Source organism: Nocardia ignorata NBRC 108230 (genome assembly GCF_001612905.1).
GTDB classification, from domain to species: Bacteria; Actinomycetota; Actinomycetes; order Mycobacteriales; family Mycobacteriaceae; genus Nocardia; species Nocardia ignorata.
The window spans coordinates 452,294-508,147 of sequence record NZ_BDBI01000002.1; the positions used below are offsets into that span (position 1 = coordinate 452,294).

The 55,854-nt window shown below is 68.7% G+C and carries 56 protein-coding genes and 1 tRNA gene (2 of these 57 only partly in view); 35 read left to right on the top strand and 22 right to left on the bottom strand.

Annotation, left to right across the window (positions count from 1 at the left end; all coding sequences use genetic code 11):
• The 4 genes from NI2_RS02325 to NI2_RS02340 form a co-directional block, all read left to right on the top strand.
• A protein-coding gene (locus tag NI2_RS02325) for a TetR/AcrR family transcriptional regulator (protein WP_067485362.1) crosses the window boundary here: on the top strand, nucleotides 1–110 show its 3' portion. Its footprint begins 496 nt before the window's first position; only the last 110 of its 606 coding nucleotides appear in the window; the start codon falls outside the window, past its left edge; its stop codon occupies nucleotides 108–110.
• A gap of 17 nt (nucleotides 111–127) precedes the next feature.
• A complete protein-coding gene (locus NI2_RS02330; protein WP_067485365.1) occupies nucleotides 128–1,756 on the top strand; it encodes an acyl-CoA dehydrogenase family protein in 1,629 nt (542 codons plus the stop codon).
• A 245-nt stretch (nucleotides 1,757–2,001) separates the two neighbouring features.
• Nucleotides 2,002–2,661: a nucleoside/nucleotide kinase family protein gene (locus NI2_RS02335; protein WP_307656176.1), complete on the top strand. Its 660-nt coding sequence runs from the start codon at nucleotides 2,002–2,004 to the stop codon at nucleotides 2,659–2,661.
• A 94-nt stretch (nucleotides 2,662–2,755) separates the two neighbouring features.
• Nucleotides 2,756–3,304, top strand: coding sequence for a potassium channel family protein (locus NI2_RS02340; RefSeq protein WP_067485371.1), 549 nt, complete (start codon nucleotides 2,756–2,758; stop codon nucleotides 3,302–3,304).
• Here NI2_RS02340 and pgi read toward each other — a convergent pair.
• The gene (gene pgi / locus NI2_RS02345) at nucleotides 3,273–4,913 is read right to left on the bottom strand and encodes a glucose-6-phosphate isomerase (RefSeq protein WP_067485374.1); all 1,641 of its coding nucleotides are present in this window, start codon (nucleotides 4,911–4,913) and stop codon (nucleotides 3,273–3,275) included. The two genes, NI2_RS02340 and pgi, sit on opposite strands and share 32 nt — an antisense overlap.
• A 116-nt stretch (nucleotides 4,914–5,029) precedes the next feature.
• Here pgi and NI2_RS02350 point away from each other — a divergent pair, with 116 nt between their 5' ends.
• Nucleotides 5,030–6,487 carry an NAD-dependent succinate-semialdehyde dehydrogenase gene (locus NI2_RS02350; protein WP_067485377.1) on the top strand — a complete coding sequence of 486 codons (1,458 nt, stop codon included), beginning with the start codon at nucleotides 5,030–5,032 and terminating at the stop codon, nucleotides 6,485–6,487.
• A gap of 95 nt (nucleotides 6,488–6,582) precedes the next feature.
• Here NI2_RS02350 and NI2_RS02355 read toward each other — a convergent pair whose 3' ends face one another.
• A complete protein-coding gene (locus NI2_RS02355) occupies nucleotides 6,583–6,876 on the bottom strand; it encodes a chorismate mutase (RefSeq protein WP_133733847.1) in 294 nt (97 codons plus the stop codon).
• A 335-nt stretch (nucleotides 6,877–7,211) separates the two neighbouring features.
• Here NI2_RS02355 and pcrA point away from each other — a divergent pair, with 335 nt between their 5' ends.
• Nucleotides 7,212–9,809: a DNA helicase PcrA gene (pcrA, locus tag NI2_RS02360; RefSeq protein WP_243749755.1), complete on the top strand. Its 2,598-nt coding sequence runs from the start codon at nucleotides 7,212–7,214 to the stop codon at nucleotides 9,807–9,809.
• Here the strand turns inward: pcrA and NI2_RS02365 are convergent.
• On the bottom strand, nucleotides 9,806–11,185 hold the full coding sequence (locus NI2_RS02365; RefSeq protein WP_084475786.1) for a DUF1731 domain-containing protein: 1,380 nt from the start codon (nucleotides 11,183–11,185) through the stop codon (nucleotides 9,806–9,808). The two genes, pcrA and NI2_RS02365, sit on opposite strands and share 4 nt — an antisense overlap.
• 55 nt (nucleotides 11,186–11,240) lie before the next feature.
• Nucleotides 11,241–12,308, bottom strand: a complete 1,068-nt coding sequence (locus NI2_RS02370; protein WP_067485384.1) for a M23 family metallopeptidase — start codon at nucleotides 12,306–12,308, stop codon at nucleotides 11,241–11,243.
• Nucleotides 12,309–12,822: 514 nt separating this feature from the next.
• On the opposite strand from NI2_RS02370, the gene sucC reads away from it, so the two are divergent.
• The 7 genes from sucC to purH all read left to right on the top strand — a co-directional run bounded on the left by sucC (nucleotide 12,823) and on the right by purH (nucleotide 21,279).
• Complete coding sequence (gene sucC / locus NI2_RS02375; protein WP_067485387.1) at nucleotides 12,823–13,989, top strand: ADP-forming succinate--CoA ligase subunit beta; 1,167 nt, start codon at nucleotides 12,823–12,825, stop codon at nucleotides 13,987–13,989.
• Between the two features lie 12 nt (nucleotides 13,990–14,001).
• Nucleotides 14,002–14,919 carry a succinate--CoA ligase subunit alpha gene (gene sucD, locus NI2_RS02380; protein WP_067485390.1) on the top strand — a complete coding sequence of 306 codons (918 nt, stop codon included), beginning with the start codon at nucleotides 14,002–14,004 and terminating at the stop codon, nucleotides 14,917–14,919.
• Between the two features lie 201 nt (nucleotides 14,920–15,120).
• The gene (locus NI2_RS02385) at nucleotides 15,121–16,143 is read left to right on the top strand and encodes a DUF5336 domain-containing protein (protein WP_067485393.1); all 1,023 of its coding nucleotides are present in this window, start codon (nucleotides 15,121–15,123) and stop codon (nucleotides 16,141–16,143) included.
• 189 nt (nucleotides 16,144–16,332) lie between these two features.
• Nucleotides 16,333–17,439 carry an RNA-guided endonuclease InsQ/TnpB family protein gene (locus NI2_RS02390; protein ID WP_067485397.1) on the top strand — a complete coding sequence of 369 codons (1,107 nt, stop codon included), beginning with the start codon at nucleotides 16,333–16,335 and terminating at the stop codon, nucleotides 17,437–17,439.
• A 77-nt stretch (nucleotides 17,440–17,516) separates the two neighbouring features.
• Nucleotides 17,517–19,004 (top strand): cell division protein PerM, encoded by a 1,488-nt coding sequence (locus NI2_RS33490; RefSeq protein ID WP_067485400.1) that lies wholly within the window; start codon nucleotides 17,517–17,519, stop codon nucleotides 19,002–19,004.
• 56 nt (nucleotides 19,005–19,060) lie between these two features.
• The gene (gene purN / locus NI2_RS02400) at nucleotides 19,061–19,717 is read left to right on the top strand and encodes a phosphoribosylglycinamide formyltransferase (protein ID WP_084475788.1); all 657 of its coding nucleotides are present in this window, start codon (nucleotides 19,061–19,063) and stop codon (nucleotides 19,715–19,717) included.
• Nucleotides 19,714–21,279, top strand: a complete 1,566-nt coding sequence (gene purH, locus NI2_RS02405) for a bifunctional phosphoribosylaminoimidazolecarboxamide formyltransferase/IMP cyclohydrolase (protein WP_067485407.1) — start codon at nucleotides 19,714–19,716, stop codon at nucleotides 21,277–21,279. The genes purN and purH overlap by 4 nt, the downstream gene beginning before the upstream one ends.
• Nucleotides 21,280–21,335: 56 nt before the next feature.
• On the opposite strand, the gene NI2_RS02410 is transcribed toward purH, so the two are convergent.
• The 5 genes from NI2_RS02410 to rpmB all read right to left on the bottom strand — a co-directional run bounded on the left by NI2_RS02410 (nucleotide 21,336) and on the right by rpmB (nucleotide 22,846).
• Nucleotides 21,336–21,767 carry a hypothetical protein gene (locus NI2_RS02410; protein ID WP_166655729.1) on the bottom strand — a complete coding sequence of 144 codons (432 nt, stop codon included), beginning with the start codon at nucleotides 21,765–21,767 and terminating at the stop codon, nucleotides 21,336–21,338.
• A 68-nt stretch (nucleotides 21,768–21,835) separates the two neighbouring features.
• Complete coding sequence (gene rpsR / locus NI2_RS02415) at nucleotides 21,836–22,093, bottom strand: 30S ribosomal protein S18 (RefSeq protein ID WP_067485410.1); 258 nt, start codon at nucleotides 22,091–22,093, stop codon at nucleotides 21,836–21,838.
• Nucleotides 22,094–22,125: 32 nt separating this feature from the next.
• Nucleotides 22,126–22,431: a 30S ribosomal protein S14 gene (gene rpsN / locus NI2_RS02420; RefSeq protein ID WP_067485412.1), complete on the bottom strand. Its 306-nt coding sequence runs from the start codon at nucleotides 22,429–22,431 to the stop codon at nucleotides 22,126–22,128.
• A complete protein-coding gene (gene rpmG, locus NI2_RS02425) occupies nucleotides 22,431–22,601 on the bottom strand; it encodes a 50S ribosomal protein L33 (RefSeq protein WP_011211511.1) in 171 nt (56 codons plus the stop codon). Before rpmG ends, rpsN begins: the two co-directional genes overlap by 1 nt.
• Before the next feature lie 8 nt (nucleotides 22,602–22,609).
• Nucleotides 22,610–22,846, bottom strand: a complete 237-nt coding sequence (gene rpmB, locus NI2_RS02430; RefSeq protein ID WP_067485415.1) for a 50S ribosomal protein L28 — start codon at nucleotides 22,844–22,846, stop codon at nucleotides 22,610–22,612.
• 104 nt (nucleotides 22,847–22,950) lie between these two features.
• Between rpmB and mrf the strand changes: the two genes are divergently transcribed.
• Genes mrf through rpmF form a run of 3 tightly spaced genes read left to right on the top strand, consistent with a single transcriptional unit; the run spans nucleotide 22,951 to nucleotide 24,698 of the window.
• Nucleotides 22,951–24,255, top strand: coding sequence for a ribosome hibernation factor-recruiting GTPase MRF (gene mrf / locus NI2_RS02435; RefSeq protein ID WP_174552170.1), 1,305 nt, complete (start codon nucleotides 22,951–22,953; stop codon nucleotides 24,253–24,255).
• Complete coding sequence (locus NI2_RS02440; protein ID WP_067485418.1) at nucleotides 24,252–24,518, top strand: type B 50S ribosomal protein L31; 267 nt, start codon at nucleotides 24,252–24,254, stop codon at nucleotides 24,516–24,518. Before mrf ends, NI2_RS02440 begins: the two co-directional genes overlap by 4 nt.
• 3 nt (nucleotides 24,519–24,521) lie before the next feature.
• Nucleotides 24,522–24,698 carry a 50S ribosomal protein L32 gene (rpmF, locus tag NI2_RS02445; RefSeq protein WP_067485420.1) on the top strand — a complete coding sequence of 59 codons (177 nt, stop codon included), beginning with the start codon at nucleotides 24,522–24,524 and terminating at the stop codon, nucleotides 24,696–24,698.
• Between the two features lie 123 nt (nucleotides 24,699–24,821).
• On the opposite strand, the gene NI2_RS02450 is transcribed toward rpmF, so the two are convergent.
• From NI2_RS02450 to NI2_RS02475, 6 genes are all read right to left on the bottom strand, one after another.
• Nucleotides 24,822–25,046, bottom strand: a complete 225-nt coding sequence (locus NI2_RS02450) for a hypothetical protein (protein ID WP_067485421.1) — start codon at nucleotides 25,044–25,046, stop codon at nucleotides 24,822–24,824.
• Between the two features lie 496 nt (nucleotides 25,047–25,542).
• A complete protein-coding gene (locus NI2_RS02455) occupies nucleotides 25,543–26,322 on the bottom strand; it encodes an MHYT domain-containing protein (RefSeq protein ID WP_067485422.1) in 780 nt (259 codons plus the stop codon).
• A complete protein-coding gene (locus NI2_RS02460) occupies nucleotides 26,315–26,941 on the bottom strand; it encodes a GTP-binding protein (protein WP_225278646.1) in 627 nt (208 codons plus the stop codon). The genes NI2_RS02455 and NI2_RS02460 overlap by 8 nt, the downstream gene beginning before the upstream one ends.
• A complete protein-coding gene (locus NI2_RS02465; protein ID WP_067485423.1) occupies nucleotides 26,922–27,293 on the bottom strand; it encodes a DUF742 domain-containing protein in 372 nt (123 codons plus the stop codon). Before NI2_RS02465 ends, NI2_RS02460 begins: the two co-directional genes overlap by 20 nt.
• 6 nt (nucleotides 27,294–27,299) lie before the next feature.
• A complete protein-coding gene (locus NI2_RS02470) occupies nucleotides 27,300–27,704 on the bottom strand; it encodes a roadblock/LC7 domain-containing protein (protein WP_067485424.1) in 405 nt (134 codons plus the stop codon).
• A complete protein-coding gene (locus NI2_RS02475; RefSeq protein WP_067485426.1) occupies nucleotides 27,701–30,913 on the bottom strand; it encodes a sensor histidine kinase in 3,213 nt (1,070 codons plus the stop codon). Before NI2_RS02475 ends, NI2_RS02470 begins: the two co-directional genes overlap by 4 nt.
• Before the next feature lie 235 nt (nucleotides 30,914–31,148).
• Between NI2_RS02475 and NI2_RS02480 the strand changes: the two genes are divergently transcribed.
• From NI2_RS02480 to NI2_RS02520, 9 genes are all read left to right on the top strand, one after another.
• Complete coding sequence (locus NI2_RS02480) at nucleotides 31,149–31,835, top strand: response regulator transcription factor (RefSeq protein ID WP_067485428.1); 687 nt, start codon at nucleotides 31,149–31,151, stop codon at nucleotides 31,833–31,835.
• A 9-nt stretch (nucleotides 31,836–31,844) separates the two neighbouring features.
• Nucleotides 31,845–33,302, top strand: coding sequence for a sensor histidine kinase (locus NI2_RS02485; protein WP_067485430.1), 1,458 nt, complete (start codon nucleotides 31,845–31,847; stop codon nucleotides 33,300–33,302).
• A gap of 88 nt (nucleotides 33,303–33,390) precedes the next feature.
• A complete protein-coding gene (locus NI2_RS02490; protein ID WP_067485432.1) occupies nucleotides 33,391–34,665 on the top strand; it encodes a S1C family serine protease in 1,275 nt (424 codons plus the stop codon).
• Complete coding sequence (locus tag NI2_RS02495; RefSeq protein WP_181696798.1) at nucleotides 34,665–35,207, top strand: MogA/MoaB family molybdenum cofactor biosynthesis protein; 543 nt, start codon at nucleotides 34,665–34,667, stop codon at nucleotides 35,205–35,207. Before NI2_RS02490 ends, NI2_RS02495 begins: the two co-directional genes overlap by 1 nt.
• Before the next feature lie 4 nt (nucleotides 35,208–35,211).
• Complete coding sequence (locus NI2_RS02500; protein ID WP_067485436.1) at nucleotides 35,212–35,403, top strand: hypothetical protein; 192 nt, start codon at nucleotides 35,212–35,214, stop codon at nucleotides 35,401–35,403.
• A 524-nt stretch (nucleotides 35,404–35,927) separates the two neighbouring features.
• Nucleotides 35,928–36,605 carry an MspA family porin gene (locus NI2_RS02505; RefSeq protein ID WP_067485438.1) on the top strand — a complete coding sequence of 226 codons (678 nt, stop codon included), beginning with the start codon at nucleotides 35,928–35,930 and terminating at the stop codon, nucleotides 36,603–36,605.
• Nucleotides 36,606–36,671: 66 nt separating this feature from the next.
• The gene (locus NI2_RS02510; protein ID WP_067485440.1) at nucleotides 36,672–37,331 is read left to right on the top strand and encodes an MspA family porin; all 660 of its coding nucleotides are present in this window, start codon (nucleotides 36,672–36,674) and stop codon (nucleotides 37,329–37,331) included.
• Between the two features lie 444 nt (nucleotides 37,332–37,775).
• Nucleotides 37,776–38,441: an MspA family porin gene (locus NI2_RS02515; protein ID WP_067485442.1), complete on the top strand. Its 666-nt coding sequence runs from the start codon at nucleotides 37,776–37,778 to the stop codon at nucleotides 38,439–38,441.
• A gap of 62 nt (nucleotides 38,442–38,503) precedes the next feature.
• Nucleotides 38,504–39,172 carry an MspA family porin gene (locus tag NI2_RS02520; RefSeq protein ID WP_067485444.1) on the top strand — a complete coding sequence of 223 codons (669 nt, stop codon included), beginning with the start codon at nucleotides 38,504–38,506 and terminating at the stop codon, nucleotides 39,170–39,172.
• Between the two features lie 96 nt (nucleotides 39,173–39,268).
• Here NI2_RS02520 and NI2_RS02525 read toward each other — a convergent pair whose 3' ends face one another.
• From NI2_RS02525 to NI2_RS02535, 3 genes are all read right to left on the bottom strand, one after another.
• Entirely contained in the window at nucleotides 39,269–39,934 is a 666-nt protein-coding gene (locus tag NI2_RS02525; protein ID WP_067485446.1) for an SAF domain-containing protein, read from the bottom strand.
• Nucleotides 39,935–40,020: 86 nt separating this feature from the next.
• On the bottom strand, nucleotides 40,021–40,302 hold the full coding sequence (locus NI2_RS02530) for an FmdB family zinc ribbon protein (protein ID WP_067485448.1): 282 nt from the start codon (nucleotides 40,300–40,302) through the stop codon (nucleotides 40,021–40,023).
• A gap of 81 nt (nucleotides 40,303–40,383) precedes the next feature.
• On the bottom strand, nucleotides 40,384–40,971 hold the full coding sequence (locus tag NI2_RS02535; protein WP_067485927.1) for a 5-formyltetrahydrofolate cyclo-ligase: 588 nt from the start codon (nucleotides 40,969–40,971) through the stop codon (nucleotides 40,384–40,386).
• An 87-nt stretch (nucleotides 40,972–41,058) separates the two neighbouring features.
• Here NI2_RS02535 and NI2_RS02540 point away from each other — a divergent pair, with 87 nt between their 5' ends.
• From NI2_RS02540 to NI2_RS02560, 5 genes are all read left to right on the top strand, one after another.
• The gene (locus NI2_RS02540) at nucleotides 41,059–41,985 is read left to right on the top strand and encodes a UTP--glucose-1-phosphate uridylyltransferase (RefSeq protein WP_067485930.1); all 927 of its coding nucleotides are present in this window, start codon (nucleotides 41,059–41,061) and stop codon (nucleotides 41,983–41,985) included.
• Between the two features lie 46 nt (nucleotides 41,986–42,031).
• Complete coding sequence (gene glp / locus NI2_RS02545; protein ID WP_067485931.1) at nucleotides 42,032–43,291, top strand: molybdotransferase-like divisome protein Glp; 1,260 nt, start codon at nucleotides 42,032–42,034, stop codon at nucleotides 43,289–43,291.
• Between the two features lie 12 nt (nucleotides 43,292–43,303).
• Entirely contained in the window at nucleotides 43,304–43,954 is a 651-nt protein-coding gene (locus NI2_RS02550) for a GNAT family N-acetyltransferase (protein ID WP_067485934.1), read from the top strand.
• 136 nt (nucleotides 43,955–44,090) lie between these two features.
• Nucleotides 44,091–45,086, top strand: coding sequence for a divisome protein SepX/GlpR (sepX, locus tag NI2_RS02555; protein WP_174552171.1), 996 nt, complete (start codon nucleotides 44,091–44,093; stop codon nucleotides 45,084–45,086).
• Between the two features lie 87 nt (nucleotides 45,087–45,173).
• A tRNA-Ala gene (locus NI2_RS02560) sits at nucleotides 45,174–45,246 on the top strand.
• 67 nt (nucleotides 45,247–45,313) lie between these two features.
• On the opposite strand, the gene NI2_RS02565 is transcribed toward NI2_RS02560, so the two are convergent.
• On the bottom strand, nucleotides 45,314–46,183 hold the full coding sequence (locus tag NI2_RS02565; protein ID WP_067485453.1) for an alpha/beta fold hydrolase: 870 nt from the start codon (nucleotides 46,181–46,183) through the stop codon (nucleotides 45,314–45,316).
• 54 nt (nucleotides 46,184–46,237) lie between these two features.
• Between NI2_RS02565 and NI2_RS02570 the strand changes: the two genes are divergently transcribed.
• A complete protein-coding gene (locus NI2_RS02570) occupies nucleotides 46,238–48,199 on the top strand; it encodes an AfsR/SARP family transcriptional regulator (RefSeq protein WP_067485455.1) in 1,962 nt (653 codons plus the stop codon).
• 110 nt (nucleotides 48,200–48,309) lie between these two features.
• Here NI2_RS02570 and NI2_RS02575 read toward each other — a convergent pair whose 3' ends face one another.
• A complete protein-coding gene (locus tag NI2_RS02575) occupies nucleotides 48,310–48,903 on the bottom strand; it encodes a TetR/AcrR family transcriptional regulator (protein ID WP_067485457.1) in 594 nt (197 codons plus the stop codon).
• 123 nt (nucleotides 48,904–49,026) lie between these two features.
• Between NI2_RS02575 and NI2_RS02580 the strand changes: the two genes are divergently transcribed.
• Nucleotides 49,027–49,875 carry an SDR family NAD(P)-dependent oxidoreductase gene (locus NI2_RS02580; RefSeq protein WP_067485459.1) on the top strand — a complete coding sequence of 283 codons (849 nt, stop codon included), beginning with the start codon at nucleotides 49,027–49,029 and terminating at the stop codon, nucleotides 49,873–49,875.
• A gap of 9 nt (nucleotides 49,876–49,884) precedes the next feature.
• Here the strand turns inward: NI2_RS02580 and NI2_RS02585 are convergent, their stop codons facing one another.
• Nucleotides 49,885–50,361 carry a GtrA family protein gene (locus NI2_RS02585; protein WP_067485460.1) on the bottom strand — a complete coding sequence of 159 codons (477 nt, stop codon included), beginning with the start codon at nucleotides 50,359–50,361 and terminating at the stop codon, nucleotides 49,885–49,887.
• A 142-nt stretch (nucleotides 50,362–50,503) separates the two neighbouring features.
• Between NI2_RS02585 and NI2_RS02590 the strand changes: the two genes are divergently transcribed.
• Together NI2_RS02590 and NI2_RS02595 are read left to right on the top strand one after the other, a co-directional pair.
• On the top strand, nucleotides 50,504–51,448 hold the full coding sequence (locus tag NI2_RS02590) for an ATP-binding cassette domain-containing protein (RefSeq protein WP_067485462.1): 945 nt from the start codon (nucleotides 50,504–50,506) through the stop codon (nucleotides 51,446–51,448).
• Nucleotides 51,445–52,221, top strand: coding sequence for an ABC transporter permease (locus tag NI2_RS02595; RefSeq protein ID WP_067485464.1), 777 nt, complete (start codon nucleotides 51,445–51,447; stop codon nucleotides 52,219–52,221). The genes NI2_RS02590 and NI2_RS02595 overlap by 4 nt, the downstream gene beginning before the upstream one ends.
• On the opposite strand, the gene NI2_RS02600 is transcribed toward NI2_RS02595, so the two are convergent.
• Complete coding sequence (locus NI2_RS02600) at nucleotides 52,205–55,339, bottom strand: ATP-binding protein (RefSeq protein WP_067485936.1); 3,135 nt, start codon at nucleotides 55,337–55,339, stop codon at nucleotides 52,205–52,207. The two genes, NI2_RS02595 and NI2_RS02600, sit on opposite strands and share 17 nt — an antisense overlap.
• Nucleotides 55,340–55,498: 159 nt before the next feature.
• Here NI2_RS02600 and NI2_RS02605 point away from each other — a divergent pair, with 159 nt between their 5' ends.
• Nucleotides 55,499–55,854, top strand: partial view of a DUF4097 family beta strand repeat-containing protein gene (locus NI2_RS02605; RefSeq protein WP_067485466.1) — the 5' portion only. It continues 274 nt past the right edge of the window; 356 of the gene's 630 nt are visible here — the first part of the coding sequence; its start codon is at nucleotides 55,499–55,501; its stop codon lies off the right edge, out of view.

Here is a 55,854-nt window from a genome sequence, read left to right on the forward strand (position 1 = left end):
GCGAGGTGCTCGTCGGCCCCCTCGCCGCGGCCCCGCCCGCCGAGTCCGTCGTTCCCGAACTCGTCGCTTTCGCCGTTCGCGCGCTCGGTGCGCGCCCGGAATCGTTGTAGCCCTAAGGAGTTCCGCCGTGATCACCCATGACGTGTTCAATCAGGTACCACCGCTCGTCCCCTTCGACGCCTCGCGCAATCCCGCGCTCATCGAGGGCCTGCACCGGGAGGGTGCGGGTTGGGCCGAGGCCGAGGTACGTGAACTCGGTGCTCTCGCAGGTGGTTTCGCCGCACAGGAGTGGGGCAGGCTGGCCAACGAGTATCCGCCGGTGCTGCACACCCACGACCGGTGGGGACACCGCGTCGACGAGGTCGAGTTCCATCCGCACTGGCACGACCTGATGAATGTGGCGGTCACGCACGGCCTGCACGGCTCCCCGTGGCTCGACGAGCGCCCCGGTGCGCACACCGCCCGCGCGGCCAAGTTCTACACCTGGGGTGTGGCCGACGCCGGGCACATGTGTCCCATCTCGATGACCTACGCGGTGGTGCCCGCGCTGCGTCACAACCCCGAACTCGCCGCCCGCTTCGAGCCGCTGCTCGGCTCGCGCACTTACGATTTCGGATTGCGTGAGCCCTCGACGAAAGCCGGGTTGATCGCGGGCATGTCGATGACCGAGAAGCAGGGCGGCTCGGACGTGCGCGCCAACACCACCACCGCCACACCGCAACCGGACGGGTCGTACCGCATCGTCGGGCACAAGTGGTTCACCTCGGCGCCCATGTCGGACATGTTCCTCACCCTCGCGCAGGCGCCGGGCGGGCTGTCGTGCTTCCTGCTGCCGCGCGTGCTGCCCGACGGCACCCGAAACCCGATCCGGATCCAGCGGCTCAAGGACAAGCTCGGCAACAAGTCGAACGCCTCCTCGGAGATCGAATACGAGAACGCCACCGGGTGGCTCGTCGGCGCCGAGGGTGCCGGGGTGAAGACGATCATCGAGATGGTCAATATGACCCGCCTCGACTGCGTGATCGGCTCGGCCACCGGCATGCGGGTCGGTGCGGTCACCGCCGTGCATCACGCCAGGTACCGAGAAGCGTTCGGCGCGAAGCTGATCGACCAACCCGCCATGCGCAATGTGCTGGCCGACCTGATCGTCGAGTCCGACGCGGCGACCACCGTGATGATGCGTCTGGCCGGGGCCACCGACCGCGCGGGCAGCGACCCGGCCGAGGCGGCGCTGCGCCGGATCGCGCTGGCCATCACCAAGTACTGGGTGTGCAAGCGGGCGCCCGCGCACGCCGCCGAAGCGCTGGAATGCCTCGGCGGCAACGGGTATGCCGAGGAATCGGGGATGCCGCGCCTGTACCGGGAGGCGCCGCTCATGTCGATCTGGGAGGGGTCGGGCAATGTGGCGGCGCTGGATGCCCTGCGCGCCATGGGGCGTCAGCCGGAGACCGTCGAGGCCTACTTCGCCGAGGTCGGCCTGGCTCGTGGCGCGGACCCGCGGCTCGACGACGCCATCGACCGGGTCGGCAAGGAACTCACCGACCTGTCCGATATCGAGTACCGGGCGCGGCGGGTGGTCGAGTTGATGGCGCTGGTGTTGCAGGGTGCGCAGTTGGTACGCCACGGTCATCCGGCCGTCGCCGATGCGTTCTGTGCGACCCGGCTGAGCGGCGACTGGGGGATCGCTTACGGCACCTTGCCGGTGGGTGTCGATACCGGTGCGATTCTCGAACGAGGGTTCGTCGATACGCACTGAGGCGGCGCCGCGCGGTGCCGGTCATCCTGACCTGAGGTGCCGCGCGTTTCTTCGCGATCGGTCCGGTCGGGTGCCCGCACCCGGCCGCTGGTGCACGGGTGCATCATGCCGCCGTGGGAACTGCTCTAGCTCGCCCGATTCACGAACCGGCAGGGTGCGGTCGAGAGGTATCCGCCAGTGCTGCCGGGGCAGCGGTGTGGCCCGGCCGATCCTTCGCATGGCCGGACTGACGGTACCGTGAGCGCGTGGCTCGAGCGGACGATGTGATGACGGCAGGGGACCTCGCCGGGCTGGTGCCGACGCGCGCGGACCGGTTTCTCCTCGGTATCGCGGGCCCGCCGGGCGCCGGTAAATCGACTCTCGCGCAGCGTCTTTGCCACGAGCTGATTCGTCTCGGGCGCAGTGCGGTCGTCGCGCCGATGGACGGTTATCACCTGCGCAACGACGTGTTGCGGGCCAGGGGCGCGCTGGCCCGCAAAGGCGAGCCCGACACCTTCGACGCGGACGCGTTCGTCGCCGATCTTCGCCTGCTGCGGGAGACACCCGTCGGCGAACCGGTGCCGTGGCCGCTGTTCGACCGGGCCGTCGACGAACCGACCGAGGGCGGTGTGGTGGTGCGCGACGAACGCGTGGTCGTCGTCGAGGGGAACTACCTGTTGCTCGCCGACGCACCGGGTTGGGCGCCGGTACGCGGACTGCTCGACGAATGCTGGTATCTCGACGCGCCACGGCAGGTGCTCACCGAACGCCTGCTCGATCGGCACACCGCGGGCGGGCGCACCCCGGAGGAGGCGCGGGTGAAGGTGATGGACAGCGACCTGCGCAATGCCGACCTCATCGCCGCCACTCGAAGCCGCGCGGATCGCGTCTTGAGCGCGACGGGCCACGGCTACGCCCTGGACTGACCGGCCCCCTTCACCGCGCGGCATCACTTGCCAGCCGCGGCACGCCGGGCGTGTGTCGCGCGGAAAGCGGCGGACTCGGCGCAATCATGGACTGATGAAGCGACGAGTCCCCGTGCACGCGGTCCGCAATGGCGCGGCAGCGGTCTGCGCGCTGCTGCTGTACTACAGCGTTCCGGTGGGGTGGGTGTTCGAACTCGACGCGTGGCCGGGGCAGGTTGCCGGGGTCGTCGCCTTCGTCGCGAGCGTCGCCGGACTCGGCTGGCTCGTGTGGCAGCGGATCGAGCACCTGCTCCAGGAGTCGACCGCATTGGGGGAGCGGGTCGACGGGGTGCTGCTCGTGCTGTGCATCGTGTGCGTGGTGTTCGCGCTCGTCTACTACCGCATGCAGCAGCTACACCCGAACCAGTTCACCGGGCTCGAGACGCGGACCGACGCGCTGTACTACACGCTGGTCACCCTCGGGACCATCGGTTACGGCGACATCCACGCCACCGGCCAGGCCGCCCGCATCGTGACCATGGTGCAGATCGTGTTCGACCTGGTGGTGCTCGGCACCCTGCTCGCCATCGTCACCACCAGCGTCACCAGCCGGATCCGCGCCGCGAACGAGGTCAGCGCCGCCGCGCGCGATACCACTCGATGAGCGCGTCGGTCGACGAGTCACCCACCGACTCAGGGTCTTCCGACCCGCTGAGCAACGGCATCAGGGCGAGCGCCTGCTGCTTACCCAGCTCTACACCCCACTGATCGAAACTGTCGATCCCCCAGATGATCCCCTCGACGAACACCTGGTGCTCGTACAGCGCGATCAGCTGACCCATCGTCGACGGCGTGAGCTCCGGCGCCATGATGGTGGTGCTCGGCCGATTGCCGGGCATCACTTTGTGCGGCACCAGCTTCGGATCGGTGCCCTCGGCCGCGATCTCCTCGGCGGTCTTGCCGAACGCGAGCACCTTGGTCTGCGCCAACAGGTTGCTCATCAGGATGTCCTGCATGCTGCCGGTGCCGTCGCGGGTCGGCAGGTCGTCGGTCGACCGGGCGAAACCGACGAAATCGGCCGGAATCAGCCTGGTGCCCTGGTGCAGCAGCTGATAGAAGGCGTGCTGGCCGTTGGTACCCGGCTCACCCCAGAAGATCTCACCCGTCGACGACGTGACCGGCGTACCGTCGGCGCGCACCGATTTGCCGTTGGACTCCATCGTCAACTGCTGCAGATACGCGGGGAACCGCGCCATATCGTTCGAATACGGCAGCACCACACGCGATTCCGCACCGAAGAAGTTCGAATACCAGACACCGAGCATCGCCAGCAGCACCGGACCGTTCGACTCCAACGGCTCCGACGCGAAATGCCGGTCCACGGCGTGCATTCCGCTGAGGAACTCGCCGAACCGTTCCTTGCCGATGGTCACCATCACCGAGAGACCGATCGCCGAATCCACGGAGTAGCGGCCGCCGACCCAATCCCAGAAACCGAACATGTGCGCGGTGTCGATACCGAAAGCCGCCACCCGCTCCGCGTTCGTCGACACCGCGACGAAATGTTTGGCCACCGCGTTCTCACCGAGCGCCGTGACCAGCCAGCGCCGCGCCGCCGTCGCATTGGTGAGGGTCTCCAAGGTGGAGAACGTCTTCGACGCGACGATGAACAACGTGCGCGCCGGATCGAGACCCGCCAGCTTGGACACCAGATCGGCCGGGTCGACATTCGATACGAACCGGGCCTCGATCTCCGGATCGGCATAGTGGCGCAACGCGCGATACACCATGTCCGGCCCCAGATCCGAGCCACCGATACCGATATTGACCACCGTGGTGATGCGCTCACCGGTGGCCCCGCGCCACGTACCCGAGCGCACCGAATCGGCGAACTCACCCATCCGGCGCAGCACGTCGTGCACGGCGGCATCGGCGTCGGTGCCGTCGATGTCGAGCTGCTCGCCCACCGGCAGACGCAACGCGATGTGCCCCACCGCGCGGTCTTCGGAGGTGTTGATGTGCTTGCCGGAATACATCTCGTCGCGTCGCTGCGGCACCCCGGCCGCGCGCGCGAGATCCACCAGCAGACGCAAGGTTTCGCGGGTCACGCGATGTTTGCTGTAGTCGATGTGTAGATCGGCGACCTGCACGGTCAATTCCCGGCCGCGCGCCGGATCCTCGGCGAACAACTGCCGCAGATGCAGAGGTGCGACAGTGCGGTGATTGGTTTGCAGTGCCTGCCAGGCCGCCGACGCGGTGATGTCGCTGCTCACCCGCCCGAGAGTACTGGGTTATCGGAGCGCTGGCGCGCTCGAGTGGTGTTCTTTTCGGGGTGATCGGTCTGGTGTTTGGCCGGAATTCGGCCGGGGGGTCGGCATAGGGTGGGGGCATGGTTTCTGAACGGGACGTGATCGAGTTCGTACCAAAGGGTTTGTGGATCGGGTCGGGGCCGGTGGAGGCTACCGGCGGGGCCACATTTCCCGTGCACAATCCGGCCGACGGGTCGGTGATCACCGAGGTCGCCGACGCGACGCCCGAGGACGCGATGCGCGCGCTCGACGCGGCGGTGGCGGCCGGGCGGGAGTGGGCGGAAACGCCGTCGCGCGAACGCGGTGAGATCCTGCGGGCGGTGTACACCGAGCTCACGGCGCGGGCCGAGGAGTTCGCGTTGCTGATGACGCTCGAGATGGGTAAGGCGCTCGGGGAGAGCCGCAACGAGGTGCGTTACGGCGCCGAATTCTTCCGGTGGTTCAGCGAGGAAGCGGTGCGGGTGCACGGGCGGTATCTGCACGCGCCGTCGGGCACGGGGCGGATCATGGTCGCCAAGCAACCGGTCGGGCCGTGCCTGGCGATCACGCCGTGGAATTTCCCGCTGGCCATGGGTACTCGCAAGATCGGTCCGGCGCTGGCGGCCGGCTGCGCGATGATCGTCAAGCCCGCCTCGGCGACGCCGCTGACCATGCTCGCGCTGGCCCGCCTGTGCAGCGAGGCCGGACTGCCCGACGGTGTGCTGTCGGTCGTCACAACCAGCCGTTCCGGTGCCGTCACGGGCCCGCTGATCGACGATCCGCGCCTGCGCAAGCTCACCTTCACCGGGTCGACCGAGGTGGGCAAGAAGCTGGTCTCGTCGTCGGCGAACCGGCTGCTGCGCACCTCGATGGAACTGGGCGGCAACGCGCCCTTCGTGGTGTTCGACGACGCCGACATCGACAGCGCGGTGGCCGGTGCCATGCAGGCGAAACTGCGCAACGGTGGGGAGGCGTGCACGGCCGCCAACCGGTTCCACGTGCAGCGCGGTGTCGTCGCGGAATTCACCGAGAAGCTGGTGGCGGCGATGACCGAATCGGTGGTGCTCGGGCCGGGGACGGACGCCTCGACGACGCTCGGCCCGCTGGTGAGCGCCGAGCAGCGCGAGACCGTCGCCGAACTCGTCGACGACGCGGTGAGCACCGGCGCGAAGCTGCTGCTCGGCGGGGAGACCCCCGACGGGCCGGGCTGGTTCTACCCGGCCACCGTGCTCGCCGACGTGCCGTCCGCCGCCCGCATCCTGCGCGAGGAGGTGTTCGGTCCGGTCGCGCCGATCGTCGCCTTCGACACCGAGGAGGAGGGCGTCGCCGCCGCCAACGACACGCAATACGGCCTGGTCAGCTACGTCTACACCCGCGACCTGGATCGTGCGCTTCGGGTGTCGGAGGCGATGGAGACCGGCATGGTCGGCGTGAACCGGGGTGTCATCTCCGACCCGGCCGCGCCCTTCGGCGGCGTCAAGGAGTCGGGCTTCGGCCGCGAGGGCGGGACCGAGGGCATCGAGGAATACCTGGACACGAAGTACATCGCCCTCACCTGAGCGAAAAGAAATAACCGCCCCGGGGATGTTGTCGCACCCGGGGCGGCTTTTCGTGAGCGGCGATCTGGACGACCGCCGCGTGGTTCGAGATCGGCCTAGCGGCCGAGACGTCCGCGACCGAGGCGGAGCAGGAGCATGGCGAGGGTGTGGCCCTCCTGGCCGAGCTCACTGAAGCGTTCGAGCACTTTCATCTCACGGCTGTGCACCAGCCGGGGACCCCCAGAGGCCATCCGGGTGCGCCCGATGATCCGCGAAATTTCGCTCCGGCGTTTGATCGCGGCGAGGATGGTGGCGTCGAGTTCGTCGATTTCGAGGCGAAGCTTCTCGATCTCCGCCTCAGATTGCGGCAGTGCCGCCTCTGACCCGGCGGTTGTAGCAGGGGTGCTCATCATTCATCTCCTCGTGTCAGAACTGGGATCGGTCGATACGGACGTCGTGTTACCGATCTGTTCCTTCACCCTGAAAAACTTTCCGGCTGGGCGCCTGCCGCCACGATATCGGATCGATTGCCGATCCGGACAGGCGAAGCGGCGCTGACCACGCGGCCCAGTCTGCCACGGGTCGGTAGGTATGCAAAACAGTTGTGTTTGTGAATCCGCTGAGAACATTCACACGGGTGGGTACGACACCGGTCGTCGTCCGGTTCACTCGCGGTTTGCCCGCCGGTGGCCGCGCCGACGGCGGTTGGCCGCTTGTCGGTGCCCGCCGGTAGCGTGGACAGACGATGGATATCACGGTCGCTCCCTCCGCAGACGAAACGTCGTCCACCGCGCCGAACACCCCGGCCGCGGCACCAGACAGCACCGCCGCACCGCAGGGTGACGGCGGTGGCGGTGGTGCGGCTCGCAGCGGTCTTGCCGAGGCGGCGGCCCGGCACAGCGCCGAACAGGAACAGCGCCGCAAGGAGCGCGAACTGCGTCGCGCCGAGGAAACCGAGCGGCTGCTCGACGGGCTCAACCCGCAGCAGCGCGCCGCCGTGGTGCACGCCGGTTCGCCGCTGCTGATCGTGGCGGGAGCGGGCTCGGGCAAAACGGCCGTGCTCACCCGTCGCATCGCCTACCTGCTCGCCGCACGCGGAGTGCAGACCGGACAGATCCTGGCCATCACGTTCACCAACAAGGCTGCTGCCGAGATGCGGGAGCGGGTGGCCGGGCTCGTCGGTCCCCGCGCCGCGAGCATGTGGGTGTCGACTTTCCATTCCAGCTGTGTGCGTATTCTCCGCATGCAGGCGGCTTTGCTGCCGGGTCTGAATTCGAATTTCTCCATCTACGATGCCGACGATTCGCGCCGATTGCTCACGATGATCAGTCGCGATTTCGACATCGACACCAAAAAATATTCGGCGCGGTTGCTGTCGACGGCTATCTCCAATTTGAAGAACGAATTGATCGGGCCCGAACAAGCCGCCCGCGACGCCGAGGCCGACGACACCGAACTGCCCGCGCTGGTCGCCCGCGTGTACGGCGAATACCAGAAGCGGCTGCGCGCGGCCAATGCCCTCGATTTCGACGACCTGATCGGTGAGACGGTCGTGCTGCTGCAGAACCACCCGCAGGTGGCCGAGTACTACCGGCGCCGGTTCCGGCACGTCCTCGTCGACGAGTACCAGGACACCAACCACGCCCAATACGTGCTGGTGCGCGAACTCGTCGGCCACCACGGCGATTCCGGCGACGAGCAGGCGCCGCCCAGCGAGCTGTGCGTCGTCGGCGACGCCGACCAGTCCATCTACGCCTTCCGCGGCGCGACCATCCGCAATATCGAGGAATTCGAACGCGATTTCCCCGATGCCGAAACCATTCTGCTGGAACAGAACTACCGCTCCACCCAGCACATCCTGTCGGCGGCCAACGCCGTGATCGCCCGCAACGAGGGCAGGCGTGAGAAGAAGCTGTGGACCGATTCCGGTGAGGGCGAGCTCATCACCGGCTACGTCGCCGACAACGAACACGACGAGGCGTCGTTCGTCGCGAAGGAAATCGACCGGTTGGTCGACACGGGCGAGGCCACCTACGGCGATGTGGCGGTGTTCTACCGCACCAACAACAATTCGCGTGCGCTGGAAGAGATCTTCATCCGCATGGGGTTGCCGTACAAGGTGGTCGGCGGTGTCCGCTTCTACGAGCGCAAGGAAGTGCGCGATGTGGTGGCCTACCTGCGCGTGCTGGAGAACCCCGACGACGCCGTGAGCCTGCGTCGCATTCTCAACACCCCGCGCCGTGGCATCGGCGACCGTGCCGAGGCCTGTGTCGCGGTGCACGCCGAGCAGCGCGACATCGGTTTCGCGGCGGCCCTGCGCGACGCGGCCGACGGCAAGGTGGCGCTGCTCAATACCCGTGCGCAGCGGGCCATCGCCGGTTTCCTCGACCTGCTCGACGAGATCCGGACGGCCGGACAGCGGGCCGACAGCGAGTACCCCGATGTGGGCAATGTGGTCGACGCGGTGCTCGACCGCACCGGTTATCGCGCCGAACTCGAAGCCTCCGACGACCCGCAGGACGGCGCGCGGCTGGACAACCTCAACGAATTGGTCAGCGTCGCCCGCGAATTCAGTTCCGAGGCGTTCAACAACGCCGAGGCCGCGCGCGAGGAGGGCCTGCTGCCCGAGGTGGGCGACGGTGAACCCGAACCCGGCTCGCTCGCGGCGTTCCTCGAACGGGTCTCGCTGGTCGCCGATACCGATCAGATCCCGGACGAGGGCTCCGGAGTGGTCACCATGATGACCCTGCACACCGCCAAGGGCCTGGAGTTCCCGGTCGTTTTCGTCACCGGCTGGGAGGACGGGCAGTTCCCGCACATGCGGGCGCTCGGCGATCCGAACGAGCTGGCCGAGGAACGCAGGCTGGCGTACGTGGGCATCACCCGCGCCCGTCAGCGGCTGTACCTGTCGCGTGCCGTGGTCCGGTCGGGCTGGGGACAGCCGGTGTCGAACCCGGAATCGCGGTTCCTGCAGGAGATTCCGCAGCATCTGCTGGATTGGCGCAGGCTCGAACCGGTGGTGTCGCCGGTGCAGCGTGGCCGCAGGCGCGGCGAGGACAGCGGGTTCGACCGGGACTGGACGCGCGGCGAAGGCTGGGATCAGCGGCCGGGCGTGCGCGGCGGCACCGGCACCCGCAGGCCGGCCCCCGGCGGTGCGGTGAAGCGCAACAACACCGACCTCGTTCTCGCCGTGGGCGACCGGGTCACCGACGACAAGTACGGCCTGGGCCGAGTGGTCGCCGCCGACGGCGTCGGCCCACTGGCGACCGTCACCATCGACTTCGGCACCGCCGGAAAGATCCGGCTGATCCCCCAATTCAGCCGGACCATCGTCAAGCTCTAATTCGGCAGGAGGTCGGCTAGGGCCTTGTCCAGGGTGGGGTAGCGGAAGGTGAAGCCGGTTTTCGGCAGCACCTCCGAGGTGGCGTGGCGGCCGGTGAGACCGAGTGCCGGATCCGAGCGCAGCACGACCGCGCCCACCGACAGGATCGCTTTCGGGGTGGGCGGGGCCGCCGGGCGATGCAGGGTTCGGCGCAGCGTCGCCATGAGTTCGGCGTTGCGGACCGGGTTCTCGGTGGCAGCGACCAGGATGCCGTCGGGGATGCTCACCTCGGGATCGAGGCCGAGACAGGCCCGCACGATGCGCAGCCAGTCCTCGATGTGGATCCAGCTGAACCATTGATCGCCGGGGCCGACCGGTCCGCCGAGCCCGGCCTTGGTGAGCTGGCTCAGGCGTTTGAGCGCCGGGGCGTCCGGGTCGAGCACGATCGATGTGCGCAGAATGGTCCAGTGCTCGGCCTGGGCCGGGTCGAACGCCTGCTCCCACGGCTCGGCGACGCCGGTCATCTGCGGCAGTCCTTCGGGCACGGGTGTTGTTTCCGTGCAGCGCGTTTCGCCCGCATCCGACCAGATGGCGGTGGTGCTGGCCTGCACCCAGTAATCGACCGGGGTGTCGCGGGTGCGGGCGGCGGCGACCAGCGCCGTGGTGGAATCGACGCGGCTGCTGCGCAGTTCGGCGATATTGCGTTCGGTGGGCCTGCAGTCGACGAGTTTGCCCGCCAGATTGACGACCGCGATCCGGCCGGGTTCGCGGAGTTCCGCGGCCCAGGCGCCGACCGAGCGGCCGTCCCATTCGGTCTGCCGGAACGGTATTCCGGGGTTGCGGCGCCGGGTGAGCAGGGTGACGCGCTGACCACGGCAGGTGAGGTCGGCGGCGATCCGCACGCCGAGCGCTCCGGTGCCACCGGCGATCACCACATTCAAGGCGTCGTCGGCCGGGACGAGCCCGGCGAGCCGGGCCAGGCGCGAGAAGTTCACGCGGGCACCGGTTTCGATGAACGGTCCGGCCGCTGCCCGCATCGCCGCTGCGGACACACCGCTGAAGCGCAATTCCTGAGTGATCTCTGTTCCGCCCGCGCGCGGTTCGAGTCGCCAGGTGAGCACCATGGTCCCGGCGGGTTCGGGCTGCTCGATGCTCAGCTCACGTTCGGGCACAAGAGTTGTCACGGTGAACGGGGCGCCGAACCGCTCGTGCACGCGCGAGGCGAGTTTCCCGTTGGGCACATAGTCACCGGTCGCCCCGACGGCGACAGGCCCGTGCATCCGTACCGCGCGCACGCCCGGATTCCATTCGGGCCATTGCGTCAGGTCCCCCAGCACCGCCCACACCGATTCCGGTGGCAGGGCAATGAACTGCGTGTACTTCGTCGTACCAGCCATACGAAAAACGCTACCCCGCTAACGGGAAAGCGGAACCGTGCTGCTGGTCACCGTCTCAGTCGCGCTGGGCGCCCAGGCTGATGCCGCGGGTGGCGAGCCACGGGATGGGGTCGATCTTGTCGGTGCCGTTCTGCCACACCTCGAAGTGCACGTGCGGGCCGGTGGAGAAGCCGCGGTTGCCCATGGTGGCGATCTGGTCGCCTGCCATCACGCGTTCACCCTGCGAGACCGTCGCGGTGTCGATGTGGCCGTAGATGGTGACGGTGCCGTCGTCGTGCAGGATGCGCACCCACATTCCGAAACCGGAGGCGGGGCCCGCCTCGATGACGGTGCCGTCGGCGACCGCGTAGATCGGGGTGCCGATCGGACCGGCCACGTCGATGCCGAGGTGCTGGACACCCCAGCGCGCGCCGAACCCGGAGGTGTAGTTACCGGTGGTGAATTTGGCGAACAGGGGCCGCAGCTTGGCGGACTCCTGGGCGGCCAGGTCTTCGGCGAACTTCTGGCCCTTGGCGAGGATGTCGTCGAAGTGGCTCCTGTCGGCCACGGCAGTGGCGTCGAGTACCTGCGGCGACGAGCCGGTGACGTGGTCGGCGACCTCGGTGGTGCTCATCGACTGGGCGGCGATCTCGTGGATCTGGCCCGCGGCTTCGTAGTCGACGCCCGTGTCGGGCTGCTGGGGGGAGGCCATGGCGGCCTGGCCGGCCGCGACGACCGCGCCCGCGGCGACGGCGATGACGGCGGCGCGGCCCTTCAGCGCGGTGGGCGGTGCGGGCACGCGGTGGGCACCGCCACGCCGCTCGGCGCGACGCGGTTCGGGTGCCGGATTCTCGGGTTCGGCGGGCGCCCAGTCTGTTTCGTAGGTGCCGGAGTCGTAGGAGCCCGACTCGTCGGCGGTCCATTCGTCCTCGGCGGGCGTCCACGCGGCGTTGTCGGACCAGGCGTCGTTCCCGGACCAGGAGTTCTCGGTGTGCCAGGAATCGGTGCTCGGCCAGGCAGGCTGCTGCGGTTGTGGCGCGGCGGCGCGGGGGCTTCGCGGGTGCGAGGTGAACTCGTCGGCGTACCGGTAACGGTGGCCTGAGCTGTTGCGATCTTCAACTGGGAAGGTGGAGCGGTGGTTCATCGGCTACGCCTGACGTTCCTCAAGCTTGTCGTCCTCCTCAGTCCTGACCTGCCAGTCGTGACCTGGTTGTCGTGACCTGGTTGTGACATCGACCGCATTGACGGTAACGAAGCGATTGCAGAGTGGCAAGCGCTGGTCGAGAACCTACACTTGTCTGTGAGATTCGTCACCGTAATGCTGCGGAATAACTCACCGATTCGCGACACTTCGGGTGAGGTCGATCGACGACATAACGTAGTAGATGGCGGGGTGTTCCCCCTTTAGGTGTTCCGACCTGCCACGGCACCGAAAAACTACTCACCAGTAGCCTTGGCCAGCGGTTTTGGTGACCTCCCCGCACCCGTCGTGACCTGCGCCACTTAGGATGAATGTGGTCGTTTAGCCCTCCCCGTGACTAGTTAGAGTCCGACCGACCCGCTAGCTGACCCCTCGAGCGACCTGCAACCAGTCGCTACGGCAAGTCGGGCCGCCAACAAAGACGTTGTCATAGCAACGCAGACGAGACGGTGAGTACATGGATCTCTTCGAATATCAGGCGAAGGAGCTCTTCGTTAAGCACGGAGTGCCTTCGTCCGAGGGTCGTGTTTGCGACACGGCCGAAGAAGCACGCGCCATTGCCGAGGAAATCGGCAAGCCGGTCATGGTCAAGGCGCAGGTCAAGGTAGGCGGTCGCGGCAAGGCGGGTGGCGTGAAGTACGCCGCCACCCCGGAAGACGCGTTCACCCACGCGCAGAACATCCTCGGCCTCGACATCAAGGGCCACATCGTCAAGAAGCTTCTGGTCGCCGAGGCCAAGGACATCGCGGAGGAGTACTACATCTCCTTCCTGCTCGACCGCTCCAACCGCACCTACCTGGCCATGTGTTCGGTCGAGGGCGGCATGGAGATCGAAGAGGTCGCCGAGAAGACCCCCGAGCGGCTGGCCAAGATCCCCGTCGACGCCGTGAAGGGTGTCGACCTGACCTTCGCCCGCGAGATCGCGGAGAAGGGCCACCTGCCCGCCGAGGTGCTCGACGCCGCGGCCGTGACCATCCAGAAGCTGTGGGAGGTCTTCACCAAGGAAGACACCACGCTCGTCGAGGTCAACCCGCTGGTGCGCACCCCGAACGACGAGATCCTCGCCCTCGACGGCAAGGTCACCCTGGACGAGAACGCCGAGTTCCGTCAGCCCGGCCACCTCGAGTTCGCCGACGTCGACGCGACCGACCCGCTCGAGCTCAAGGCCAAGGAGAACGACCTCAACTACGTCAAGCTCGACGGTGAGGTCGGCATCATCGGCAACGGCGCCGGTCTCGTCATGTCGACCCTGGACGTCGTCGCCTACGCGGGCGAGAACCACGGCGGCGTGAAGCCGGCCAACTTCCTCGACATCGGCGGCGGCGCTTCGGCTTCCGTGATGGCCGCGGGTCTTGACGTGATCCTCGGTGACGCGCAGGTCAAGAGCGTGTTCGTCAACGTCTTCGGTGGCATCACCGCGTGCGACGCCGTGGCCAACGGCATCGTGGGCGCGCTCGAGGTGCTCGGTGACGCGGCCACCAAGCCGCTGGTCGTTCGCCTGGACGGCAACAACGTCGAAGAGGGTCGTCGCATCCTCGCCGAGGCCAACCACCCGCTGGTGACGCTGGCCCAGACCATGGACGAGGGCGCCGACAAGGCTGCCGAACTCGCCGCAGCGAAGTAAGGAACAGCGAACATGTCCATCTTCCTGAACAAGGACAACAAGGTCATCGTCCAGGGCATCACCGGCGGCGAGGGCACCAAGCACACCGCGCTGATGCTGAAGGCGGGCACCAACGTCGTCGGCGGCGTCAACGCGCGCAAGGCCGGTACCACGGTCAAGCACACCGACAAAGACGGCAACGAGATCGAGCTGCCTGTGTTCGCTTCCGTGGCCGAGGCCATGGAGAAGACCGGCGCCGACACCTCCATCGCGTTCGTGCCCCCGGCCTTCTCGAAGGACGCCATCATCGAGGCCATCGACGCGGAGATCCCGCTGCTCGTGGTCATCACCGAGGGCATCCCGGTGCAGGACTCCGCCTACGCGTGGGCCTACAACGTCGAAAAGGGCGAGAAGACCCGCATCATCGGCCCGAACTGCCCCGGCATCATCACCCCCGGCGAGGCGCTGGTCGGCATCACCCCGAACAACATCACCGGCAAGGGCCCCATCGGCCTGGTGTCGAAGTCGGGCACCCTGACCTACCAGATGATGTACGAGCTGCGCGATTTCGGTTTCTCCACCGCGATCGGCATCGGCGGCGACCCGGTCATCGGCACCACCCACATCGACGCCATCGAGGCGTTCGAGAAGGACCCCGAGACCAAGATCATCGTGATGATCGGCGAGATCGGTGGCGACGCCGAAGAGCGCGCAGCGGCCTACATCAAGGCCAACGTGACCAAGCCGGTCGTCGGCTACGTCGCGGGCTTCACCGCCCCCGAGGGCAAGACCATGGGCCACGCGGGCGCGATCGTGTCCAGTGGCGGCGGCACCGCGCAGGCCAAGCAGGAAGCGCTCGAGGCAGCGGGTGTGAAGGTCGGCAAGACGCCGTCCGCCACCGCCGCGCTCGCTCGCGAGATCCTGGAGAAGGCGTCCATCGCCTCTGCGTAATCCGCAAATCACACTGTCGAAGGCCGCTTTCAGGTTTAGCCTGGGCGGCCTTCGTCGATTCATCCACAGGCGGTGGTTTATCCACAGCCTGCATCGGTAGGTGATGACCGCGGGCGTGGCGTGCAGTAGCGTCAGGTATCGGATCAGGCACCAGTCAGTTCGACGCGACCGATGCGCACGACTCGACAAGGAGACGACGACATGTCCTACCCGACAGGGGGCTCCGGGTACAACGCACCCGCGACACCCGCCGCGCCCGCGCAGGGCCCGAGCACCGGAGCCGCCGCGGCTGCGTCCGTGGACGACGGTGGCGCCAAGGGGCTGCCCTTCATTCTCACCGCCGCGGGCGCCGGACTCGGTGTTGTCACCTTCCTGCTCGGCTTCGCGCCGTTCATCGGTTTCTCCCTCGGGGCGAAAACCGAGACCAGCAGCATGTTCGATTCCAGTGCGGGCGGTTACGCGGCGCTGATCCTGGCCGCCGCGATCGTGGCCGGTCTGTCGCTGCTGCCCAAGCTGAACAACCTCCCCGTGGCCGTCGCTCTCGCCGCGGCCGGATTCGTGGGCATCGTGGTGGCGCTCATCAGCATCGAGAGCGCGGAACTGCAGTGGGGCGCCTTCGTCGTCTCGGTCTTCGCGTTCGTCGTCACCGTGTTGCTCGTGGTCGCGCTGCTGTTCCAGCTCGGCATCATCAAGCCGCCTGCGCCCAAGCCCGCGCAGCCGCAGCAGCCGGGTCAGTACGGGCAGTACGGCCAGCAGGGTTACGGGCAGCAGGGATACGGCCAGCCGGGTCAGCAGCAGTCCTTCGGTCAGGGTGGTTACGGCCAGGCCTCGACCGGTGGGCAGTACCCCACGCAGTCGCCCTACGGTCAGCAGAGTTCGCCGTCGATGCCGCAGGCGCAGCAGCCGTCCTACGGTCAGCCGGGTCAGCAGCAGGGTTACGGTCAGCCGCAGCAGCAGTCGCCCTACGGCCAGCAATACGGCGCCGCGCCGCAGCAGCAGCCCTACGGTGGGGCCCCGCAGGCGCAGCCGCGTCCCGATGAGAGTGCCACCCAGACCTTCGGCGGCCAGCCGACCGGTCAGCCGTTCGGTGCCCCCAATTACGGTGGCGCGCAGCAGGGTTCGGCACCGCAGCCCGGGCAGAGTCAGCCGTTCGGTGGCGAGCAGAACGCCGACCCGGCGGCCGACGCGACCACCGCGTTCCGTCCCAGCGACGACCAGAAGTAGGAAAAACCGACGGCTGGTTGTGGCCCCAGGTTTCGATCGCGAGCCCACAGGTGTGCCTGTGGGCTCGCGGCGCGCCTGACCCGCGCTCGCCGGGGAAGCTGCCACGCTGAATTGACGTCGGCCATATCGCGCGGAGACACGGCAATTCCGTGCCCGTCTCTTACATTCTGATGTGCTAATTTGTAAGCCATGTCGCAGGTGGTGAAGCGGGCCTACAAGTTCCGCTTCTACCCGTCCGGTGCACAAGCCGCGGAGCTGTCGCGCACGTTCGGATGTGTTCGCCTGGTCTGGAACAGAGCATTGGATGCGCGGCAGCGTCGTTACGCGACGGAGTCGAAGTCGACCACTTATGTGCAAGCGTCCGCTGAACTGACCAAGTGGAAGAGCTTGCCGGAGTTGGCATTCCTCAACGAGGTCTCCTCGGTTCCGCTCCAGCAGGTGCTCCGGCATCAGCAGGCGGCCTTCGCGGCGTTCTACGCCAAGCGCGCCCGCTACCCGAGATTCAAGTCGCGAAAGCGTTCGCGTGCGTCCGCCGAGTACACCCGATCGGGTTTCCGGTGGCGCGGCGGGGAACTGACTCTCGCGAAGATGGCCGAACCGCTCGATATTCGGTGGTCCCGGCAGATGCCAGACGGGGCAGTACCGTCGACAGTCACCGTTTCGTGTGACAGCGCGGGTCGGTGGTTCGTGTCCTTGTTGGTAGAGGAGACCGTCGCCGCGCTGCCATCCACACCGCAGACAGTCGGCGTCGACGTAGGGTTGACCTGTTTGGCTGTCCTGTCAACGGGGGAGAAGATCGTCAATCCTCGTCACGAGCGTGCCGACCGGCGCAGGCTGGCGAAGGCACAACGCGACCTGGCCCGGAAGATGAAGGGGTCGAACAATCGGGAGAAGGCCCGCCGAAAGGTGGCGCGTATTCATGCCCGGATCACCGACCGGCGTACCGATTTCCTGCACAAGTTGTCCACGAGACTGATTCGCGAGAACCAAGCGGTCGCCATCGAGGACTTGACAGTGCGCAACATGGTCGCCAACCACGCCCTGGCCCGTGCGATTTCGGACGCGAGCTGGCGGCAGCTGCGTTCGATGCTGGAGTACAAAGCGGACTGGTACGGCCGCGAGGTGTTGGTGGTGGATCGCTGGTACCCGTCGACCCGGGTGTGCTCGCATTGCGGTGCATTGCACGCCAGGCTGCCGCTGGACGTTCGCGAGTGGACTTGCCGCTGTGGCGCCGTCCATGATCGGGATGTGAACGCGGCTCGTAACATCCTCGCTGCCGGGCTGGCAGAGAGGTGAAACGCCTGCGGAGTCGGTATAAGTCCGGTCGGGAGTTCTCCCGACCGGCGGCCGATGGTGATGCAGGAATTCCCGCCGTGTACGGCAGGGAGGATGCCAAGAGCTCCCGTAACGCCTCCCGTAACCCCGTCCCCGGGGTCGAGCCGCCCTGGTGGTCGCTGCCACCGGACCGGGCGCGGGCCCTGCTGCTCGTCGCCGCCCGGCCGACGATCTGCGCGCTGACGGCCATGATCGTCGTGGTGCTGCTGGTGATGCTCACCTCGGGCACCGAACTCACCAGTGCGCCGGGCGCGGTCGCGGCCACCTGGCTTGCGGCTCATCAGATTCCGCTCACCGTCGGCCGGACCACCCTCGGTCTGCTGCCGCTGGTACCGACCGTCGTGCTGGTGTGGCTGGCCGCCCGCGAATGCGCACGAGCCGTGCCGAATCAGCCGACGCCGGTCGACCTGGGCTGGCTCACCGCCGCCGTACTCGCCGGGCCGCTCGTCATGACCTCGGTGTGCCTGGCCGTTGTCGGTGATGCCGCGGGCGTCACGCCACTCGAACCGCCCGGTGTCGGCATCGCTTTCGGCTGGGTGCTGGTGCTGTACCTGGCCGCGGCTGCCGCCGGGATCTGCGCCCGCGCCTGGGATTCGCTGTGTGCGCTGCTCCCCGTGGAAATCCCGGAGTGGGCGGTACTCGGCGCGCGCGCCGCCCGCCGCACCGTGCTGCGCATGCTCGGCTGCGCGGCGCTGGCGACGGTGATCTCGTTCGGCACGCACCTGTCCCGCGTCGGCGAGACCTATCAGCAGGCACACGATGTGACCGATGTGCTCGGCATGACCCTGCTCTCGCTGCTCTACCTGCCGAACGTGATCGTCGGCGCCGCCGGGATGCTCAGCGGTGCCGCGGTGCAGTTCGGGATCGGATCGGTGGGATTGTTCGGTGTGAGCGCCGGGCAGGTGCCGCCGATCCCCGCGTTGATCCCGCTGCCCACCGGTCCCGCCGCCGCGTGGTGGCCGGTGCTGCTGCTCGTACCGCTGGCCGTCGGCGTGCTCGGCGGCGTGGAACTCGGCCGCACGAGCGACGATCGCCCCGGTGCGCCGTGGGCGACGCTCACCTGTGCCGGCCTGTCGACGCTCACCTTCCTGGTCCTGGCGATCCTGAGCAGCGGTCAGCTCGGCGCCGTCGGTTGGGTGGGGCCCGATCTGTTGATGCTGATCGTGCTGATGGTCACCTGGTTCGGTTTCGGCGGCTTCGTCGGCATGGTCTTCGCCCGCCGCTTCCTCGCACCGGCCGTCGAATACGACGACTACTCCTACGACGAGGACGACGACTACTACTACGAGGACGACGAAGACGAGGACGACGACTACGCCGACGATCACGACGACGCCGACGACGACCACGAATACCCCGCCGACCCGGCTGTGGAAGTCGACGCCGAACTCGTCGAGGATATCGACGACGAACCCGAGGTGAGCATCGCCGCCCCCGGCTCGACGACCCCACCGACCGACGACATCGTCGACGCCGAGGTGGTGGAGCCGGACCTGCCGGAGGGTGACGGGGACACCGGTCGTTAAGCTCGACCCGGCGCATCGTCGATCGCCGCCACCCGACCACACGCAGGAGTAGAGCGCTGACGTCCTCGTTTGCCCAGTGGAAGCCCGCACGGACCCCGGCCATCGTCGTCGTCCTCGCCTCGGGCACCGGCTCGCTGCTCAACGCACTACTGGCCGCCGCCCGCGAACCCGGTTACCCGGCGAAGATCGTCGCCGTGGGTGTCGACCGGGTATGCCAGGCCACCGAACACGCCGAGGCCGCGGGCGTCGACCACTTCCGGGTCGCGGTCAAGGATTTCGACGACCGAGCCGCCTGGGACCGGGCGCTCACCGACGCGGTCGCCGCGTTCGAACCCGACCTGGTCGTCTCGGCAGGCTTCATGAAGATCGTCGGCCCCGCGTTCCTGGAACGCTTCGGCGGCCGGTTCATCAACACCCATCCCGCGCTGCTGCCGTCGTTTCCCGGCGCGCACGGTGTGCGTGACGCGCTGGCCTACGGCGCCAAGGTCACCGGCTGCACGGTGCACCTGGTCGACGGCGGGGTCGATACGGGCCCGATCCTCGCGCAGGAGGCGGTCGACGTGCTGCCCGGCGACGACGAGGCCGCGCTGCACGAGCGCATCAAGGTTGTCGAGCGACGGTTGCTGGCGCAGGTCATCGCCGCCGTCGCGACGCGAGGCATTGTCTCCGACGGACGAAAGGCAGAGATACCAGATGAGCGAGCACACCGGTGAGTGAACGTAAGGCGATCCGCAGGGCGCTGGTGAGCGTCTACGACAAGACCGGGCTCGTCGAGCTGGCCACCGGACTGCACGCCGCGGGCGTGGAGCTGGTGTCGACCGGTTCGACCGCGGGCAAGATCGCCGAGGCGGGCATTCCGGTCACCCGGGTCGAGGACCTGACCGGTTTCCCGGAGACCCTCGACGGCCGCGTGAAGACGCTGCACCCGCGCGTGCACGCCGGCATCCTGGCCGACACCCGCCGCGCCGAGCACCTCGACCAGCTCACCGAGCTCGGTGTCGAGGCGTTCGAGCTCGTGGTGGTCAACCTCTACCCGTTCACCCAGACCGTGGCCAGCGGCGCCGGTGTGGACGAGTGCGTGGAGCAGATCGACATCGGCGGTCCGTCGATGGTGCGTGCCGCCGCCAAGAACCACCCGTCGGTCGGTGTGGTCGTCGACGTCACCGACTACGACGACGTGCTCGCGGCCGTGAAGTCGGGCGGCTTCACCCTAGCCGAGCGGACCGCGTTGGCCGCCAAGGCCTTCCAGCACACCGCGAACTACGACGTGGCCGTGGCGAGCTGGATGGGCTCGGTCGCCGTGCCCGCCGTGCAGCCCGAGACCGAGCAGTTCCCGAGCTGGGTCGCCGGTTCTTGGGAGCGGGCCGCGGTGCTGCGCTACGGCGAGAACCCGCACCAGGCCGCGGCGCTGTACACCAGCAACGACGGCACCGTCGGCATCGCGCAGGCGCAGCAGTTGCACGGCAAGGAGATGTCGTACAACAACTACACCGACGGTGACGCCGCCTGGCGCGCCGCGTTCGACTTCGACGAGCCCGCCGTGGCGGTCATCAAGCACGCCAACCCGTGTGGCATCGCCGTCGGCGCCGATATCGCCGAGGCGCACCGCAAGGCGCACGCCACCGATCCGGTGAGCGCCTACGGTGGCGTGATCGCCGCCAACCGTGAGGTGAGCGTCGAGATGGCCGAGCAGGTCGCCGAGATCTTCACCGAGGTGATCGTGGCCCCCGGCTACGCGCCCGGTGCCGTCGAGGTGCTGCAGCGCAAGAAGAACGTGCGCGTGCTGGTCGCCGAGCCGCCGCGCCGCAAGGGTGTGGAACTGCGTCCGATCAGCGGCGGTGCGCTGCTGCAGGACCGCGACGTGCTCGACGCCACGGGCGACGACCCGGCCAACTGGACTCTCGCCGCCGGTGATCCCGCCGACGCCACCACGCTGGCCGATCTCGAATTCGCTTGGCGCGCTTGCCGTGCCGTGAAGTCGAACGCGATCCTGCTGGCCGACGACGGCGCCGCTGTCGGCGTCGGCATGGGCCAGGTGAACCGGGTCGACTCCTGCAAGCTCGCCGTGGAGCGCGCGGGGGAGCGGGCCAAGGGTTCGGTCGCCGCCTCGGATGCCTTCTTCCCGTTCTCCGACGGCCCGCAGATCCTGGTCGCCGCGGGCGTGCGTGCCATCGTCCACCCGGGTGGTTCGATCCGCGACAAGGACACCGTGGAACTGTGCAAGGAAGCGGGCGTCACGCTGTACCTCACCGGGGCGCGCCACTTCGCGCACTGAGTTCGCTCGCCCCGCAACGGGTGCCGCGCCGTCACGGTGCGGCACCCGTTGCCGTTTCAGGCCGCGTCGACGACCTGCCGGGAGCCCAGCGGCGCGTCGAGGGTGATCTCCAGCGTGCCGAGGACGGCCTCCATCGTGCACATCCGCCCGACGGCGTCGGCGGGGGTACCGGCACGCAGTGCGACGGTGACCGTGTCGGCCGTTTCGGTGACGGTGGCGTCGACGCCGTTGCACTGGGGATTTCCGGTCTGGAAGTCGACCGCGATGGTTGCCTCGCCCACCCGGCGCCACGCGGTGAACGGCAGCGGATGCGGGTCGACCAGGTTCGGGTCGGCGGTGAACGGCCGGCCGACGCCGGGACCGGTGCTTTCCGGGCGGGTGTTCGTCGGTGCCGAGGTGGATGTGGTGTCCCCGGAACTCGCGCAGGCCGGTGCGAGCAGCACGGCCAGGCTCGCGACGAGGGCGAAGCGGCGCGACAGCGGTGTCATGGCGTCCACCCTAGCCACGGCACGAAAACGGCCCCGGAGCACCAGCTCCGGGGCCGTCTGTCACGAGCTCACTTGGTGGTCGTGAACGGCAGCAACGCCATCTCGCGCGCGTTCTTCACCGCGACGGCGACCTGACGCTGCTGGCGCGGGGTCAGGCCGGTGACGCGGCGGCTACGGATCTTGCCGCGATCGGAGATGAAGGTGCGCAGCAGGTTGACGTCCTTGTAGTCGACGTACTCGATGCCCGCGGCGATCAGCGGGTTCTTCTTCGGCTTGCGGCCCTGCTCGGCGCGTGCCTTCTTGGACGGTGCTCGCTTCACTGCCATGGGATTTTCCTTCTCACGAGATCAGTGGGTGTCTACCAGCTCGATTTGTGGACCCCAGGGAGCTCGCCCCGGTGGGCCATCTCGCGCACACGTACCCGGGAGAGCCCGAACTTCCTGAGATGGCCGCGTGGCCGACCATCGGCTGCATCCCGATTGCGCAATCGTACCGGACTGGCATCGCGGGGCTGGGCGCGCAGTTCGGCCTGGGCCGCCGCGCGCTCGTCGTCGCCGGTGCCCGGCTTGCGGATGATCTCCTTGAGCTCGGCACGGCGCGCGGCGTAGCGCTCGACGATCACGCGCCGCTGCTCGTTACGGGCGATCTTCGACTTCTTCGCCATCAGCGCTCCTCGCGGAAGTCGACGTGCTTGCGCACGACGGGGTCGTATTTGCGCAGGACCATCCGGTCCGGGTCGTTGCGGCGGTTCTTGCGGGTGACGTAGGTGTAGCCGGTGCCCGCGGTGGACTTGAGTTTGACGATCGGCCGCAGTTCGGTCGATTTCGAGGCCATGGGTGCTCCTAGATCTTGTCGCCACGAGCGCGGATACGGGCCACTACGGCCTCGATCCCGTCGCGGTCGATGGTCTTGATGCCCTTGGCGGAGACCGTCAGCGTGACGCGGCGGCCCTCGCTGGGCAGGTAGTAGGTCTTGCGCTGGATGTTGGGGTTCCAGCGGCGGTTCGTGCGCCGGTGCGAATGCGAGACGGCTTTTCCGAAGCCGGGCTTGCGTCCGGTGACCTGGCAGTGGGCCGACATGCGACCTCCCTCCACGGTTATGACAACCATTTTCGACAATGCTTATTCCGCACTGTACCGTTGCCCCTGAAGTAAATGAAAATCGTTATCGAAAGGGGTACCGGGTGCTTGACCAGTCCGACCGGAGAACACCCGTGGTGCTGCTGGCCGGTTTCGCCGGACCCGCCATGACCGGCGTCGAGCACATCGCGGCGGTGCTGAGCGAGGATGCGGGCACGGTCGTCGTGCACCACGACCTCGCCGAACTGCGCGAGGGCGTGGTCCGGCGCACGGTGCGCACCGCGGGCAACGTGACGACCACGGTGCTCGAACTGGCCCACGGCTGTGTGTCGTGCACGCTGCGCGCCGATCTGCTGCCGATGCTGTGCACGCTCGCCGCCCGCGAGCCGGTGCGGCGCATCGTGCTGGCCCTCGACCCGGCCATCGAGGCCGAGGCGCTGTGCCACGCGATCGAGACCGTCGAGGTGACCGGTGTCGCCGACCGGGTCGACGGTCCCGCCGCCCGGAATGTGCGCATCGAGGCCGTGCTGACCTGCGTCGACGGCGACCAGTGGCTCGCCGACGCCACGGGTGACGAGGCGCTGGCCGACCGTGGTCTCGCCTCGGCCGACGACGAACGAACCGTCGCCCAGGTGGCCGTCGGCCAGGTCGACTTCGCCGACGCGCTCGTGGTGCTCGCCGACGGTGTGGAGCCCCTCGACCGCGAACGCCTCGACGCGGTGCTCACCCGGCTGGCGCCCGGCGCACCGACCGCCTGGCTTCCCGACCTGTCCGGTTTCGACGCCGTGGAGATCGGCGCGCTGCTCACCCGCGTGCCCGACGATGCCCGGCGCGGCCGTATCTTCGACGCCCACGCACCGCTGCTGCGCGGTCAGCCGCCGCTGAGCACCGACTGCGGTGTGTCGATCATCGAGTTCGCCGCCCGCAGGCCGTTCCATCCGGCCCGGCTGCACGACGCCCTCGACGTGCTGTTCGACGGTGTGGTCACCGCGCGCGGCCGGATCTGGCTGGCCACCCAGCCCGACCAGGTGGTGTGGCTCGAATCGGCCGGCGGTGGGCTGCGCGTCGGCGGTGCGGGAAAGTGGCTGGCCGCGATGACGCCCGAGGAGCAGGCCGAGGTCGATCCGGCGCGGCGCGCGATGGCGGCGCTCGGCTGGGACGACCGGTTCGGCGACCGCGATGTGTCGCTGGTGATCCTCGCCCACGACGCCGACCCCGCCGAGATCCGGCACGCCCTGCACTGGGCGCTGGTGGAGGACGACGAACTGCTGCTCGTCGATCGCGCCCCCGAGCGGGTCGCGTTGTGGGAGGACCCCTTCGGCGAATGGCACGAAGACCCGTGCGCCGACCCCACCGAGGCTCCGGCCGCGGCGAGCGAGCGCACCAACCCGAGAGGAGAAACGGCATGAAAGCGGGCATCCACCCCGACTACCACCCGGTCGTGTTCGAGGACGCGAACACCGGCAAGAAGTTCCTGACGAGGTCCACGGCCACCAGTGACCGGACCGTCGAGTGGGAGGACGGGAACACCTACCCGCTGCTCACCGTCGACGTGACCTCGGATTCGCACCCGTTCTGGACCGGCACCGCGCGCAATCTCGACACCCAGGGCCGGGTGGAGAAGTTCGAGCGCCGCTACGGCAAGCGTTCGCGCCCGGGCAAGGAGGGCTGAGACATGGCGGTTCCCAAGCGCAGGATGTCGCGCTCGAACACCAGGAGCAGGCGTTCGCAGTGGAAGGCCGAGGCGCCGCAACTCGTCCCGGTGACCGTGGCGGGTGTCGAATATCGGGTGCCACGTCGTATCGTTGGTGCCGTACGGAAGGGCCTGATCGATCCCGCGCGGATCTCCTGACCTTCCCAGGGTGTTCGAGAGCCGGTTCGGAGGGGACAACCCGAAGCGGGGTATCGGACAAAATGCAACGGCCTGCCGGGGTGTGAACCCCGACAGGCCGTTGCCATGTCAGCCGGTTACTTCTCAGCCTTCTTGCTCGGCGAGGGCGACCAGTGCGACGGCGAGCTTGATGTACTTGTTGGTGCCGAGGTCGGCGATCGTCTTGATCTTCAGCGCGTCGAGCAGCTGCTGATCGACGCCTGCGGCGAGCCCCGCGAGGGCCGACGGCGGCGCGGACAGGATTTCCTTCAGCGTCTTGTTCTCGTATTCCTTGTCGAGAACTTTGTCGAGCACCACGTTGACGGCCATGCGAACTCCTTCGAACGAACCTTGGATGTGCCGGGCGAGACGAAAGCGCCCTGCGGGGACGATAACCCGCGCGAGGCTCGGATGTGGGCCTAACGCACCGTCTGCCGTGTGAGCTGCGAAGCATGGTGTCCAGGGGGCTTACTGGGCACTTGTTATGCCTGGTCAGGGGCCTGTCCGGGAGGTGGGGGCAATCGCCCGGTTACCGTTGTGACGCATGCCACGTGGACTTGCCGCTCGGGAAAGCTTGCCGAGCGATTGCTGAACGCCCAGATACCAACTCGGGGTTTGTTTTTCGGCACAGGAAAATTCCTGAATCACTGATGCGTAGTCCTGCACGGGTATGTACTCTCGTGCGGGAGGGCGGGTTCTCCTACCAAGGAGAACCCGCTCATCGCCACTTCAGGGGCGGTTTTCGCCCGAATCCACCACCGCCGGGCCGCATTCGGGCAGCGGGGCGGAAGACGGTAAAGATTCCGGCAAACCGGACGTTAGCCAGTTACCGCGCACCGACGGTTTCGGCCTTCTCGGCGGCCTCGATGGCCTCGCGCCGATCGGGTGCGACCAGAATCGCCGTGATGGGCACCGTGAGGCCGAGCGAACCGAGCACGAACATCGGGAACACCAGGTCGAACAACTGCAGTCCGTCGGGTGTGCGAGCGCCGGGGTTCACGTCGAATTCCAGCGCGCCGACCGCCGTGTAATACAGCGCCGCGACACCGACGGCGAACAGCAGTGACAGCACCACGCGCAGGGCGATCAACCGCACCGTCTGGCCGGCCCACAGCACGCCCGTGCACAGCGCCATCGACATCAGCAGTACGAGCCCGATGAGGCCGAGCGACTCCTTCACGGTGCCCTGCACCGCGAGCGCGTCCAGGGTGAGATAGGTCGACAGACCGACACCCAGCCCCATCGTCAGCCCGCCGATCACGAGCCGAGGCAGATCCAGCCTGCGCCCGCCGATCAGGAATCCGGCGAACACGGCGATCACCGCGATGGCGGCCGAGGCCGTGCCGAGGGCCAGGTTGTAGCGCACCGCGCTGCCCTCGACGTGAATGCCGAGCAGCGCGACCGAATTCGCCAGCCACAGGCCGACGCCACCGAGCGAGACGGCGGCCATCGTGAGCCACACGATGCGGAACCGCACCGAGTACTTGGCGTGGCGCACACACGCGAACGCCACGACCGCGCCGACGGCCGACAGATCGAAAGCCAGCCACGCCACGCCCGTACCGCGACCGAACACCTCCGCTCCGGTCGCGAGCAGATCAACCACGCCTGCCAGCTCCCTCGAATTGCTGCGGTTCGAGCTGGGCGATGGCGTATTCGGTCACCGCCGCCAGTGCCTGACGCACCTCGACGGCGTTGCGAGCGTCGATGTCGACGATCGGGATACCCTCACGCACCGACAGCGCTTCGCGCAGTTCGGCGATCGGGAAACGCGGGGCGTTCGGGAAACGGTTCACCGCGATCAGGAACGGCAGCCCGCGCGCCTCGAAGAAGTCGACGGCGGCGAAGCTGTCTTCCAGCCTGCGGGTGTCGATCAGCACCACCGCGCCGATGGCGCCGCGGATCAGGTCGTCCCACATGAACCAGAACCGCTTCTGGCCGGGCGTGCCGAACAGGTACAGCACCAGGTTGCCCGGCAGCACGATGCGGCCGAAGTCCATCGCGACGGTGGTGGTCTCCTTCTCCGGCGTCTCGGCGAGATCGTCGATGCCGTCGGAGAAATGGGTCACCATCGCTTCGGTGCGCAGCGGAACGATCTCCGACACCGAGCCGACGAAGGTCGTCTTCCCGGCGCCGAAACCGCCCGCCACCACGATCTTCGTCGAGGCGACCCGTTGCTCGGGTGCCTGCTGGCGCGGTGCGCCCTCAGAGGCCACGGAGTCCACGCAAAGTCCTCTCCATCAGTGATCGGCGTTCGTCGTAGCTCGCCTGCTCGGTCAGCGTCGAGTGCACTCGAAGTATCCCGCCCACAACGAGATCGCCGATCATCACCCGGACCATACCCAGTGGGCGTGACAGGTATGCCGCGATCTCGGCTACCGAGAGGCGATGTGTGGCCAGGCGCACTATCTCACTTCGTAGATCGCCTGCGGGCCATTCCAGGTGTGCGGTATAGGAAACCGTCTCCACGACCGCCTCCAAGGGCAGCGCGATCGCGGGTTCGGTGCGGCCTGCGGTCAGGGCATATGGCCTGACGCGTGTGGTCGGCCGGATTTCGGATCCGTACGGGCTCGACATCTCACCTCAGCCGGCGGAGCGGGCGGTGGCGGTGACCGCCGAGCCCACCCGGTCGACGAGCAGTGCCATCTCGTAGCCGATACGGCCGATGTCATGGCTCTTGTTGGCCAGAACCGCCAGGTGCGAACCGTTTCCGACGCTCATCACCAGCAGATAGCCGCGCTGCATCTCGACGATCGACTGCATCACCTTGCCGCCGTCGAACAGCTGCGCCGCACCGGTGGACAGGCTCGCCAGGCCCGCGGTCACCGCCGCGAGTTGTTCGGCGCGGTCCGCGGGTAGATGCGGGCTGGTCGCCTGCAGCAACCCGTCGGCCGAGACCAGCACCGCGTGCGAGACGCCGGGCACGTCCCGGGTGAAGCGGGCGACCAGCCAGTTCAGATTCTCGTCTGTGGGGTGCGCGTTGCTCATTCGAGGCCTCCGTCGTTGTACTGGATCTCGGCACGGCCACTGCGGACGCCGCTGAGATGTCGGGTCAAGTTGTTGCGGATCTCCTCGGGATCGCGGGCGCCCGCTTCCTCGGCTGGTGCCAGTCCGCCGGGCACCAGCTGTGCGCCCGGTTTACGGATCGGCAGTCCACCGGAGGTGCGTGCGGAGGTCGGTGGCTTGTCCGCACTGGCCGCCGCCGTCCATCCCGCGTCGCCGGGGGAGCTCCATGATGCCCCGTTCGACGCGGATTCGCTTGCGGCTGTGGAAGGTTCGACGAGCCACTCGGAAACCATGCGCTGATAGATCGGCGTCGGCGCCTCACCGTTGACCGGCTGCAACCTGGTCGAGGAGGTGGGCACGGGGTCGGCAGCGGTGTCCTCGACGGGCTCGGCCGGCTCGGGTGGTGCTTCGTCGAGCGGTTGCAGGCGCGCGGAGGAATCCTGGCGCTGCTCGTCGACCGGTTGCACGACGGCGGACGGGTTCTCCTCGGACCGGTCGGTGTCCGAGCCGCTGCCGTCGAGCGAGTGGAGGCCGGCCGGCTGGGCGGTGTCCGGGCCGGAGCTCGAGCCGCTGTCGAGCCGATGGAGATCGGCCGAGAACGCCGGATCGCGGCGATCGTCGAGTGATCCCGAGTGGGATCGCTGTGTCGCGTCGTCGGTGTCGGCGCGGCTGCCGCCCGATCGTTGCGGGAGAGCCGACGGTGTCGCGTCGGCCGGGTCGCGGCGCCCCTCGGAAGGTCGCGGGTCGGGCGAGGCCGGACCGCTGTCGAGCGAGCGCGGGTCGGCCGAATCGGTGCGAGCGCCGCCGAGCGGTTGCAGGCGCACGGGAGCGGCCGGGCTTTGTGCCTGACGCCCGTTCGAATCGTGCTGCGGCGCTTCGTCGGAGCGGTTGCGCGTCGGTAGGGGCCAGGCGGCCGTCGGCTGAGCCGTGGTCGGCCGGACGGGCGGCGGGACCTGCCAGGACGCGGACGGGGTGCGCTGGGGAAGCCCGGTGGACTCGGTCTTCGGCTCGGGGAGGTCCTCGACCGGGTGTTCGGCCCACAGCCCGCTCGGCGTCTCCTCGACCGGCTCGGGTTCCGGCGATGCCGACGGAACCCGTTGCGGCAGACCGGCCTTGGTGAGTGGCGCGCGGTACTCGCTGGCGTCGTAGGCGCCGGTTGTCGAACCGTATTGCGGCGGCACCAGCGGGTTCGCCACCGGGAGCAGCGGGTTCGGTGCGCCGACCGGCATGACCGGATTGGGTCCGGTGATGTCGGCGGCCGTGAGTCCCGACGGGACAAGCGAATTCGGTCCGGTCGACACCAGCGGATTGGGCCCGGTGGCCGGACCCGACGAGGGCGGCGGGGGCGCGACGAGCGCACTTGGCAGATGCACGCTCGCGGTGATCCCCGGCTGCGGCGCCGAACCGTTGGTGCGGCGCAGGCTCACCGTGATGGTGTGCCGCTTGGCGAGCCTGCCGACCACGAAAAGACCCATCCGGCGGGCGGTTTCGATGGTCACCTCACCACCGGAGGCGAGTCGCTCGTTGGTGGTGCGCAGATCGTCGGCCGACATGCCGAGGCCGCGGTCGGTGATCTCGATCAGGTACCCCCCGTCGACGGCCCGGCCCACGATCACGGCCACCGAGGTGCTCGGCGGCGAGTAGCGCAGCGCGTTGTCGATGAGCTCGGCGAGCAGGTGCTCGATGTCGACGGCCGACTCACCGGCGACCACGCCGTCGGGCACATTCCCGATCTCGACCCGCTGGTAGTCCTCCACCTGCGACACCGCGCTCCAGAGCATGTCCGACAGCGGTACCGGCGGCAGATGACCACGGCGCAGGGCGGTACCGGCGAGCACGAGCAGGTTGTCGCCGTTGCGGCGCATGCGGGTGGCGAGGTGGTCGAGACGGAACAGGGTCTGCAGGCGCGAGGGGTTGTCCTCGTCGTGCTCGAGTTCCTCGATGAGCGCGAGCTGCTGCTCGACCAGCGACTGGCTGCGCCGCGACAGCGTCTCGAACATGTTGCCGATCTGCAGGCGCAGTCGCGCCTGATCGGCGGCCAGGTTGAGGGCCTGCTCGTGCATCTCGTCGACGGCGCGGGCGAGCTGACCGATCTCGTCGGTGGAGTGCACGCCCACCGGCGCGATCTCCGGGGTCGCGCCGCCGCTGCGCACCACGGCGAGCTCGTCGGGCAGCTTCACGTGCGCCACCTCGAGCGCGTCGCGGCGCAGCCTGCGCACCGGCACGACCAGCGTTCGCGCCACCGCGAGCGCCAGCGCCAGACCGGAGAGCAACATGCCGAGCACCAGGGTGGCCTCACGCAGCGCGGCGGTCTGGGCGGTCGAAGTGTTGAGGTCGAGGGTCTTGTCGATCTCGTCGAGCAGACCGGAGATGGTCGCCGCGTAGGTGTCGGCGCTGACCTGCAGGGTGTTGAGCACCGCCGCGTTGGTCGTCGGGTCGCCGTTGTTCTGGCTGAACACGCTGATCCTGGTCTGGACCGCGTCGAGCAGCGAGGCCATGCTGCCCGCGTTGCCGGGCAGGATCATCGCGTAGGTCTTGATCATGGTCTGCTCGGAACCGAGCTCGACCAGCATCCGCGCGCGAGCGCTCTGGCTCGTTCCCGCGTCGGGCGACACGACCAGCGTGCGTTCCCGGGTGAGCACCCGCCGCGCCTGGTGCAGCGCGGTGAGCTGCAGGAAGTAGCGCTGCACGACGTAGTCCTCGACCACCGGGGTCTTGGCGAGGGCGTTGCCGATGCGTTCACCGATCTCGTCGGTCTGTTCGCCGACCATCGCGGGCGAGCCGCTGCGCACCGTATTGCGCAGCGTGGCGCCGGTGGTGGTCGCGGCGGTGAGTTCGTCGGCGACGGCCCGATCGATGCTTGCCATGCGCAGCGCGCTCTGCACCTCGGCGAGGGCTTGGTCGTAGGTGGTGAGCGCGGCGTCGGTCTGTGGGTCGGCGATCGCACCCCAGTTGGCGGTCGCGGCGACGGCGAGTTGTTCGGTGGCGGTGGCGAATTTGACGACGGGCCGGATGACGGCGGCCTGTTCGGTCGCCGCACCGAGTTGGGTCATGGTCTCTAGTTCGGCATTGATGCGCAGCACGGCGAACGTGGTCGCGAGCATCACCGGCAGCACGAGAACCACACCGACCTTGCGCGTTACCGACCAGTTCGACAGGCTGAATTGCCAGGAGCGCGATGCAGGTTCCATCCGCGTGCGTTGCCTCTGCTTCCACGTGTGACCCCGGCCCGCGCGGGGGAGGTCGCGGACCGATGCGAGCGCAGAACCAACTGAAGGTCTTCTTTTATCGCAGGAAAGATACCGTGCCGGGTGGTCAACGGCAATCCGGGCAGGACGGCCCGAAATCGCCGAATATGTGCTGACGCAACGCCGACCACCGCCACCCTCTCAGTACGTTCTCAGTCGCTGACGGCAAACTGAGCACATGCGCATTCTGGTTGTCGACGACGATCGTGCGGTGCGGGAATCACTGCGCCGATCACTGAGCTTCAACGGCTACACCGTCGACCTGGCCGTCGACGGCATGGACGCTTTGGAGAAAGTCACAACAGCCAGGCCCGATGCGCTCGTTCTCGATGTGATGATGCCCCGTCTGGACGGACTGGAAGTGTGCCGCAGGCTGCGCAGTACGGGCGATGATCTGCCGATTCTCGTTTTGACCGCGCGCGATTCGGTCTCCGAACGCGTGGCCGGGCTCGACGCGGGCGCCGACGATTATTTGCCGAAGCCTTTCGCGCTGGAGGAATTGCTCGCGCGTTTACGCGCTTTGCTGCGCAGGCGGGCGCCCGATCTCGGCGAAGCATCCGAAGCGATGGTGTTCGCTGATCTGTCGCTGGACCCGGTCACTCGCGAAGTTTCGCGCGGCGAACGTTCGATCAGCTTGACTCGTACCGAGTTCTCGCTGCTGGAGATGTTGATGGCCAATCCCCGCCGGGTGCTCACCCGGGGGCGGATCCTGGAAGAGGTGTGGGGTTACGACTTTCCCACCTCAGGCAACGCGCTCGAGGTCTACATCGGCTATTTGCGGCGCAAAACCGAGGCCGACGGCGAGGAACGCTTGATCCACACCGTGCGCGGCGTCGGGTACGTGCTGCGCGAGACCCCTCCCTAGGCCGCGGACATGGCACACAAGGAACCGGTGGTCGCCGGACTCGGCCGTCCGCTCGACCCCGGCGAGATGCGCCCACCGATGCCGCTCACGCGCTCGGTGTCGCTGCGCTGGCGGGTCACCCTGCTGGCTGCCTCGGTAGTGCTGATCGCGGTGGCCGTCACCTCGATCGCGGCCTACGCGATGGTCGCGCGCGCCCTCTACGCCGACGTCGACGCTCAGCTCGAGGCGCGTGCGGCGACCATGATCAACAACAATTTCGAGTCGATCGGATTCCAGTCGATCGTGCTCGCCGGGTTGTACTCCAACGAGGTCGGCGTCGCGCTGATCTATGCCGACCACAAGCCGTATATGCCGCCGCAGCAGACGATTCCGCCGGTCGGCGCCCAGGAACTGGCGGTGGCCGACGGCAAGCTCAACTCCTCGCTGCGCACCGTCGGTGACCAGCGCGTCCTCGCGGCGCGCACGCACAGCGGCGCCACGCTCATCATCTCCCAGAAGCTCTACCGCACCCGCGAGGTGCTCGACCGGCTGGCCTGGCTGCTGTTCGTCGTCGGCGCCTGCGGTGTGGTGCTCGCCGCCGCGGCCGGTACCGCTGTCGGCCGCACCGGTCTTCGCCCGATCGCGCGCTTGACCGCCGCGACCGAGCGGGTCGCGCGCACCGACGACCTCACCCCGATCCCGGTCACCGGCGACGACGAATTGGCGCGGCTCACCGAGAGTTTCAACACCATGCTGCGCGCCCTGGCCGAGTCCCGTGACCGGCAGCGCCGCCTCGTCGCCGACGCCGGACACGAGCTGCGCACCCCGCTCACCTCGCTGCGCACCAATATGGAACTGCTCATCGCCTCGAGCAGGCCGGGTGCGCCACGGGTGCCCGACGACGACATGGTCGAGCTGCGAGCCGACGTGGTCGCCCAGATCGAGGAGCTGTCCACGCTCGTCGGCGACCTCGTCGACCTGGCCCGCGAGGACGCCCCGGAAACCGTCTACGAGCGGGTGGATCTCGGCGAAGTGGCCGAGCGGGCGCTGGAACGCGCGCGGCGGCGTCGCGCGGGGATCACCTTCGTCGCCGACCTGCGCCCGTGGTTCGTCTACGGCCACGAGGCAGGCTTGGAACGCGCGGTGCTCAATGTGCTCGACAACGCGGCCAAGTGGAGCCCGCCCGACGCGGTCGTGCGGATCACCATGCGCCCCGCGGGCCCGGGACTGCTGGAGCTCGCCGTCGCCGATGCGGGCCCCGGCATTCCGCCGGGCGAACGCGAGCTGGTGTTCGAACGCTTCTACCGGACCACCGCGTCCAGGTCGATGCCCGGTTCCGGGCTCGGGCTCGCGATCGTGAAACAGGTGGTGACCAAGCACGGCGGAACCATCGCCATCGACACCTCCGACCGGGGCGGCGCCCTGGTCCGCATCGTCCTGCCCGGTGAGGCGGCGCCCGTGGCAGTGGAACCGGACGAGACGCCGTGAACCGAGTCTCGGGCAACTGACGGGCCGGTCTCAGGCGCTTCTCAGTAGCCGTCGCCAAGCTTGTCGGCAAGTGTGAGAGAAGGTGACCATGAACGACGATCCCCAGCAGCGGCCCGCCGACCACCCCCTCGGCGGCCACGGCCCGGGACAGGCGGATCACCCCGCCACCGTGCCGGGTAGCCACCCGTATGGGCCCGCGCAGCACGGCTACGGACCCCAGCCGTACGCCCAGCAGCCCTACACCGCCCCGCCCGCGGCCCCGCGAAAGCCGTTGCGGCTCGGGTTGATCGCCGGAGCCACCGCGCTGGCGCTGGTGAGCGGCGGCGTCGGCGGTGTGGTCGGCGTGCTCGCCGCCGACTCCGATCCGGCGCCGGTGACCAACGCGCTCGAGGCGCCACGACCCGAGGTGAACAACGCCGCCAACGCGCCCGCCGGGTCGACCCAGGCGGTGGCGCAGCGGGTGCTGCCCAGCGTGGTGATGATCAAGGTCGCGGGCACCCGCGCGTCCGGCGAGGGATCGGGGGTCGTGCTGTCCTCGGACGGGCTGATCCTGACCAACAACCACGTCGCCGCGGGCGCCGGATCGGGGGCGAAGATGGAGGTGGTGTTCAGCGACGGCAGCACCGCGCCCGCCACCATGATCGGCGCCGACCCGGTGTCCGACCTGGCCGTCATCAAGGCCGACAAGACCGGCCTCACCCCGATCGAACTGGGCACCTCTGACGGACTCGCGGTGGGCCAGCCGGTGATCGCGATCGGTTCGCCGCTCGGCCTGGCAGGCACCGTCACCACGGGCATTGTCTCGGCGCTCAACCGGCCCGTCTCGACCAGCGGTGAGGGCACACCGAGCCAGGTGAACCCGGTCATCGACGCGATCCAGACCGACGCCGCGATCAACCCGGGCAACTCCGGCGGCGCGCTCGTCGACGGCCAGGGCAAGCTCATCGGCATCAACACCGCCATCGCCAGCCTCGGCGGCGAGATGACGGGCGCGCAGAGCGGATCCATCGGCCTCGGCTTCGCCATCCCGGTCGACCAGGCGCGCCGCGTGGCCGACGAACTCATCAAGACCGGCAAGGCCACCTATGCCCAGATCGGGATCAAACTGCGTCCGCTCGACACGGCCGCCCGGGTGCTCGAGGCGACTCCGGACGGGCCTGCCGCCAAGGCCGGCATCCCCGCGGGCGCGATCATCACCCGCCTCGACGATCGGCCCATCGATTCCGGCGACGCGCTGATCGCCGCCGTCCGTTCCCGCCAGCCAGGAGACACCGTGAAGATCACCTACACCGACGAACAGGGCGGAAACGCCAAGACCGTGGACGTCACGCTCACGGCCGCCGCGGCGGAGAGCGGTCGATGATGCGATCGAACGCGGCACTGTCGTGCGTAGGCGCTACGGTGATGACCATGGACATCGATGCTCCCGTGGCAGGGCGGGCACTTGTAGTGGTCGTCGACGACCGGACGGCGCACGGCGGCGTCGACTCGCTCGGCCCGCTCGTCACCGAATTGCTCAACGAAGCGGGCTTCCTGGTCGACGCCTCGGTGACCGTGCAGGCCGACGAGGTCGAGATCCGCAACGCGCTCAACACCGCCGTCATCGGCGGTGTGGACCTGGTGATCTCGGTCGGCGGCACGGGTATGTCGCCGCGTGATGTCACCCCCGAGGCCACCGCCCAGGTGCTCGACCGGGAACTGCCCGGCATCACCGAGGCGCTGCGCGCGTCGGGCCGCGTGGCCGGCTCGCTCGACGCGGGTCTGTCGCGTGGGGTCTCCGGCATTTCCGGCAGCACCCTCGTGGTGAACCTGCCGGGCACCCGCTCGGCGGTGCGCGACGGCATGGCCACCCTCGGCCCGCTGGCGAGCCGGGTGATCGGCGAACTCTCCGGTCTGGACGAGTGATTCGATGAACGCGTCGGACAGCACATCGCCCGAGGAGCGCGAGGCCGCGCGGCGCAAGGCCGCCGAAGCGGCCCGGCTCGCGCGGATCTTCGGCGATGTGCTGCCCGAAACCACCGCTGACGAGCGCGGGGACGGTTCGCGCGGTTCCGACGACGACGAGTGGCTGCGTTCGCAAATACCGCCGCACCACGGGTGACCGCCCCGTTATCTGCCTTTCCCGCTACGTGATAGCCAACCGGGGTTAATCCAGTATTAACCCATTGCGAAGCGGCTACATTTTCCGAGGACCACACTTCACGTGTGGTCCTTTGTCGTATAAGCGACGGTTTGCGGTCCCGAAAGCGGAGCTGTCCATCCCACTTGACAAACCTGAAGGTCAGGGCATTTATGCATGTCAAAGCATGTGGCGATGTATGAACTTGTGTGGGGTGTCACAGTGAAATTTACGAACTCTACGGTTGCTGGAACTAGAACGCAGCGTTTAATGTTCGCCATCCAGACCCACCACAATCGGTCCCCGCAGTACTCAACTTCTGTGCGTTGAACATCCGGTGCAGCCCTACCTTCGGGTAGCTCCGCCGACCCCGGCCGTATCGCCGAAATAACAGTCGGTTACGTAACGGCAACAAAGGGGCGACACACTGAGCTGGGCCTGTGAGGTCCACCCGTCCGGTCACGAAAGTCGAGACCGGCTGTTAGAGAACACTGATGAGGGGAAGTATGAGCGAGAACCGCACCACCGGTGTGCGCCGCGGCGCCCGTGCCGCGGGCGTCGGCGCTGCCGCGGCCGCCATGGCCATCGGCCTGCTGTCGACCGGTGCCGCCAACGCAGACACCTTCGTACCGTTGCCGGACGGTCAGAAGGCAGGCCCCGGGGTGACCATCACCCGTACCGGCGGGAGCGCCCTGATTTCGCCGTCGATGGCGGCCAACGGCGCAGGTCGCGTCGTGTGGGTCTCGGGCTCGGCCATCGCCGACGTCACCGCGACCCCCGAGGGTGAGGCTGGCCCCTGGAACGGCCCGAGCGGCCGCGACGGCTCCAACAACTCCTCCACCCACGGCACCTCCCAGCTGAACACCGGCTACATCGTCGGTTGCCAGGTGAGCATCGCCGACGACGCGATCGGCGCCGGTGTGTCCGGTGGCGTGAGCACCGGCGGCGTCAGCGCCGGCGGTTCGATCGGCGTGAACCTCGGCCCGGGTGAGGTCAAGTTCGTGCAGATCAGCTCGAAGGACATCCTCAAGGCGGGCGTCTACGCGATCGATTACCAGGACGCGGAAATCGAGATCCAGGGCTGCGCCGGTTACGCGCAGGCCCGGGCCTACACCGTGGTCGAGATCATCGGCGACCACTACTCGAAGACCACCCTGTACGGCGCGCCGTTCAGCATCGGCTGACATCGCTCGAGCCTGTACGAATCCTCTTCTCGCTACGGCGATCTCACTCCTCGAGGGACAAATCCTATGATCAACCGTAAGTTCATGGCGCGGATGGCGGGCGTCGGCGCCGCGGCCACCGTGGCTGTCGGCCTGTTCTCCACGGGCGCGGCCAACGCCGATACCTTCGTGCCGCTGCCCGGCGGCCACATCACCAAGACGCTGTCGGACGGCACCGTCGTCGACATCAGCCTGGTCGGCGAGTCCGCGCTCATCAGCCCGTCGATGGGTTCCACTCCGGTCCACCGCAACGCGTGGGTCTCCGGTAGCGCCCAGGTCAGCGTCTCCGACGGGGGCAGCGGCAAGATCTACCCGGGTTACACCGTCGGTTGCCAGGTGAACATCGCCGGTGGCGGTGTCTCCGGTGACGGCTCGGTCGAATCCGACTGGGAAGGCAACGCCTCCGGTGGCGTCGGCACCGGCGGCGAGCTCTCGCTCGGCCCCGGCCAGGCGAAGTCGTTCTACGTTCTCGACATCGAGAAGGCCGACGACTACGGCAACGAATCGCACAGCAAGAACAACAAGTTCAAGAACGGCAGTGGCTCGGTGACCTGGTCGGACACCACCATCGGCCTGTCCGGCTGCGCCGGCTACGCGCAGGCTCGTGCCTTCGTGAGCGTCGAGGTCGAGACCGACAATGTGATCAGCTGGGTCACCCTGTGGGGCCAGCCCTTCAGCCTCGGCTGATCTGTTGTCCCGCCTCCCCGCGAATTCAGGCCAGACCTGGGCGCGGGGAGGCTTGCGTCGGCGGCCAGACCAGGATGGTGGCGGGGTCAGCCCGTCCCCGGCGAGTTACCCATGTTGGTGCGAGATCAGCTGATCGGTAAGCGAAAGGGCCCGTGCGTGTGCACGGGCCCTTTCGGCGTTCGCTGGACATAGCCAAGGGCTCTCATTATGTTTGTTGCGAATCGACTGCTCTCGCGGTCGGATTCATCCGCGTTTCGTTCGCCGATCGGCTCAGCTCGCGCCGATTCGGTGACCGCAGGCTTCTCGATCCACCTCCCGGCAGGACTGGCTGTCCTGTTGCCAGCGGTGCTGTGCCCTTGAGGCACACCTCAGCTGGGGCCGGGTGCGTTACAGATATCGACCTCGATGGTCGAGGTCGATTTTGCGTATACCTCGAGGGGAACAATGAGCGAGAACCGCACCAATCGTGTGCGCGGCGCCTGGAGCGCAGGCGCCGCGGTGGCGGTGGCGATCGGCCTGCTGTCGGCCGGTGCCGCCAACGCCGATACCTTCGTGCCGCTGCCCGACGGTCATAAGGCAGGCCCCGGTCTGAGCATCACCCGCGTGGGCGAGAAGGCGACCATCTCGCCCTCGCTCGCCGCCAACGGCGCGGGCCGGGTGGCCTGGGTGAGCGGCAGCGTCGTGGCCGATGTCCAGCAGACACCGGAGGGCGAGCCCGGGCCGTGGAACGGTCCGTCCGGTCGTCCCGGCTCCAATAATTCGTCCACACACGGCACTTCGCAGCTCAATACCGGTTACATCGTCGGCTGCCAGGTGAGCATCGCCGACGACGCGATCGGTGCCGGTGTGTCCGGTGGCGTGAGCACCGGTGGCGTCAGCGCCGGTGGTTCGATCGGGCTCAACCTCGGTCCGGGTGAGGTGGCGTTCGCGCAGATCAGTTCGAAGGACATCACCAAGCCCGGCGTCTACGCCATCGACTACCAGGACGCCGAGATCCAGGTGCAGGGCTGCGGCGGTTACGCCCAGGCCCGCGCGTACACGGTGGTCGAGATCATCGGCGACCACTACTCCAAGACCACGCTCTACGGCATGCCGTTCAGCATCGGCTGAGCCGGACGACCGCCGAAAATCCTGCCAGCTCGATCGAATTCACCCTCGAGGGGTCTACTGAGATGATCAATCGCAAGATTATGACGCGGGCGGCGGGCGTGGCTGCCGCCGTGTCCTGCACCATCGGGCTGTTCTCCGTCGGCGCCGCCCATGCCGACACCTTCGTGCCGCTGCCCGGCGGCGAGATCACCAAGACGCTGTCGGACGGCACCGTCGTGAACATCAAGATGGTCGGCGAATCCGCAACCATCAGCCCGTCGATGGGTTCGACTCCGGTGCACCGCAACGCGTGGGTGTCGGGTAGTGCCCAGGTGTCGGTGTCCGGTGGTGGTGACGCATCGGGCGGCAAGATCTACCCCGGTTACACCGTCGGCTGCCAGGTGAACATCGCCGGTGGTGGCGTGAGCGGCGAGGGCGAGGGTGCGGTCGACGACGCGGGCGCAGGCACCGGCGGCATCGGCACCGGTGGCGAGCTGTCGCTCGGACCGGGCCAGGCGCAGTCGTTCTACGTGCTCGATCTCGAGAAGGCCGACGACTACGGCAACGAATCGCATTCCAAAAACAACAAATTCAAGGGTTCCAACGGCTCGGTGACCTGGGCCGACGAAACCATCGGCCTGTCCGGGTGCGGCGGGTACGCGCAGGCGCGCTCGTTCGTGAGTGTGGAGGTCGAGACCGACAATGTCATCAGCTGGGTGACGCTGTGGGGCCAGCCGTTCAGCCTCGGCTGAGCGGGGACGGGGGCCGCTCTCTTCCGGGCGGCCCCGATTCCCCTGCGCGGTAGAAGGTTCGGTGTTCGGCGGTATCACGCTCGTTGTCGGAGTGTGTCAATGGAACACCACGGTGAGCGCCGTGCGTAAGGACGCTCCGGCCACCGCGGTCGCGTACTCGGTGGCCAGCGCGACGAGTACCACCCGTTCCGCACGTCGATCGGCGGTCGCGGTGACGAGCACGACCGCGGCATCTTTCGCCAGAGTGCGTGCCGGTGCATCGGTACCCGACCCGCCGACGTCGTCGACGCCGACCACATCCACGCGGTCGCCCGCGCGCAGCACCTCGGCCACCGCTGAATCGGCCAATCGGATCGGCACGATGCGGGCGTCGTCGGTGCCCGCCGCAGCCGCGGCCAGGCGAGGACCGATCACCCGCAGATCGGTGAACGTCTCACCCGCGCGCATGGCGCCGGTGAGGGTCGCACCGAGCAGGGGAGCTGTGTCGGCGGCGAAACCGGTGGGCAGAGTTCGGCTTTCGTGGCGATCGACCCGCACATCGTCGGCGGTGAGTACCCGTCCGGGTGACAGATCGTGGGCGGCGACCACCACCGGTTGCCATGCCCGACCCGGGTCGCCGCGCACGAACAGGACGATGGCGACGACGGCGAGCGCGGCGGCAATGATACGCCGCGCCAGCAGAACATCGGCCCAGGCCGGGCGATTACCGAGAGCGAACCGCCAGGAGCTGCCACGTCCCAGGTCGGCAAGGCTGCGAGTCATGCCCGAAGCCTAGGAACGCGGCGACAGCACCGACAACGGCGAAAAGGCCGCCTGTGGACAACTCGGGGGTGTGGAGAACTTTTCGCTCAGCTCGCGGCGGCGGGAGCGGCGGCGCTCGACGTCGACCCGCTCGACGAGGAACTGCCATTGCCGTCCGAGGACTTCGCCGGCTCGCTCGCGGTGGACGCGCCACCACGGCTGTCGGTGCGGTAGAAGCCGCTGCCCTTGAACACAATCCCGACCGAGTTGAACAGCTTCCGCAGCTTCCCCGTGCACTGCGGGCATTCCGTCAGTGAATCCTCGGAGAAGGACTGAACGATGTCGAAGCGGTTGTCACACTCGGTGCACGCGTACGAATAAGTTGGCACAGGATCCTCCGCAAGTCTCGTCGATCTAGCACTCTACCGCCGACACTGCCAACCTCGCCAATCGCCTTTTCATTCCGCCGCTCACGCGCGGGGATCACTCAGCTCGCTCAGGCCCGCCTCGGGCGTCAACGCCCAGCCCATCCGATGGTCGTGCGGTTCCTCGGGCAACTCGACAACCAGCTCGACGTCACGGACCACCGCGATCAACCGCGCGCCCGCACTCGCCAGGCCGAGGGTGCGGTCGTAGTACCCGGCGCCGCGCCCGAGGCGCACGCCGCGCCGGTCGACCGCGAGCGCCGGGACGAGGATCGTGGCGGCCTCGGCGACCACCGGTGGCGGCAAGGTCTCGGTGGTCGGTTCGAGCAGGCCGTAGCGCGCGGGGCGCAGCGAATCGGCGCCCGCGTAGCGCGCCCAGCTCAGCGGTCCCGGCGCTCCGGTGACGGGCAGCAACACTGTGGCGCCGCGCTCGCGCAGCGCATCGAGCATGCGCAGATCGCCCGGTTCGGTCTTCGTCGGCACGTAGGCGCACACCACCTCATCGGCCCCGGCCAGCAGGGCCGCGGTGGCCGCGAGGGCACTCGCCTCACGGGCGTGTTCGGCGGGTCTCACGGCGGCCCGGGTGGCCAGGATCTCACGTCGCCACGCATATTTCGTGCGCTCACCGGGCATCTCCACAGCGACCACCCTAAGCTCTTGCCGACGCCGGATCGTCGCGACGGGCGATCGGACGGCACGCTGAATGGATAGGGTATGCGCATGACAGACAAGACTTCCGGTTTCCGCACTGCGGTTGTCCCCGCGGCCGGACTCGGAACGCGGTTTCTGCCTGCGACCAAAACGGTGCCCAAGGAACTGCTGCCGGTAGTCGACACGCCCGGCATCGAACTGGTCGCCGCCGAGGCCGCGGATTCCGGTGCCGACCGCCTCGTGATCGTCACCTCGCCGGGTAAGGACGGCGTGGTCGCCCACTTCGTCGAGGACCTCGTCCTGGAGAGCACCCTCGCCGAGCGCGGCAAGTTCGCGCTGCTCGAGAAGGTGCGCAAGGCGCCGGGCCTGCTCGACGTCACCTCCGTCGTGCAGGAGGAGCCGCTCGGTCTCGGTCATGCCGTCGCCCAGGCCGAGCCCGTCCTCGACGCCGACGAGGACGCGATCGCGGTGCTGCTGCCCGACGACCTCGTGCTGCCCTGCGGTGTGCTCGAGACGATGAGCCGGGTCCGTCGTGAGCGCGGCGGCACCGTGCTGTGCGCGATCGACGTGCCGAAGTCGCAGGTCAGCGCCTACGGCGTGTTCGACGTGGAAGACCTGGCCGAGGGCGCGGAGGCCGATGTGCTCCGGGTGCGCGGCATGGTCGAGAAGCCCGACCTGGCCGACGCGCCGTCGACGCTGGCCGCCGCCGGTCGCTACCTGCTCGACCGCGCGATCTTCGACGCCCTGCGCCGCATCGAGCCCGGCGCGGGCGGCGAGTTGCAGCTCACCGACGCCATCGCCCTGCTCATCGCCGAGGATCACCCGGTCCATGTGGTCGTCCATCGTGGGTCGCGCCACGATTTGGGCAACCCGGGCGGTTATCTTCGAGCTGCCGTCGATTTCGCCCTCGAGCGGGACGAATACGGGCCGCAACTGCGCGAGTGGCTGAAGTTCCGGCTCAGCCCGGAATGGGACCCGCAAGCGCCGGTCGCGTAAAACGATGGGAACCGGCGAAGCCGTCGCCGATACACACAGGAGCTCGATGCGCTCGGTTGAGGATCAGCTGATCAAGGTCACCGCGGCAGCGGTCGCGCCCCGGCCGGTCCGGGTGGCGATTTCCGAGGCCCAGGGTTTGCTGTGCGCCGAGGACGTGGTCACCGAGCGGCCGCTGCCCGGCTTCGACCAGGCCGCCATCGACGGCTACGCGGTGCGCAGTGTCGATGTGAGCGCCGCCGGTGCCGAAGTGCGCGACGAAGAGGGCGAGCTCATCGACCTCACCCTGCCGGTGGTCGGCGAGGTGGTCGCGGGTTCGCGTCAGCCGATCCGGCTGCAACCGAGGCAGACGGTGCGCGTCGACACCGGCGCGCCCATGCCGACGCTGGCCGACGCGGTGCTCCCGGTCGATTTCACCGACGGTGGCCGGGCCAGGATCAAGGTGTTCGAGCCGGTGCGCTCCGGCGATTACGTGCGCCGCGTGGGCGACGACGTACAGCCCGGTGACGTGGCGGTTCGCGCCGGAACCATCATCGGCGCGGCCCAGGTGGGCCTGCTCGCCGCCGTCGGCCAGGACAAGGTGCTGGTGCATCCGCGCCCCCGGCTGTCGGTGATCTCCATCGGTGGCGAACTGATCGATATCGACCGCACACCCGGCCCCGGCCAGGTCTACGACGTGAACTCCTACGCGCTGGCCGCCGCCGCACGTGACGCGGGCGCCGACGTGAACCGGGTCGGCATCGTCAGCGCCGACCCGCGCCGCCTGCGCGATGTGGTCGAAGGTCAGCTGGTGCGCTCGGAGGTCGTGGTGATCGCGGGCGCGGTCGGCGGCTGGGCCTCGGAGCAGGTGCGCGAGGCGCTCGACGGACTGGGCGAGCTCGAAGTGGACCGGGTCGCCATGCACCCCGGGTCCGTCCAGGGCTTCGGACGGCTCGGGCGCGACGAGGTGCCGACCTTCCTGCTGCCGTCGAACCCGGTGAGCGCGCTCGTGGTGTTCGAGGTGATGGTGCGGCCGCTGATCCGCATCGCGCTCGGGCGGCGTCAGCCGATGCGGCGAATCGTCAACGCGCGCACCATCACTCCCATCACCTCGATGCCGGGCCGCAAGGGCTACCTGCGCGCCCAGCTGCTGCGCGACGAGGCCACCGGTGACTACCTGGTGCAGCCGCTGGGCAACGGCAACGGCGGCTCCTCGCATCTGCTCGCGACGCTGGCCGAGGCCAACAGCCTGATCGTGGTGGAACCCGACGACACCGATTTCCGCACCGGCGACGAGGTGCGGGTCGCGTTCCTGGCGCAGCGCGGCTGAGAAGTGGAGTCCATGAACGTCTTCCGGGCCGGTCAGCATCCCGGGTGGCCTGCTCGTCTCGGTCCGGTGATCGTGGCGGGCGGCCAGGTCACCTTGCGGCCGGTGCGTTTCCGCGACGCCGCCGCCTGGAGCCGGATCCGGCTGCGCGACCGCGACCACCTCGAACCGTGGGAACCGACCGGCCGGGGCAGTTGGGAGGCACGCAACCACGCCTCCAACTGGCCGTCGCTGTGGACGAGCCTGAAGGCCGAGGCGCGGCGCGGGGCGATGATTCCGCTGGTCATCGAGGTCGACGGCCAGTTCAGCGGGCAGCTCACCATCGGCAATATCGTGCGCGGGGCGCTGCGGTCGGCCTGGATCGGATATTGGGTGGCCAAGGATCTGGGCGGCCAAGGGGTGGCGACGGCGGCGCTCGGGCTCGGGCTCGACCACTGCTTCGGGCCGGTCGGCCTGCACCGGGTGGAAGCCACCGTGCGGCCGGAAAACCTTGCCAGCCAAGCCGTTCTACGCAATGTCGGGTTCCGGGAAGAGGGTTTGCTGCGTCGTTACCTCGACGTCGACGGCGCCTGGCGTGATCACCTGCTGGTGGGCTTGACTGTCGAAGAGGTCATGGGCACCGTCGTAGATCGCCTGGTCAGGGAGGGTCGAGCGGCGCTGCCGTGAAAATTCTGTTACTCATGTGGCAGGTGTGCACGGCGCGCCTGCCACACGGGCGCGCGTGCCCGAATTAACCTACGGACGTCGGTAGTGCGTCCACGGATGGACAACACGTTGGCGGGGACGGGAGGTGATGACCGCGATGCCTAATTCGATCCTGTGGATCGGACTGGTCGTTCTGTGGGTATTCGTCCTGTTCCCGATCCTCGCGGACCGGCATCCCCGGATCCGCCGCACCACCGACGCCGCACTCGCCACGCGCGTGCTGCACCGTGGCGGGGCCGAACGACGGATTCGCATCGGGGCGGCGGGCGGACACGAGAGTGACCCCGACTATCGCCCCCGTGTGCTGACCAAGCGCACCCACCGTACCGATTCGGAGGATCGGATGACGACCGATGAGCCCGTCACCGAAGGCGATGACGAAAAGCCCACCGTCACAGCAGAACTCGACGACATCGAGCACGGCCCCGACGAAAAACCCGACAACGACGCCGAACTCACCGCCACCGAGGCCGACGACGCAGCGGCCGAACCGGATTCGGTCGAGGCCGCCGTGGAAGAGCCGCCGGTCTCGGCGCGCATCCCACCCGCACCACCCGCCCGCCTCGACGACCTGCCCGAACCCGCCGCGCTCGACGACGACGAGGACTTCGTGCCGTCGCGGCGCGGACGCGGCGGCTACGACCCCGAGGCCGACGCTATCGCCCGCGCCGCCCGCTACAGCTTCCGCCAGCGCGCGGTGCTCGGCCTCATCGTCGCCGTCATCCTGTTCGCGGCCTTCGGTCTGCTGCTGAACTCGATGTTCTGGTGGGCCTGCGGCCTGTCCGCCGCCGTGCTCGCCGGCTACCTGGCGTACCTGCGAAAGCAGGTGCACGTCGAGGAGGAGATCCGGCGCCGCCGCATGGCCCGCCTCGCGCGCGGCCGCACCCGCGAAACCACCACCGCCACCCCCGAGGCGGCCACCACGCGCCGCACCATGGACCGCGACACCGCTCGCGCCCTGCGCCGCCGCTCCACCCTGCTCGACACCGACGACGAGGACCCGATGTTCGAACACCTCGAAACCTTCGACCCGGCCACCGCCCGAGCCCTACGCCACCGGGTCACCGACCTCGGTCGAGCCGTCGGCGAATAACCGGCAAAACAGCAGGTCAGCACACCGATTCGGTATCCGGCCGCACCGCCTGATACAGTGTCACAGCGCGGTTCGCCAGAGCCGCACGGGGCTATAGCGCAGTTGGTAGCGCGTCTCGTTCGCATCGAGAAGGTCAGGGGTTCGATTCCCCTTAGCTCCACTCAGGCCTTTCACTTGTTCACGCAAGTGGAAGGCCTTTTCATGCCCGTGGACCGATGGGCTCGGGGTCAGCGGGTGAGCAGGGCGCGGATCTCGGCGGTGACCAGTGCCGGGTCCTGTTCGGCCATGAAGTGGCCTGCCTCGACCGTACGATGCCGCAGATCGGGGGCCCATGCTTTCCAGAGGGTGGTGGCGTCGTAGCCGAGGGCGGCACCCCAGTCCTGTTGCAGCACGGTGACCGGCATGGTGAGGGTGTTGCCCGCTGCCCGGTCGGCGTGATCGTGGTCGACGTCGGCGGTGGCCGAGGCGCGGTAGTCGGCGACGATGGACGGGACCGCTGCCCGGCTCGCGGCCAGGTAGGCGTCGCGGACCTCCGCCGGGAGGGCCTGCGGATCGAGGGTCCAGGCGTCGAGGAAGTAGCCGAAGAACTCGTCGGCCGTGGCCGTGATCATCCGTTCCGGAAGACCCGGCGGCTGCGCCATCAGATACAGGTGGAAGCCGACAGCACCGGCGGTCCCGTGCAGCGCATCCCACATGTCGAGGGTGGGCAGCACGTCCAAGCAGGCGAGGTGGGTGATGACCTCCGGGTGGTCCAGCCCGGCCCGGAATGCCACCAGCGCGCCGCGATCGTGCCCGACCAGCGCGAAACGATCGTGGCCGAGCGCGCGGGCCAGCGCCACGATGTCGGCGGCCATGACGCGCTTGCTGTAGGTGTCGCCGTCGTCGAGCGGCTTGTCGCTCGCGCCGTAACCACGCAGGTCGGGGCAGATGACGGTGTGTTCGGTCGCGAGGTCGGCGGCGACGTGCCGCCACATCAGACGGGTCTGCGGAAAACCGTGCAGCAGCACGATCGGGCTCCCCGATCCGCCGACGGCCGCCGAGAGTCGCACCCCGTCGGCTACCTCGACGAGGTGGGTCTCGAAGTGGGGGAAAGTCATGGTTGCTCCATTCGTTCGGTCCGGTCCAGAGTGCGGGCCGCGAATGAGCAACCGATGAGCGTCGGTACGGTACGTCGGGTGGAGATCGGTGTGTACGGGGCCGTGCGGGCGCTCGACGAGGCCGGTGCGCCGGTCGCGCTCGGTGGGCCGCGGCAGCGCGCCGTACTGGCCAGACTGGTCGCCGCCCACCGCCGGGTGGTTCCGGTCGACGTGCTGGTGGCAGACCTGTGGGACGAACCACCCCGCGACCCCGTCGGCACCGTACGCACCTTCGTCGCCGCGTTGCGCCGGGGCCTCGAGCCCGAGCGTGCCCCACGCACCCCGGCACGGGTGCTGGTCACCGAAGGGCCCGGCTACGCGCTGCGCCTGCCCGACGACGCGGTGGACGTGTGGCGCTTCGCCCACACGGTCGAAGCGCTCGGCGACGCGCCGCCTGCCCGGGTGGTGACCGGACTGAGCGAAGCGCTGAGCTGGTGGCGCGGACCCGCTTTCGCCGAAGCCGGCGACGCGCCGTGGGCGCTGGCGCCGCGCAGCCGGCTCACCGAACTGCGCTCGCTCGCGGTCGAGCGGCTGGCCGCTGCTCGGATCGGACTCGGTGACACGTCCGCCGCCGTAGCCGACCTGGACGCACACGTCGTCGAACACCCGTGGCGGGAAGACGCCTGGCACCTACTGGCGCTCGCGTTGTATCGAGCCGGTCGGCAGGCCGACGCGCTCACAGTGCTGCGGCGCGCGCGAACGATGCTGCGCGACCACCTCGGTCTCGAACCCGGCCCTCGCCTGGCCCGGCTGGAACAAGACGTCCTGCGCCAAGCCGGCTACCTGGATCGCAGCGGTGACGCGGCCCGGCTGTGGGCGCAGGCTACCGCCGCCTACGACAGCACCGTCTCCGACCGCGTCCGGCTCGAATCCACGGTCGGTTTGATGCGTGACCTGGCCGTCACCGGGGGTGCGGGACTCGATGCGGCACAGCGGCATCGCGCCGCGGCCGTCACCGCCGCCGAGCAACTCGGCGACCCGATCCTGACCGCACGCGTGATCGGCGCCTACGACGTGCCCGCCGTGTGGCCCCGCTCCGACGACCCGGCCCGGGCCCGGTCGCTGGTCCGCAGCGCCGAACGCGCGCTCGCCGCGATACCGGACGGGCCCGCCGCGCTGCGCTGCCGACTGCTGGCGACGATCGGGGTGGAGTCCCGCGGCGTCGACGCCGGACCGCGCGCCGAACGCGCCGCCCGCGAAGCCGAGCGTTCGGCGCGCGAAATGGGGGATGCGCCATTGCTGGCCTATGCCTTGAACGGTGTCTACATGCAGAGCTTCGCCCGTACCGGTCTGGCCGCCGAACGTGCCGTACTCGGAGAGCGTCTCCTGGCCCTCTGCGAGGAGCACGGCTTGGTACGGACCGCCGTCCTCGGTCACCTGATAAACTTGCAATCTGCTTGTGCCGCAACTGATCTCATGCTTGCCGACACTCATGCGCGGGCGGCCGACGAGTTGTCGGCCCGGCACGACCTGCCGCTGGTCGGTGTCTTCACCACCTGGTATCGGGCCCTGCGAATAGCGGTCACCGAGCCTTTCGAGCAGGCACGGTCCGCTTACCACCGCGCCGCCGAACTGCTGCCGGGGTCCGGGATGCCGGGGCTGGCCGATGGACTGCTGCCTCTGGCGCTGCTCGGTCTGCACCTTCAACACCACCGCCCGTTCCGGCCCGAGCCGGGCACGGAGTGGGGACCGGCGGAGCCGTGGATCCGTCCGCTGCTCCTGGCCGAAGCCGGCGACCTCGCGGCCGCGCGCCTCGCCCTGCGCGGCCTGCCCGATCCGCCGAGAGATCCGCACGCCGAAGCACTCTGGTGTGTCCTCGGCCGCGCCGCGCTGCTGGTCGGTGACCAGGACACCATCGCTCGCGCCCACGCCGCCCTGCTACCCGCGGCTGCCGAATCCGCGGGCGCGGCAGGCGGATTGTTCACGGCCGGCCCCGTCGCCGATTACCTCGCGGAACTGTCGGCGGCCCGGAACTGACGGCCGCGCGCAACCCGGCGATGGCGCTTGCCTCGCGAAAGTGCGCGCTCCTTCGGTTCGGCAAATCGCAGCAGCGCGGCGAGGATGTGGTCCGAGTCGTAACCCACCGGTCAGAGCAGGCTCGCGACGAGGCGTTGGCTGCGCTCGGTCATCGCCTCGGCGGAGTGCTGTGGGTGCTGTAGCCACCAATCGACCAGAGCCGCTACCACTCCGGTCCATACCGCGACCAGGGCGGATCTGTCGTCGGGGTCCGTCAGTCCTCGGTGTGCGAGGAACGCCGAGACGCCCTGCTCGGCCTGGGCGGCGATCCGGGCTCGGGCCGCTCGGGCCGCTTCCGCGGCGGGTCCGCTGTCGGGGTGGGAACGGTCGAAGACGACTTTCCAGTCGTGGGGGCGTGGTTCGAGGGCGGTGAAGATCGCGGCCAGTGTTCGCTCCGCCATCGCGAGGGTCGGTGTGGTGTCGATCGCCACGTCGATCGCATCGCCGAGGACGGTTCCGGCCCGCTGGACGCACGCCGTGTACAGACCGTCTTTGGATCCGAAATAGGTGTAGACGAGCGGTTTGGATACGTCCGCGCGCGCGGCGACCGTGCCGATCGACAGGCCCGCGTAGCCGACCCGGCCGATCTCCTCGGCCGCGAGGTCCAGGAGCTGAGCCTCACGCTCGGCTCGGGGGACTCCCTTGGTTCCCGCGCTGCTCGTCACGTCCCCTCCTTCGATGACTGTTGACGGCGATATGTACAACAAGTAACTTACCATTTGGTCAATTCGCTGGAGAGTCGCTGCGAGGCAGTCGGCCCCACTCACCTCCGAACCTGGGCAGGCGCAATGAACAATCCCGTGACGAAGGTTCTTCTCAATCCCGCACCTTCCGCCAAATCCGTGCTGGGTGCGGCTCTTTCGGGGCCGGTCGACCTCGGCGGGAAAGTTGTCGTGCTGACCGGGGCGTCGTCGGGGATCGGTGAGACCACCGCGCATCTGCTGGCGAGCCACGGTGCCCATATCGTCGCCGTCGCCCGCGATCGGGAGCGGCTCGATCAGGTCTGCGCCGACATCGCCGCCGCGGGTGGGAGCGCGCACGCGGTGCCGTGCGATATGACGGATGCCGATCAGGTCAGCGCACTGGCCACGACGGTGCTCGACCTGTTCGGGGTCCCGGACATCATCATCAACAACGCGGGACGCTCGATCCGGCGCACGGCGCTCGACGCCGCCGAACGGGCGCACGACTACGAACGGACCATGGCGGTCAACTACTTCGGGCCCGTCCGGTTGACGCTGGCGATGCTTCCCGCGCTGCGCCTGGTGAACCGCGGCCACATCATCAACATCGGTACCTGGGGAACCACCGCCGGGGTGATGCCGAAATTCAGCGCCTATCACGCCTCCAAAGCCGCCCTCGCCGCCTTCGGCCGCAGTGTCGGCGCGGAATGCCACGGCACCGGTATCAAGGTGACCACCATCGGATTCCCGCTCGTGCGCACGCCGATGATCAGTCCCACTGCCGAGTACGACAGCCAAGCGGCCCTCACCCCCGACCAGGCCGCGCAGTGGGTGCTCACCGCCGTCCGGGATCAGCCGGTCGAGCTGTACCCCGTCTACGCCGGAGTGCTCCGACTGATGTCGGCCCTTTCCCCGCGCCTCACCGACGCTGTCGTCCGAGCCGCCGGTATCTGAAGCCGGGGGTCAGAAGACCAGATAGCTGAGGCTCAGGAAGCGGGCCAGGCCAACGGCGGCCATGATCGCCAGCATGGCGGCGGCCTGGGTGAGGTCGCCGAGGGCGGGGGCGAAAGACTCGAGGGCGGCCAAGGCGGCTGTGGTGATGCCCAGGCCGATCAGTGCGAGGCCGCCGCCCTGATATTGGGCCGTGAACCAAGGGACAGCCGTGGTGCGGAAGGTGAGGCGGCGGTGTAGCTCGTTGGCTATCACCGTGCTCACCACGGAGCCCGCGACGTTGGCGCCGAGCGGTCCGAGGCCGGCGCAGGCCATGAACAGCAGCACGTACGCGATGTTGCTGACGCCACCGACCACCGCGAAGCGCAGCAGCTGGGCGACGGCGTGATCGCCGAACGCGAACCGGCGACCCCAGACGTACAGACGGGACCAGTCCGGCGCGGGGACGACGAGCGGACCGAAGACGGGGGCGATGGCGATGCTGTTCACGAGATGAACCGTCGCCCGAAACGCTGACGCGGACCTGACGCCGCACTGACAGACATCGCACACGCATGACGCCCAAGTGTGTCAGGGGAGGTGTCAGGTCGCCGTCAGTCCGGTGTCAGCCTGCCCGGCGACTGTTGTCGGCATGAACAGCACAGCAATCGCCGCCTCGGGGCTGCGGAAGTCCTACGGGGACAAGAAGGTTCTCGACGGCATCGACATCACCGTCGAAGCGGGCAGCATCTTCTCCCTGCTCGGGCCGAACGGCGCGGGCAAGACCACCACCGTCAATGTGCTCACCACGCTGCTTCAGGTCGACGCGGGCACCGCGCGGGTGGCGGGCCACGACCTGATGGCCGAGACCAAGGCGGTCCGTAAGGCCATCGGCGTCACCGGGCAGTTCGCCGCCGTCGACGACCTGCTCACCGGTGCGGAGAACCTGCGGCTGATGGCCGACCTGCACCGCCTGCGCGGTGCCGCGGGCAAACGGGTGATCGCCGACCTGCTCGAGCGTTTCGACCTGGTCGAGTCGGCGAACAAGCAGGCGGGCAGCTACTCCGGCGGTATGCGCCGCAAGCTCGATCTGGCGATGACGCTGGTGACCAAGCCGCGGATCATCTTCCTCGACGAACCGACCACCGGCCTCGACCCACGCAGTCGCCGCACCATGTGGGACATGGTGCGCGAACTGACCGACGAGGGCGTGACCATCTTCCTCACCACCCAGTACCTCGAGGAAGCCGATCAGCTGGCCGACAAGATCGCGGTGCTCGACCAGGGCCGCATCGTCGCCGAAGGCACCGCGAGCGAACTCAAGCGCCGAATTCCCGGCAGCCACATCGAGTTCCGCTTCACCGGTGCCGTCGAACTCGCTGCCGCCGCCCGTGCGCTGGCCGACTCCACCCCCGACGAGGATTCGCTCACCCTGAGCGTCCCCGGCGACGGCGGAACGAAAAACCTTCGCGCCCTGATGGATCAGCTCGCCGCCCACGACCTCGAGGCCGACGAGGTCTCCATCCACACCCCCGATCTCGACGATGTTTTCCTCGCCCTCACCGGGCGCGCAACCCAGGAGGCCGAAGCCCGATGAGCACCACCACGTCCAACCCGCTGTCCAGCGCACTGTTCGATTCGTCGGTCATGTTGCGGCGCAACTTCACCCACATCACCCGCAGCCCGGTGACCATCTTCAACGCCGCGCTGATGCCGGTGATGATGATGCTGATCTTCGTCTACGTCTTCGGTGACGCCTTCGATGTCGGCGAGAACTACATCGACTACGCGGTGCCGGGCATGCTCATGCTCGCCATCAGCTACGGCCTGTCCGGCACGGCGGTGTCGGTGAGCTCGGACATGACCAAGGGCGTCATCAACCGGTTCAAGGTGATGGATGTGTCGCGCGGTGCCGTGCTCACCGGGCATGTCGCGGCGAGCATCGTCACCAATGTGATCGCTTTGACGGCCGTGCTCGGCGTCGGTTTCGCGCTCGGTTTCCGGTCACCGGCGAGCGCGGTGCAGTGGCTCGGCGCGCTCGGTGTGCTGCTGGCGACCGCCTTCGCCGCCGCCTGGCTCACCGTCGCCCTCGGCATGGCCGCCAAGACCCCGGAGGCCGCGGGGATGTCGGTGGTTCCGCTGCTCATGCTGCCCTTCCTGAGCAGCGCGATCGTGCCCGCCGAGAAGATGGGCCCCGGCGTGCGGCAGTTCGCCGAGTACCAGCCCTTCACCCCGATCATCGAATCGGTGCGCGGTTTCCTGGCAGGCACGCCGTCGGGCGGCCACACCGTCGCCGCCTTCGCCTGGTGCGCGGGCTTCGCGGTGATCGGCTATGTGTGGTCGCGCTCGACCTTCAGCAAGCGAGTGTGAGCTCGACCAGTTCGGTGACATCCGACTCCGACCCACGAGCCACCGCCTCGGCGAAGTCCGCTTCGCCGAGGCTTCGGCGTGTCTGCTCCTCGATGCGGGCCGCGTCGGGCAGCGACAGGTCGGGCACGCCGCGGGTGACGGTGGCGGCACCGAGCAGGCGGGCGGCCTGCTCGGGTTGTTCGGCGCGCAAGGCCAGATCCGCGATCCCGACGAGGATCTGGGCCAGCAGCGCCGCGTGGCCGGCGCTCGATGCGGCCTGGAAGGCCGCGCGGTGGCTGGTCCGTGCCTCGTCGAGATCGGCGGCGAGATAGCCGCGCAGATCGTGGGCCATGGCGCTCACGACCGGTTGCCCGGCCTCGTCACCGAGCAGTTTCTGCGCCAGTTCCATCTGCTGTTGCGCGAGCACGGGTTGGCCGCTCCACCTTGCCAATTCGGCCCGAACGAGCGCGACCTCGGCCAGCGAGGTCGGCCAGCCGGTGCGGTCCGCGCACTCCTGCGCGTGCGCCAGCGCCGCCTCGCTCGCCTCGGTGTCGTCGAGCAGCCAGTACAGCTGGGCCTGGCGTGCGCGCATGCGTACCACGGCCTCGAGCGTGCCGACCTCGGTGACCACCGCGATCGCCTCGTCGAAAAGCGCGCAGGCGGCATCGAATTCGCCGCGCATGGCCGTGCGGTTGGCCAGCTCGGTCAGCGCGAACGACATCCCCCAGCGCTCGCCGATGACGCGGAATTCCGCGAGCGCCTGCTCGAGCAGTTCGTCGGCCGCGCGGCCCGGATGGCCGAGCACGGTGCGCAGCTTGCCCAGTTGCAGCCGGGCCAGTGCGCGCACCCACGGATCCTCGTCGGAGAGCAGCGATTCGAACGCGGGCAGATAGTGCTCGGGGCCGGCCAGGATGCGCTCCAGCGCACCGGCGAACCGCAGCGCGGGGTGTCCGCCCCGGCTGTCGCGGCCGTACCGGTTGGCCTTGCGGATCCATTCCCCGACCTCGTGTTCACCACCGCGACCACCGCTGAGGAAGTGCACGACCAGGGCATACACCGTTGCCCGTGTCTCGTCGTCCACGTCGCCGGACAGTTCGGCGGCGGCCAGGACGAACTCGGTTCCCTCGCCCTTGTAGCCGGCCAGCCACCAGTACCAGCCCGCCGCGGCGGCCAGGCGCATCGCGGCATCGGCGTCGGCGGCGGCGAGGGCCGTGCGCATGGCGACCGCGAGGTTGTCGTGGTCGGCCTCGAGTACGGCGAGCCAGTCGAGCTGCTCGGCGCGGCGCAGGTGCGGTTCGGCGGTGGCTGCCAGGGCGATGAAGTGCGAGATGTGCGTTCGGCGTGCGGATTCGGCGTCGCCCGCCTCGTCGAGGCGTTCGGCGGCGTACTGCTTGATGGTTTCGAGCATGCGGTAGCGCGGCTGTGGATTCTCGGACACCGTGAGCAGCGACTTCTCGGTCAGCGTGGTGAGGTGTTCGAGCACCTCCCGGTCCTGCACCGTCGCACTGTCGGCGCAGACGTGTTCGGCCGCTTCGAGACTCGCACCGCCGGAGAACACCGCTAGCCTGCGCAGCACTGTCTTCTCCGCGTCCGACAGCAGTTCCCAGCTCCAGTCGACCACCGCGCGCAGGGTGCGGTGCTGCGCGATCGCGGTGCGGCTGCCGCCGGTGAGCAGGCGGAACCGGTCGTCGAGGCGGTGGGCGAGCTGTTCGAGCGACATGGTGCGCAACCTCGCCGCCGCCAGCTCGATCGCGAGGGGAATACCGTCCAGGGCGCGGCACACCCGGGCCATCGTCGCCAAAGCCGTTTCGTCCGAACCGGGGTCGCCGCGCACCGCGCTCGCACGGTCGCGCAGCAGGACGACGGCGGGGGAGGACTCGATCGCCTGCGGGTCGGCGTTCTCCCTCGGCACCGTGAGCGGCGCGACCTGCCACAGCGCCTCGCCGGTGATGCCGAGCGGTTCCCGGCTCGTCGCCAGGATGCGCAGACCCGTGCACTCGCCGAGGATCCGGTGGGCGAAGGTGGCGGCGGCCTCGATCACGTGCTCGCAGTTGTCGAGGATCAGCAGGGTTTCCCGGTCGCCGATGGCGGCGACGAGCCGGGCCATCGGTTCGGCGTTCGGGGTGTCGCCGATCAGGGCGTCGCGTCGGCCGAGTGCAGCGAAGGCCAGCTGGGCGAGGTCCCCGCTCGCGTCGGTGGCGGCGAGTTCCACCAGCCACGCGCCCTCGGGAAGGTCGTCGAGCATGGTGCGGGCGGTTTCCACCGCCAGCCGGGTCTTGCCCGAGCCGCCGGGGCCGGTGATCGTCGTGAGCCGGTGTGTCGCGAGGAGTTCGCGCACCACGGCGATGTCGCCGTGCTTGCCGATATAACTGGTGAGTTCGGCGCGCAGGTTCGTCGAGCGCTGCGCGGGCCGGGCGCCGAGCTCGCCGCGCAGCAGCGCGACGTGCAGCTGCGACAGCTCCGGTGACGGGTCGACGCCGAGTTCGTCGGCCAGCGCCTCGCGGGTGCGCTGGAACACCACCAGCGCCTCGGCCCCGCGACCCGCCGCGCCGAGCGCGCGCATCAACGCGGCCACCAGCCGCTCCTGAACCGGATGCCGCGCAACGACTTCGGTGAGCTCGGCGACGACCTCCGGGCCACGACCCAGCCGCACCTCGGCCTCGTACCGGTCCTCCATCGCGGCCAGGCGCAACCCCTGGAAACGGGTGACCACCGGGTCGAACCGGGTACTGTCGGCGACATCCTGCAGGGGCTCGCCGCGCCAGAGTTCCAGTGCCTCGCGCAGCAGTTCGGCCTGACGCAGGTCGTCGGTGCCGCGCGCTTCGTCGAGCAGCCGTTCGAAGCGCACCGCGTCGACGGCGTCGGGCTCGACGGCGAGACGGTACCCGCCCGCCTGCACCTCGAGTGAACCGTCGGGCAGCAGTCTGCGCAGCCGGGAGACCAGCGCCTGCAAGGCATTCGCGGCGTCGGCCGGAGGCTGTTCGTCCCAGATCAGGTCGACCAGCCGGGTCTTGGGAATGGCGCGGCCCGGTTCCAGCGCGAGGGCGATGAGCAATGCCCGCAGTCGGGCGCCGGGTATCGCTATCGATCCACCGTCTGCTGTCCGGATCTCCAGCGGCCCGAGCATTCCGATCTGCACGTCGCCCATTGTGCACCGGGTGACCGGGCGACGCCCAGCACAGCTGGTCGCCTGTCCGGATATGGTGTCCCCGGGTGCGTCAGGGTGGTGTCAGCCTCGTGTCAGCGCCGGTCGCGACAGTATGGTCATCAACCGAACGGATCCACCGAGGAGCACCCGATGTACACCTTCGCCACCACCGCACCGGTCACCGTCAGCGTCGATGTCCTGTCGGCAGGCGTCACCGTCATCGCCTCCGACCGCAGCGACGCCGTCGTCACCGTCGCGCCGTCCGATCCGGGCAAGAAGGGCGACGTGCGCGTCGCCGAACAGACCGAGGTGAGCTTCGCCGACGGCAAGCTCACGGTGGTGACGCCCAAGAGCTGGCGCACCCACAGCCCGTTCGGTGGTAACCCGTCGATCGAGCTGACCATCGAGGTGCCCACCGGCTCACACCTCACCGGAACGGCCGGGGTGGGGCAACTGCGCGGCAACGGTGCGCTCGGCGCCTGCGACCTGACGATTTCCCTCGGCGA

Bases quoted from the DNA above. Each gene is read 5' to 3' on its own strand.
- pcrA (WP_243749755.1), top strand. From the start codon at position 7,212: ATGGATATCACGGTCGCTCCCTCCGCAGACGAAACGTCGTCCACCGCG.
- NI2_RS02365 (WP_084475786.1), bottom strand. From the start codon at position 11,185: ATGGCTGGTACGACGAAGTACACGCAGTTCATTGCCCTGCCACCGGAA.
- rpsR (WP_067485410.1), bottom strand. From the start codon at position 22,093: ATGGCAGTGAAGCGAGCACCGTCCAAGAAGGCACGCGCCGAGCAGGGC.
- NI2_RS02500 (WP_067485436.1), top strand. From the start codon at position 35,212: ATGAACGCGTCGGACAGCACATCGCCCGAGGAGCGCGAGGCCGCGCGG.
- NI2_RS02505 (WP_067485438.1), top strand. From the start codon at position 35,928: ATGAGCGAGAACCGCACCACCGGTGTGCGCCGCGGCGCCCGTGCCGCG.
- NI2_RS02370 (WP_067485384.1), bottom strand. From the start codon at position 12,308: ATGAACCACCGCTCCACCTTCCCAGTTGAAGATCGCAACAGCTCAGGC.
- NI2_RS02540 (WP_067485930.1), top strand. From the start codon at position 41,059: ATGACAGACAAGACTTCCGGTTTCCGCACTGCGGTTGTCCCCGCGGCC.
- sucC (WP_067485387.1), top strand. From the start codon at position 12,823: ATGGATCTCTTCGAATATCAGGCGAAGGAGCTCTTCGTTAAGCACGGA.
- NI2_RS02440 (WP_067485418.1), top strand. From the start codon at position 24,252: ATGAAAGCGGGCATCCACCCCGACTACCACCCGGTCGTGTTCGAGGAC.
- NI2_RS02495 (WP_181696798.1), top strand. From the start codon at position 34,665: ATGCGATCGAACGCGGCACTGTCGTGCGTAGGCGCTACGGTGATGACC.
- NI2_RS02520 (WP_067485444.1), top strand. From the start codon at position 38,504: ATGATCAATCGCAAGATTATGACGCGGGCGGCGGGCGTGGCTGCCGCC.
- NI2_RS02480 (WP_067485428.1), top strand. From the start codon at position 31,149: ATGCGCATTCTGGTTGTCGACGACGATCGTGCGGTGCGGGAATCACTG.
- NI2_RS02490 (WP_067485432.1), top strand. From the start codon at position 33,391: ATGAACGACGATCCCCAGCAGCGGCCCGCCGACCACCCCCTCGGCGGC.
- NI2_RS02450 (WP_067485421.1), bottom strand. From the start codon at position 25,046: ATGGCCGTCAACGTGGTGCTCGACAAAGTTCTCGACAAGGAATACGAG.
- NI2_RS02510 (WP_067485440.1), top strand. From the start codon at position 36,672: ATGATCAACCGTAAGTTCATGGCGCGGATGGCGGGCGTCGGCGCCGCG.
- NI2_RS02485 (WP_067485430.1), top strand. From the start codon at position 31,845: ATGGCACACAAGGAACCGGTGGTCGCCGGACTCGGCCGTCCGCTCGAC.
- NI2_RS02525 (WP_067485446.1), bottom strand. From the start codon at position 39,934: ATGACTCGCAGCCTTGCCGACCTGGGACGTGGCAGCTCCTGGCGGTTC.
- glp (WP_067485931.1), top strand. From the start codon at position 42,032: ATGCGCTCGGTTGAGGATCAGCTGATCAAGGTCACCGCGGCAGCGGTC.
- NI2_RS02565 (WP_067485453.1), bottom strand. From the start codon at position 46,183: ATGACTTTCCCCCACTTCGAGACCCACCTCGTCGAGGTAGCCGACGGG.
- NI2_RS02580 (WP_067485459.1), top strand. From the start codon at position 49,027: ATGAACAATCCCGTGACGAAGGTTCTTCTCAATCCCGCACCTTCCGCC.
- NI2_RS02390 (WP_067485397.1), top strand. From the start codon at position 16,333: ATGTCGCAGGTGGTGAAGCGGGCCTACAAGTTCCGCTTCTACCCGTCC.
- rpmB (WP_067485415.1), bottom strand. From the start codon at position 22,846: ATGTCGGCCCACTGCCAGGTCACCGGACGCAAGCCCGGCTTCGGAAAA.
- sucD (WP_067485390.1), top strand. From the start codon at position 14,002: ATGTCCATCTTCCTGAACAAGGACAACAAGGTCATCGTCCAGGGCATC.
- NI2_RS02570 (WP_067485455.1), top strand. From the start codon at position 46,238: ATGAGCGTCGGTACGGTACGTCGGGTGGAGATCGGTGTGTACGGGGCC.
- NI2_RS02350 (WP_067485377.1), top strand. From the start codon at position 5,030: ATGGTTTCTGAACGGGACGTGATCGAGTTCGTACCAAAGGGTTTGTGG.
- NI2_RS02465 (WP_067485423.1), bottom strand. From the start codon at position 27,293: ATGTCGAGCCCGTACGGATCCGAAATCCGGCCGACCACACGCGTCAGG.
- NI2_RS02475 (WP_067485426.1), bottom strand. From the start codon at position 30,913: ATGGAACCTGCATCGCGCTCCTGGCAATTCAGCCTGTCGAACTGGTCG.
- NI2_RS02550 (WP_067485934.1), top strand. From the start codon at position 43,304: ATGAACGTCTTCCGGGCCGGTCAGCATCCCGGGTGGCCTGCTCGTCTC.
- NI2_RS02340 (WP_067485371.1), top strand. From the start codon at position 2,756: ATGAAGCGACGAGTCCCCGTGCACGCGGTCCGCAATGGCGCGGCAGCG.
- NI2_RS02385 (WP_067485393.1), top strand. From the start codon at position 15,121: ATGTCCTACCCGACAGGGGGCTCCGGGTACAACGCACCCGCGACACCC.
- NI2_RS02470 (WP_067485424.1), bottom strand. From the start codon at position 27,704: ATGAGCAACGCGCACCCCACAGACGAGAATCTGAACTGGCTGGTCGCC.
- rpmF (WP_067485420.1), top strand. From the start codon at position 24,522: ATGGCGGTTCCCAAGCGCAGGATGTCGCGCTCGAACACCAGGAGCAGG.
- NI2_RS02515 (WP_067485442.1), top strand. From the start codon at position 37,776: ATGAGCGAGAACCGCACCAATCGTGTGCGCGGCGCCTGGAGCGCAGGC.
- NI2_RS02595 (WP_067485464.1), top strand. From the start codon at position 51,445: ATGAGCACCACCACGTCCAACCCGCTGTCCAGCGCACTGTTCGATTCG.
- rpmG (WP_011211511.1), bottom strand. From the start codon at position 22,601: ATGGCCTCGAAATCGACCGAACTGCGGCCGATCGTCAAACTCAAGTCC.
- rpsN (WP_067485412.1), bottom strand. From the start codon at position 22,431: ATGGCGAAGAAGTCGAAGATCGCCCGTAACGAGCAGCGGCGCGTGATC.
- NI2_RS02410 (WP_166655729.1), bottom strand. From the start codon at position 21,767: ATGACACCGCTGTCGCGCCGCTTCGCCCTCGTCGCGAGCCTGGCCGTG.
- sepX (WP_174552171.1), top strand. From the start codon at position 44,091: ATGCCTAATTCGATCCTGTGGATCGGACTGGTCGTTCTGTGGGTATTC.
- NI2_RS02355 (WP_133733847.1), bottom strand. From the start codon at position 6,876: ATGAGCACCCCTGCTACAACCGCCGGGTCAGAGGCGGCACTGCCGCAA.
- NI2_RS02590 (WP_067485462.1), top strand. From the start codon at position 50,504: ATGAACAGCACAGCAATCGCCGCCTCGGGGCTGCGGAAGTCCTACGGG.
- NI2_RS02535 (WP_067485927.1), bottom strand. From the start codon at position 40,971: ATGCCCGGTGAGCGCACGAAATATGCGTGGCGACGTGAGATCCTGGCC.